This is a genomic window from Blastococcus sp. SYSU DS0753, from assembly GCF_054051175.1.
In genome coordinates this window covers 114,153-169,520 of record NZ_JBJHAT010000001.1, presented here as the reverse complement: position 1 = coordinate 169,520, position 55,368 = coordinate 114,153, and the positions used below count along the sequence as shown (strand labels likewise).

Here is a 55,368-nt window from a genome sequence, read left to right as displayed (position 1 = left end):
CGCCGACGGCGTCCTCCTCTGGCGGGAGGGATCGGCCCGGGTGCGGCTGCGCGCCGACGCCCTGGGCTTCACCGAGGGCGCCCGGTGGACCGAGCAGACCGTCGGCACCAACGCCATCGGGACGGCGTTGGCCGAGGCGGCGCCGGTGCAGCTGTTCTCCGCCGAGCACTTCGAGCAGGCCCAGCACCCCTGGTACTGCACGGCCGCGCCGATCCACCACCCCGTCAGCGGTGAGCTGCTCGGCGTCGTCGACGTCAGCGGGCCCGCGCTGACCCTGCACCCGGTCATCGCGGCGCTCGTCGAGACCGCCGTCCGGCTGGCAGAAGCCCAGCTGTGGCGGCACCACGAGCAGCGCCTGGAGCGGTTGCGCCGCTCGGCCCGCGGCGTGCTGGCCACCGTCTCCGGCCCGCTGCTGCTGGTCGACGAGCACGGCTGGGTCGCGCACCGGTCGGGTATCGCCGCGCGCGACCGGGTCGCGGTGCCGCGCGATGGCACGGTGCTCGCCGTCCCGGGCCTCGGGCTGTGCACGCCCGAACGCGTCGGTGAGGGCTGGCTGGTCCGGCCGCACGACCCCGGGGACGCCGTCGCCGCCGAACTGGACCTCACCGGCCCACCCGTGCTCCGCCTCCGGTCCCGCCGTGACCCGTGGGTCACCCCGCTGACCCGCCGGCACGCCGACCTCCTGCTCCTGCTGCACCAGGCCGGCCGGGCGGGGCTGGGCGCCGACCGGTTGAGCACCGCGCTCTTCGGCGACGCGGCGCACTGCGTCACCGTCCGGGCGGAGATGTCCCGGCTGCGGAAGGTGGTCGGCGGCCTGGTGACCACCAACCCCTACCGCCTGGCCGCCGGGGTCACGCTGACGGTGCTCCGCCCCGAGGAGGGCTGACGCGCACCGGCGACGGCGAGGCGCGCGGTCGGCCCCGTCGCCGTTGCGACCACCCGCCTCCGGGGGTGGGATGAGTCATGGCTGTGGCCCGGCACGGGCGTCCCCCGACCGGCACCGAGGACCGGGAGGACGGGACCGAGCGGTACGACGCGGACTCGCCGCACCGCATCTCCGCCGCGGGTTGGCGGGCTCTGCTGGCGCGAGCCGTCCGGCAGATGCTCACCGATCGGCTGATGGTCCAGAGCGCCGGGGTGGCGTTCTTCGCCGTCCTGTCGGTCGCCCCGGTGCTGGTGACCGCCGTGTCGATCTACGGCGTCGTGAACACCCCCGGAACGGCGCTCGAGCAGCTGTCCGAGGTGGCGGACGTGCTGCCCGACGACCTCGAGTCGATCGTCGCCGACCAGCTCACGACGATCACCGCCGCGTCGGCCCAGGTGCTCACCTTCCGGGGGCTCACCGGCCTCCTCGTGGCCCTCTGGACGGCGACGACCGCGATGACGTACCTCATCGACGGCGTCTGCATCGCCTACCACCAGACGGAGACGCGCGGTCTGCTGCGCCGCAGTGGCCTGGCCCTGCTCTTCGTGCTCGCCGGCGCCGTGGGGCTCGCCGGCCTGATCGCCGCGGCGGGGGTCGTCGGCGCCCGGCTCGCTGGCGCCCCCGGTCCGGTCCGCGCCGCCGCGTCGGTGCTGTCCTGGATTGCGCTGGCCGTGCTCATGGTGGCGGCCCTCACGGTCCTCTACCGGTTGGCCCCGGACCGCCGGGACGCGCGGTGGCGGTGGCTCACGGCCGGATCGGTGCTGACGACGCTGGTCTGGCTCGGCACCACCCTGGCCTTCTTCTCCTACGTGCAGAGCCTGGGCAGCTACCAGTCGACCTACGGCTCCCTCGCGGGCGTGGCGATCAGCATGTTCTGGCTGTGGACGACGGTCGCCCTCATCTTCCTCGGTGCCGCGGTGAACGCCGAGACCGAGCGGCAGACCGTGCGCGACTCGACGGTCGGGCCGGAGCAGCCGCTCGGCCGACGAGGTGCCGTCGTGGCCGACAGCGCGCCGCCGTACCCGGGCGAGGACTGAACCGGTACGCGCCGGCCCCTCCGGCATCCCGGTCACCCGCCCACCGCGCTCCCGGGACCGTGCGCCGACGGGCGCCGCAGCAGCGCCCACGAGGTCCCCGGCCGCGCTACCGTCCGCGTCCTGGCCCGCTGCTGCAGCCCTTCCTACGACGTCGTCCCGGAGGTGGACCGGAGGTGACCGCCGACCGCGAGGCCCTGCTGCGCTCGCTGTACGACGCGTTCGACGCGCGCGACATCGAGACGGTGGTGGCGGCGATGACGCCGGATGTGGACTGGCCCAACGGCTGGCAGGGCGGCCGGCTCGTCGGGCGTGACGCCGTCCGCCAGTACTGGGAGCACCAGTGGGCCGAGATCCGGCCGAACCTGCGGCCGACCGCCGTCTCCGAACGCGGGGACGGCTCGGTCGAGGTCGGCGTCCGGCAGGTGTTCCGCGACCCCGGCGGTTTCGTCCTGGAGCGCTCCGACGTCCGCCACGTCTACACCTTCGACGGTCACCTGGTGCGGCGCATGGACGTCGAGCGGTAGCGGCCGACGAGGCCGGTCAGCGGGCTCCGGAGTCGAACTCCATCCACGCTCTCCGCCGGTCCTTCCGGGAGCGCGCCTGCGACATGGCCTCCACCCGGCGACGCTGCTCGTCGGTCGCGTTCCCCTGGGCGACGGCCCGCTCGGCCTCGTGCATCGCCTCCTCGGCCGCGGACTCCGCCGGCGTCTGCGGGGTCTCCTCCACCGGACTGGACTCGTCCCCCGGCCGCTCCGGTGACCGGTAGGGGCTCTCGGCCGGGAGGTTGCCGCTGATCCGGCCGTACGCGCCGAGCAGCAGCAGGACCAGGCCGACGACGGCCGAGAAGACCACGTTGCTGAAGTCGAAGGCGAAGACGTTGAAGTCGGTGCGCAGCACCGCCAGGTTGCCCAGTGCCGACACGAGGAACAGCACCCCGACGGCGATCATGACCGTCGAGGCGACCCGCGCTCCCGCCAGCGCGCCGCCGATCAGCACGAGCCCGACGATCACGGAGACGGTGGACAGCAGACCGTTCGTCGACATGCCCACCACCGATTCGCCGGTGGTCGAGAAGAACGGCAGCCCGCGGGCGAAGCCCAGTACCGCGAACACCAGCAGGACGACACCCACGACGCCCGCTCCCACGCGGTGCACCATGAGCACCCGGTTCCGCACGGCCCGCCGGTCCGCCGGCGACGGCGATGTCGTGGTCGATCGCTGCGGGTCACTCCTGCGGGTCATCGGAAGGGTCCCTCCCTCGGATACCGAGGCGATTGGCGCCTACGCCTCCTGACGTCCGTACCGGCCTGTCTCCGATGAACGAGCCGGCCGCCGGCGGAGTGCCCGCCCGAGCACCGGTCCGGGGCGATCGGCGCGGGAAGTCAGGCGCGCACCCGGTTCCCCGGCCGACGGCGGCGGGCGAAGAAGCGCTCGACCCGGCGCCACCGGTTCGGTGTCTTCTCGGGATCCATGACCTCCGACTCCGCCAGCGCCCGGTCGGCCGGGCCGAGCTGCGGCGGCTCGAACGGCACCAGCGAGCGGCCGGTCGGGCGGCGCAGTCGCTCGATGCCCCGCACCAGGGAGCCGGTGTCGGCGATCGCGGCGGTGACCTCCTCCGGCGCGCAGCCCAGGTGCTCGGCGATCAGCCGGTCCCGGAAGGCGACGATCGTGTCGGCCAGCCCGTCGGCCCCAGGCCGTCCCTCGACCGCTTCGATCGCCAGATCGCACTCGGTGTCCAGGCCCATCGAGCGGTTGTTCACGTTGCTGGAGCCGATGCGGAGCAGCCGGTCGTCGACGACGGTGATCTTGGCGTGCACGTAGATGTGCGCGCGCCGCTCGGTCACCGGGGTGTAGATCCGGAACCGGTCGTGCACGTCGGCCTCGCGGACGATCTCCAGCGCCCGGGCACGCGCGGTGCCCATCGCCTTCTCCGAGAGCCAGCCGTCGGCCGTCCAGGGGTTGACCACGACCACGTCGGGGCCGTCGGGCTCGCGCAGCCGTTCGGCGATCGCCTCGGCGATCCGCCGGCTGGCGAAGTACTGGCTCTCCACGTAGAGCGCCCGGCGGGCACCGGCGATCAGGGCCAGCCACAGCAGCTCGACCTCGTGCACCAGCGGTGTGCCACCGTGCTCGGGCCGGGTGCGGGAGATCGCCACGTCCACGTCGGTGAGCAGGGGCTCGACACCCTCGGGCCAGTGGTCCCGTTCCTCGGGCAGGGGCTCGAGCCGCTCACCGGTGCCGCTCTCCCACCGTTCGCGGGCCAGCTCGGCGAGAGCCCGTGCGGCAGGGCCGGTCATGATGCTGGTCGCGTCGTGCCACGGTCCGGTGAGCCGACCCGGTGCGGGCCCGGTCGCCGGCCGGCAGCGGTGCGGGTTGTCATCGGCGTGGTCGGAGGTGTCCCAGCGGTCCGCGGTGACGTCGATGCCGCCGGCGAACGCCAGGGAGTCGTCGATCACCACGATCTTCTGGTGGTGCGCGCCGCCGACCGGGTGGTGGGTGTCGACGGCGAGGGTGAGCCGTTCGGGGGCGCGCCGGTCCAGGAGCACGATCGGCTTCAGCCCCCGGCCGAGCGCGCGCAGCATCCCCAGGTCCCACTGCAGGACGCCGACGTGCAGGTCCGGGTTCTGCTCCACCGCCCGCTCGAGCACGTCGCCCAGCCGGTCGTCCTGAGGCCGGCCGCCGTCCAGCGGGTCGAGCCGGATGCGGGGATCGAAGTCCCAGCCGATGAACAGCACCCGGCGCCGGGCACCCAGCACGGCGCGCTTGAGGGTGGCGAAGTACCCGGCCGCGTCGACGAAGACCGCGAACCGGGTGGCCTGCTCGATCCGCCAGCAGGTCTCGCCGGGGACCAGCAGCCGTGCGCCCTGCTCGGGCGCACCGACGTCCCCACCGCGCGGGGCGGAGAGCCTGAGCCCGGGATCGGTCCTCGCCTCGCCGCCGCCCGTCACACCGGCAGTCTGCCCGGCGCCGAGGGCGGGGACCAACGCCCACCCCCGGGACGCCCCGATCGGGTCCTCGGCCGCGGGTGGCCGGGCTCGCCGCCGCGAGCGCGCTCGGGAGCCCGACGCGCGGCTCCGGACCTCACACCGGAGCACCGGCCGGCGTCTGCCCTCCGAGCCCGAGCGGCGGGCAGCACCGGAACCTGCAGGAGGTCGATCGATGAGCGGCTGGTCGGTGATCGCCGGAGCCGTGTCCACGGGCGTGTTCGCCCTCGCGTCCCTGCCCATGGTGGTCAAGGCGGCACGCACCAGGGACCTCGCGTCCTACAGCGGAGGCAACCTCGCCCTGGCCAATGCCGGGAACGTCATCCACTGGCTGTACGTGGTGCACCTGCCGGTCGGCCCGGTATGGGCGCTGCACGCCTTCAACTCCACCGTGGCCGCGCTCATGTTCAGCTGGTGGCTGCGCGGGCGCCGGCGTCGGGCCACCCTCGGCCCGGACGTCGCCGCGCGTGGCGAGGTGGCCACGTCCGGCGGCGAGACCGTCCGCCGACTTCGATGAGCGAGACTGCGACACCGCAGACCTCACCGATCGACCCGCCGAGGCGTCTACCTGCCGTGCTGCCCTTCGAAGAGATCGTCGCCCGCCACGGCGCTACGGTCCTGCGCGTGTGCCGGGCCGTGGTCGGCCCGGTCGACGCCGAGGACGCGTGGTCGGAGACCTTCCTCGCCGCCCTCCGCGCCTACCCCGGGCTCCCGGAGGACACGAACTGGGAGGCCTGGCTGGTGACCGTCGCCCACCGCAAGGCCATCGACCTGCACCGCGCCGCACGACGCCGGGCCGTGCCCGTCGAGCCGGTCCCCGAACCCGCCGGGGGCGCCGACGGGGCGGACGAGGAGGTCGCCCGGCACGGCGACCTGTACGACGCGCTGCGCCGGCTGCCGGACAAGCAACGGCAGGCGGTCGCGTACCACCACCTCGCCGGTCTGCCGCACCGCGAGGTCGCCGCCGTGCTGGGCGGCACCGAAGCGGCCGCCCGTCGAGCCTCGGCCGACGGGATCAGGGCGCTGCGCGTCCGCTACCACGATGTCGGACTGGAGGAGACCGTCGATGGACGACCGTGATCCCGGGCTGTTCGCCCGGCTCGACGACAACCTCGCCCCGGCGTTGGAGCGCCTGCACGCCCGGCTGGTGGCCGAGGCCGAGCACGAGGGACTGCTCGACGTCGCCTACCGCGTCATGGACACACCGGTGGGGCCGCTGCTCCTCGCGGCCACCGAACACGGGCTGGTGCGCGTCGCCTACGCCCGTGAGGACCACGCTGCCGTCCTGGCCACGCTGGCCACCAGGATCGGCCCGCGGATCCTGCGCGCCCCCGCTCGGCTGGAGGCCGCGGCCCGGCAGGTCGAGGAGTACTTCGCCGGTAGCCGCACGCAGTTCGACATCCCGCTGGATCTCCGGCTGGCCTCAGGGTTCCGGCGCAGCGTGCTCGAGACCCTGCGCACCGTCGACTACGGCACCACCCGCAGCTACGCCGGTGTGGCCGCCGCAGTCGGGAGTCCACGGGCCGTTCGGGCCGTCGGGACCGCCTGCGCGACCAATCCGCTGCCGGTCGTCGTCCCGTGCCACCGCGTCGTCCGCACCGACGGCACGATCGGCGCCTACATCGGTGGCGCCGAGGCCAAGCAGCGCCTGCTCTCCCTCGAAGGCGCCGCCTGACGGTCCGGCAGCGCGGCGGTGCCGGACGACCTCACATCCGACCCCGCCCGAACGTCTGCTCGGTACCGGCACCAGCGCCGGGGACCACGGCGACGCCCCATCGGCGCCCGAGCAGAGAGGACCCACCCCCATGTCCCGGATCGCACTCGTCACCGGATCCACCCGCGGCCTCGGCCGCGCCACCGCCGCAGAGCTCGCCCGTCGCGGCCACACGGTCGTCGTGGCGAGCCGGAACGCCGTCGCTGCCCGGGAGGTCGCCGACCGGCTGCGCGACGAGGGGCACGACGCCGCGCACGTCGCCCTCGACGTCACGTCGTCGGAGAGCGTCTCTGCAGCGCCAAGGAGCTCGACTCCCGGTACGGCCGTCTCGACGTGCTGGTCAACAACGCCGGGATCCTTGCGGAGGCGACCGGGCCGGCAACGCACGAGTTCACCGATCTCGAGGCTTTCGGCCGCACCCTGGAGACGAACGTCGCCGGCGCGGTGACCGTCATCGAGCACTTCCTGCCCCTGCTGCGCCGCAGCGAGGCAGCCCGGGTCGTGAACGTCTCCTCGACCGTGGGCTCGCTGACCGACCAGTCCGACCCGGACTCGCCGTACTGCAGCATGGTGGTGCCCGGGTACCAGGCGTCGAAGGCCGCGCTGAACAGCATCACCATCGGCCTGGCGAAGCACCTGGCCGAGCTCCGCCACGGTCACCTCGGTCTGCCCCGGCTGGGTGCAGACCGATCTGGCCCCCGGCAACCGCGAGCAGGCGCCGCTCACACCCGCCCAGGCGGCCGGGGTCGTGGTGCACGCGGCGACGCTGCCGGCCGAGGCGCCGTCGGGCACCTTCCTGGACGCCGACGGCATCGTGCCGTGGTGACCTCCGCCGGCGCGTCGTCCTCGCCGCCGGGCTCCCGGAGCCGGCACGGGCGACCACGCCGTGCGCCGTTCTTGTCGGTACCCCGCACCAGCATGTCGTGGCGGCACCGGTGGGGAGCGAGCCCGCGGGTGCAGTCCATGGCGGTTCCCGCACGCAGAGGAGGACCAGTGAAGATCGTCGTCACCACGCCCACCGGTTCCGTCGGCTCGCGCGTCGTGCGCCTGCTGCTGCAGGCCGGGCAGCGGCCGACGCTGCTGCTCCGGGACGCCGGCCGGCTCGACCCGGCCACCCGCGCCCTGGTCGACACGGTCGAGGGCGACCAGCGCGACCTCGACGTGGTGCTGCGCGCGACGGAGGGCGCCGAGGCCCTGTACTGGGTCAACCCGCCCACGGACGACGACGACCCGATCGAGGCCCAGCGCCGGCTGGGCCGGATCGCCGCCCGCGCCGTGGCCGACAACGGCATCACGCGCACGGTTTTCCAGAGCAGCGTGGGTGCGGAGAAGCGCACGGGTGTCGGGGACATCGACGGCCTGGCCGCTACCGAGGTGGCGCTCGACGGCACCGGCGCCTCGGTCACCCATCTGCGCTGCGGCATGTTCTTCACCAACCTGCTGCTCGACCCGGGCCTCGACGAGGGCGTCTTCCGCGTCGCCCTGCCGGTGGACATGCCCCTGCCGTGGGTCGACCCGCGGGACGTCGGGGACGTCGCCGCCGTGCGGCTGCTGTCCACCACCTGGTCCGGGCGGCACGTCCAGGCCGTCCACGGGCCCGAGGACCTCAGCTGGGCCCAGGTCGCGGACGTCGTGGCCGCGGCGACCGGACGCTCCGTTCGCGTCGAGCGCGTGCCCGACGACGCCATCCGTGCCGGGCTGCGGGCCGCGGGCCTCACCGATCCCCAGGTCGAGGCGATCCTCGGCATGAGCACCGGTCTCCGCGACGGGTTCGTCCCGGAGGACGGCCGGAGCCTGGTGACCACGACGCCCGGCACGCTTGCCGCCTGGGCGTACGAGCACGTGAACCGGCAGGTGGCCCCGGCGCTCGCGGGGTGAGCACCGGAGCGGCGTGACGGCGGCCGAGGTGCCGAGGGGCGCGCCGCCGGTCCCTGCCGACCGCGCGCCCCTGGCGGCCACTGGAACACCTCACGGCCGAGGAGCGCTGGCGCCGACGTGACCGACACGTCCCCGGGGCTGTCCCTGCTCGACCGTTCCCGCACCCGGATCGGCGAGCCCGACGCCGCGGCGCTCCAGGGCAGCGTCGCGCGCGCCGTCCACGCCGAGCAGCTCGGGTTCGAGCGGTTCTGGGTCGCCGAGCACCACGGGGTGCCGGGGATCGCCGGCGCCGCCCCGGCAGTGGTGCTGGCCGCCGTCGCCGGCCGGACGACGACGATCCGGCTCGGCTCGGCCGGCGTGATGCTGCCGCACCACCAGCCGCTCGTCGTCGCCGAGCAGTTCGCCACCCTGTCGGCCTTCGCGCCGGGCCGGGTCGACCTGGGGCTGGGCCGCTCTCCCGGGTTCACCGCGCCGGTGCGCCGCGCCCTGCGGGAGGCCGACCGGGACTTCCCGGCCGATCTCGCCGAGCTGCGCGCCTACCTCACCGGCGCGGCGGAGATCACCCTGCACCCGCAGCCCGTCGGCCCGGTGCCGCTGCACGTGCTGGCGACCGGGCGCGGGCTGCAGGTTGCGGCGGAGCTGGGGCTCCCCGTCATCGTCGGCGGCCCGCTGCTGGGCCTGGCCGGCGACCCCGAGCCCGGGCTGGCCGCGCTGGCCGAGTACCGGCGCACCTTCCGGCCCTCCGGGCAGCAGCCGGAGCCGCGCGTCGCGATCAGCCTCGACGTGCTGGTCGCCGACACCCCGGCGGAGGCCGCGGACCTGCTGCTGCCCGAGGCGTGGGCGATGGCCCGGGCCCGCACCACCGGCACCTTCCCGGCGCTGGAGCCGGTGGCCGCCGTCCGCGCCGCACACCGCACCCCGCGCCAGCAGCAGTACGTCGAGGAGACGGCTGCGGCGGCGGTCGCCGGCACGCCCGCCCAGGTGGAGAGCAGGCTGGCGGAACTGCTCGACCGCACCGGGGCGGCCGAGCTGGTGGCCGCCGGCAGCACCTTCGACCGGGCGGCCCTGGCCGCCTCCGACGCCGCCCTGGCGGCTGTGCTCGGCCGGCGGCCGGTGCCGGCCGCCGCCGGCACCGGCTCAAGAGGTGGGCCCGCCCCGTCGGGCCGCCACGGGTCGGCTCAGAACGCCGGCAGGACGGCGCCGGAGTAGTTCTCCTCGATGAACTGCCGCACCTCGGCGGAGTGCAGCAGCTCCTCCAGCGCGACGATCCGCTCGGCGTCCTCGTCGCCGCTGCGGACCACGAGCAGGTTCGCGTTCGGGTTGCCCTCGGCCTCCTCGAGCGCGAGGGCGTCCTCGGCCGGCGAGAGGTCGGCGTCGATCGCGTAGTTGCCGTTGATGACCGCGGCGTCGACGTCGGCCAGCGAGCGCGGCAGCTGCGCGGCCTCGACCTGCTGGATCTCCAGGCCCTTCGGGTTGCCCTCGATGTCCAGGGCCGTCGGCGCGGATTCCCCCGTGTCGGCCAGGGTGAGGAGGTCGTTGGCCTCGAGCAGCCGCAGGGCCCGGGCGGCGTTGGTCGGGTCGTTCGGGATCGCGACCGTACCGCCGTCGGGGAGGTCGGCCAGGGTGGTCAGCGAGGCGGAGTAGATGCCCAGTGGCTCGATGTGCACCGGCTCCAGCGCGGTGAAGTCGTAACCGGCGCTGGCCTCCTGCTCCTCGAGGTAGGGCACCGTCTGGAAGTAGTTGGCGTCCAGCGAGCCGTCGTCGAGGGCGACGTTGGGCTGCACGTAGTCGGTGAACTCGACGATCTCCAGGTCCAGGCCGGCGTCATCGGCGAGCTCCTCGTCGACGAACCGCAGGATCTCCGCGTGCGGCACCGGGGAGGCGCCGACGCGCAGCGGCTCGTCCGCCGCCGACAGCTCGGCCTCCCCACCTCCGCAGGCGGTGAGGCCCAGCAGCGTGGCGGAGGCGACGGCGGCGAGGGTGGTCCGGGTGGGGCGGAGCATGTGCGTGTTTCTCCTAGCGAGGGGTCGGTGGTGGTGCGGAGGATCAGGCGTGCGCGAGCCGTCGGGCCCAGCGGTCGCCGGCCCACTGGAGCAGCTGGACCAGCACGAGCAGCAGGACGACGGTGACCACGGTGATGTCGGTGCGGAACTGCTGGTAGCCGTAGCGGATGGCGAAGTCGCCGAGGCCGCCGCCGCCGATGGCGCCGGCCATCGCCGAGTAGCTGATGAGGGCGACGACGGTGACCGTGATGCCCGAGACCAGCGACGGCAGCGCCTCGGGCAGCAGCACCGTGCGGACGACGTCGCGCCGGCGGGCGCCCATCGCCAGGGTCGCCTCGACCTTGCCGTGCCCGACCTCCCGCAGGCTGGTCTCCACCAGCCGGGCGAGGAACGGGACGGCGCCGATGGTCAGGGGGACGATCGTCGCCGTCGACCCGATCGTGGTCCCCACGATGCCCCGGGTGACCGGGGCGACGAGCACCAGCAGGATGATGAACGGCAGCGACCGGCCCAGGTTGACCACCAGGCCGAGGACGCGGTGCAGCGCCGGGCTCGGGGAGAGCGCGCCCGGTGCGGTGACGGTGAGCAGCACGCCGAGCGGGACGCCGAGCAGCACGGTGAGCAGCGTGCTCACGCCCACCATGTACAGCGTCTCCCACGTGGCATCGGCCAGCTGCGGGGCGATCCGGTCCCAGTTGCTCACCGCTGCACCTCCGGGGCGTCGAGGAATCGGGGCTCGTCGGGTCCGTCCGGCGGCCCGGCTGCCGGCTGCTCCTGCTCCCGCCACGCCGCCGGCTCGTCGCCGGGGTGGGCGCGCTCGACCAGGGACCCGCCGTCCCGGAGGCGCTGGAGCGCGGGGTCCAGCCGCCCGTCGTCGCCGGTGACCGAGAGCAGCAGCCGACCGAAGCGGCGGCCGGCGACGGTCTCCACCGACCCGCCCACCACCTCGACGTCGAGCCCCAGCTCGCCGGCGAGGGTGCGCAGCACCCGGCCCTCCGGTGCGGCGTCGGTGACGGTGACCCGGACCAGGTCGCCGGCCCGGCCGGCGACGGGTGGGGCCGGGAGCAGCTGGGCGGCCAGCGGTGACCGGGGGCGGGTCAGCACCTCGGTCAGCGGGCCGCCGTCGACGACCCGGCCGCGGTCCATGAGCACCGCGCTGTCGCACACCGCCCGGACCACCGCCATCTCGTGGGTGATGAGCAGAACGGTCAGGCCCAGGTCGGTGCGCACCTGCCGCAGCAGGTCGAGCACACCGGTGGTGCTCGCGGGATCGAGGGCGCTGGTCGCCTCGTCGCAGAGCAGCACCTTCGGCCGGGCGGCCAGCGCGCGGGCGATCGCGACGCGCTGCTTCTGGCCACCCGAGAGCTGCGCCGGCCGGGCGGCGTGCCGGTCGCCCAGTCCCACCAGGTCCAGCAGCTCCGCCACCCGGCGGCGGCGGTCGGCCCGGCCGACGCCGGCGAGCTCCAGGGGGTGCTCGACGTTCCCGGCGGCGGTGCGGGAGTCGAGCAGGTTGAAGTGCTGGAACACCATGCCGACGGTGCGTCGGGCACGCCGCACGCCGTCGGCGTCGAGGTCGGTGAGCGGCTGACCGTCGACGACCACCCGCCCCGACGTCGGCCGCTCCAGCAGGTTGACCAGCCGGGCGAGGGTGCTCTTGCCGGAGCCGCTGGGGCCCACGACGCCGGCGAACTCGCCGTCGGCGACCGACAGGCTCACGCCGTCGACGGCGACGACCTCGGGTGCCCCCCGGCGCGCGGGGAAGACCTTGCGGACGTCGGACAGCTCGATCACGGGGGCCTCTGGATGGCTCGGCGGGGCAGGGCGCGGACGGGGCCCGGACCGGCGCGGTGGCGCGCGCCGACGACGGGCGGCGCGCGGTGTCTCCGCGAAGGGTGGGCGGCGCGGCGCGCTAGAGCAGGCTCGCCGTGCGCAGGAGGTCGACGGCGCGACGACGCGTCAACGCAACACTCCTCGGCACCCGTCGAGCATGCCGCGCCGCTCGGCCGGCTGCCAGCGGGGCGGGCAAATGTGAGAGAACGCTCAACCAGATGGTCGTGCGGTTCAGTGATCGACCAGCGGGGACGTCGCCTCGGCGCTCGCCGCCGCCCGCCGCGGAACCCCCGGCCGGAGCGCGTCGATCAACCGGTCGTCGAGGGCCGCCGCTCCCCCGGTGACCACCACGGTCGCCGTCCACTCGGTCAGCTCCGTGTTCTGGCCGTGAACGGGTCGGGCCGGCCCCTGCACCCGGAGCGTCGACCAGTCCGGGTCCGCTCCCGCAGCGGCGGCCATCACCCGCAGCTGCCCGCGGAGCCCGGCGGTCACCCGGTCCCGGTCGGAGAACGGCACAGCAGCGGCAGCGCGGTACATCATCGCCCCGGGGTCTGCCCATTTCGGCTGCCCACTACACATATTCAGCGCCCTCGTCACCCCGCGGCACCCCGCCGGTGACCGCGCGTCGGCGGAACGGCTCAGATGAACGGCACCACGACCGCGACGGTGAGCACCGCCAGGCCGAGCGAGAGGTGGCGGTAGTTCTTGTACCAGGGCTTGCCGCGGAGCTCCCCGGACTCCTCGCGCCACGTCTGCCGGTCGAACACCACCTCGGCGATCTTCTCGCGGTCCGGCGCCTCGGTGGACAGCGTGATGGCCACCAGGGTGACCACGCTCAGGAGGAGCATGATCCCGGTCGCGTACAGGAACTGGACGCCGTACAGCTCGAAGATCTCCCCGGTGACGAAGCCGATCACCCCGATGGGGACCACGACGACCAGCGTCCAGAAGGCGGCCGGCGCGGTGGCGCGCTTCCAGAAGATGCCGCCGAGCAGGACGACGACGATCGGCATCGTCACGTAGCCGAGGAACGACTGGAAGTACTGGACGATCGTGTCGAACTGCAGGATGACCGGCGCCCAGGCCACCGCGATGAGCATGAAGATGCCGACGAGCACCCGGCTCATCAGCAGCAGCCGCTTCTCGCTGTACTCCTTGTCACGGGTCTTGACGAAGTCGTTGATCACCAGGCTCGCGGCCCCGTTCAGCACCGAGTCCAGGGTGGACATCAGGGCGGCGAGCAGCGCGGCGACGATCAGCCCGCGCAGGCCGACGGGGATGAACTCGAAGATCAGCGAGGGCCAGGCGAGGTCCGGGTTCTCCAGGTCGGGGAAGACGTCGCGGGCGAGGATCCCGGGGAAGATCAGCAGCACGAGCAGCGGCAGCTGCATCAGGCCGGCGAACAGCGCCCCCCACCTGCCGTGGTCCAGGTTCTTCGCCGCCAGCACCCGCTGGACGACGACGTGGTTGGCGACCCAGACGTAGAAGCCGAGCCAGATCGCCCCGGTGAAGATGCCCGGCCACGGCAGGAAGTCGTCGTCGGGTGGAGGCGCGATGGTGAAGCCGTCCTCCGGCGCGAGCTCGGGGAACACCGACCACTGGAAGTCGAACTCCCGGAACACGATGACGAAGATGATGCCGGCCGCCAGGAACAGCAGCACGCCCTGGATCGTGTCGGTGATCATCACCGCCCGCAGCCCGCCGAGGATGACGTACACGCCCGCCAGCACGGCGATCGCCACGATGTGCACGATCATCGGGACGTCGGGGAACAGCAGGTTCAGCACCAGCGCGCCGGCGATCATGCCCCCGGCGGAGTCGATGAGCATGCCCGTGAGCACCGTGAACCCGGAGAACGCGTACCGGGAGCGCCGGTCGTACCGCCGTTCGAGGAACTCCGGGACGGTGCTGATCTTCGACTGCAGGTAGATCGGCAGGATGAGCACCGCGAAGACCAGCAGGACGAGCGTGGCCATCCACTCGAAGTTCCACACCGCGATCCCGGTGTCGTAGCCGGCTCCGGCCAGCCCCAGGAACTGCGTGCCCGAGAAGTTGGTGACGATGAGCGAGAAGCCCACGAGCGGCCACGCCATGCCGCGGCCGGCGAGGAAGTAGTCGTCGGAGTCCGAGGTCCGCCGGGACACCCAGTAACCGATCCCGATGATCATGACCACGTAGGCGCCGATGACCACGAGGTCAACGGTCGCGAGGTCGAATTCCGGCATGGCACCGCCCTCCCCCTGCGCCTCGTCGCGCACCGTCCAAGTTGGCGGAAGAGCGGGCCTCCCGCGACTCGGAACCGGGTCGCCTCGGCGCCGCCGCCCGGCCGGTCAGCCGGGAGCGAGCAGCGCCACCACCTGGCAGCGGATCTCGAGGTCCTCGCGGGCGGTCACCACCACCGTCCGCGCCGGCGCGCCGTCGCGTTGTCCGCTGCACGCCGACGGCTCCAGCGGTCGGGGGCGAGGGTGTCCAGGTGAACTCCCGGCGCCGTCGTCAGCCGGTGAGCTCGGCCATCATGCGCAGGGTCTCCGGAGAGCCACCGACCAGCATCGTGGTGACGAGCGACTCCTCCCAGGCCGCGAGGTCGTCGGCGATCTTGGCCCGTGACCCCACGAGCGCCACCTTCTCCACCATCGCCAGCGGGACGGCCGCCGCCGCTTCGTCCCTCCGGCCGGCCAGGTACAGCTCCTGGATGCGAGCGCACTCGGCCTCGAAGCCCATGCGCGCGAAGACCTCGTAGTGGAAGTTCACACCCCGGGCACCCATCCCGCCGACGTAGAGGGCGAGCATCGGCCGCACGCGGTCGGCCGCGGCGTCGACGTCGTCGGCCACCTCCACGTGGACCATGCAGGCGACCTCGAAGCCGTCGGCGCCCCGGCGGGCCCCCGGGCGGGCGAAGCCCTCGGCGAGCGACTCCCGGTAGTGCCCGTCGTCGTGCGGTGAGTAGAACAGCGGGATCCAGCCGTCGGCGATCTCCGCGGCCAGCGCCACGTTCCTCGGCCCCTCGGCCGCCAGCAGGACCGGGATGTCGGTGCGGAGCGGGTGCACGGTCGGCCGCAGCGACTTCCCCAGCCCGGTGCCGCCCGGGAAAGGGATGCGGTAGTGCTCGCCGTCGTGGCGCACGGGCTGCCGCGCGAACACCTGCCGCAGCACCTCGACGTACTCCCGGGTGCGGGCGAGCGGCCTGGGATAGGGCTGGCCGTACCAGCCCTCCACCACCTGCGGTCCGGAGACCCCGAGGCCCAGGACGAACCGCCCGCCGGAGAGGTGGTCCATCGTCAGCGCCGCCATGGCGGTGGCCGTCGGCGTCCGGGCGGACATCTGCACCACCGAGGTGCCGAGCCGCAACCGGGTGGTCGCGCTGCCCAGCCAGGCCAACGGGGTGAGGGCGTCGGACCCGTACGCCTCCGCGGTCCACACCGACTCGAAGCCCAGGCGCTCGGCCTCGGCGACCAGCTCGGCCTGACCCGGCGGCGGCCCGGCCCCCCAGTACCCCAGCGCCAGCCCCAGCCTCATCGAGCCCCCTCCTGTCCGGCGTGCCGTGCGACGGCGGTCGACCGGCGTGGGCGCCGGCGACGAGGCGCGACGTTAGCGCAGCGGGTTGTTGTGCGGGTCACACCCGGCTGATAGACCTGACGGCGTCGTCAAGTTCGGCCGGTGGCGCTGCCGTCGGCCATTCCCACCGGGAGTTCCGATGCGCTTCACCGACGAGCACCACGCCTTCCGGAAGCTGGTGCGCGACGTCGTCGACCGGGAGATCGCCCCCCACGTCGACGAGTGGGAGGCGGCGGGCACCTTCCCGGCCCACGAGCTGTTCCCGAAGCTCGGCGAGCTCGGCCTGCTGGGGCTCGAGTACGACCCCGAGTACGGCGGGCAGGGCGCCGATCACCTGTTCAGCGTGATCCTGTGCGAGGAGCTGCACCGTTCCGGGTGCGCCGGCGTGCCGATGGCGATCGGCGTGCAGACCATGATGGCGACGCCGTCCCTGCACGAGTTCGGCAGCGACGAGCTCAAGCACCGCTACCTGGAGCCCGCGATCCGGGGCACCGCCGTCTGCTCCATCGCGGTGACCGAGCCCGGCGCCGGCTCCGACGTCGCCGGGCTGCGCACCCGCGCGGTGCAGGACGGCGACGAGTGGGTCATCAACGGCAGCAAGCTGTACATCACCAACGGCACCCAGGCCGACTGGCTGTGCCTGCTGGCCCGCACCTCCGACGAGGGCGGGCACCGCGGGATGAGCCAGATCATCGTGCCCACCGACGTCCCCGGCTTCGCCGTCTCCCGGAAGCTCGACAAGCTGGGCAACCGCTCGTCCGACACCGCCGAGCTGTACTTCGAGGACGTGCGGGTGCCGGTGTCGAACACCATCGGCACGGTCGGCCGCGGCTTCCAGCAGCAGATGTCGCAGTTCGTGGTGGAGCGCATGTTCGCCGCCTACGGCGCGGTGGGCAGCTGCCGGATGGCGCTGGAGCGCACCCGGGACCACCTCCAGCAGCGCCAGGCCTTCGGCGGGCCGCTGCTGGCCAGCCAGTACATCGCCTTCCGGCTGGCGGAACTCGCCGCGCAGGTCGACCTGCTGCAGTCGCACAACTACGCGTGCGCGGAGGCCTACCTGAACGGCGAGGACACCACCCGCCAGGCCACGGTGGCCAAGCTGACCGCCGGCCGACTGCTGCGCGAAGTGGCCGACACGTGCCTGCAGTTCCACGGCGGCATGGGCTACATGGAGGAGACCTGGACCGCCCGGTTCTTCCGGGACAGCCGGCTCGCCTCGATCGGCGGCGGCGCCGACGAGGTGATGCTGCAGGTGCTCGCCCGGATGCAGGGGTTCTCCGCGTGAGCGACCGCAGCGCCCTGCTGGCCGCCCTGGTCGACGACCTCACGGCCGAGTCCGCCGACCTCGACGCCCGGGTGGCGCCGCTCGACGACGCCGGGTGGCGCACGCCCACCCCCGCGGCCGGCTGGGACGTCCGCGACACGATCAACCACCTGCGGTTCTTCGACCGGGACGCCCTCCTGGCCGTGACCGACCCCGCCGGGTTCGCCGCCCTGGTCGAGGGGCTCGGCGACGCAGCCGGCGACTACGTCGAGCGGCGCACCGCCGAGGGCCGGGACACGCCCCCCGCGGAGGTCCTCGCCGACTGGCGGGCCGGCCGGGAGGCGCTGGCAGCCGCCCTCCGCGCGACCGACCCCGGCGTGCGGGTGCCGTGGTTCGGCCCGCCGATGAGCCCGGCGTCGTTCGTGACCGCCCGGCTGATGGAGACGTGGGCGCACGGTCAGGACGTCGTCGACGCCCTCGGGCAGGACCGCCCGGGCACACCGCGGCTGCGCTCGGTCGCCGAGATCGGCGTGCGCGCGCGGCCCTTCTCCTACGCCGTCCGCGGGCTGCCGGTGCCCGACCGCGCGGTCCGCGTGGAGCTGACCGGGCCCGGTGGCGAGCGGTGGACGTGGGGGCCCGCGGACGCCGCCGACACCGTCCGCGGCCCGGCGCTGGACTTCTGCCTGCTGGTGACCCAGCGCCGGCACCGCGACGACCTCGCCCTGGAGGTCACCGGGCCGGCCGCGCAGGAGTGGATGTCGATCGCGCAGGCCTTCGCCGGTCCCCCCGGCGCGGGTCGGCAGCCGCTGGGCGGTGCCCGGTGACCGCACCCCTCCGCATCGCCAACGTCTCCGGTTTCTACGGCGACCGGCACAGCGCCATGCGCGAGATGCTGGACGGCGGCGAGGTCGACGTCCTCACCGGCGACTACCTCGCCGAGCTGACCATGCTCATCCTCGGCCGGCAGAAGGCCGAGGACCCGGCCGCCGGGTACGCCCGCACCTTCCTCTCCCAGCTGGAGGAGTGCCTGGGCACGGCGCTGGAGCGCGGCGTCCGGATCGTCAGCAACGCGGGCGGGCTCAACCCGCAGGGGCTCGCGGCGGCGGTCACCGAGCTCGGCCGGCGCCTCGGGACGCCGGTGCGGGTGGCCACGGTCGGTGGCGACGACCTGCTGCCCCGCCTCGCGGACCTGCGCGACCGCGGCCTGCTCCGCGCCGGTGACACCCCACCCGGGGACGGCGAGGTTCCCGACGCCCTCACCGCCAACGCCTACCTCGGGTGCCGGGGGATCGTCCGGGCCCTGCAGGGCGGCGCGGACGTCGTCGTCACCGGCCGGGTCACCGACGCCAGCCTCGTCGTCGGCCCGGCGGCCTGGCACCACGGCTGGGGGCCCGACGACCTGGACGCGCTCGCCGGGGCCACCGTCGCCGGGCACGTCCTGGAGTGCGGCGCCCAGGCGACGGGCGGGAACTTCAGCTTCTTCGCCGAGCTGCTCGACGCCGACCCCGCGGCGCTGGACTCCATCGGCTTCCCGCTGGCCGAGATCGCCGCCGACGGCACCTCGGTGATCACCAAGCACCCGGGCACGGGCGGGGCGGTCACCGTGGAGACGGTCACCGAGCAGCTGCTCTACGAGCTCACCGGCAGCGCCTACGGCGGCCCCGACGTCGTCACCCGCTTCGACGGCCTGCGGCTGCGGCAGGCCGGCCCCGACCGGGTCGAGATCACGGGCGCCCGCGGGCTGCCCGCCGGGGAGTGGCTCAAGGTGGCCGTCAACCGCCTCGGCGGCTTCCGGAACTCCATGACCCTGCCGCTGACCGGTCTGGACGTCGAGCGCAAGGCGGAGCTGCTGCGCCGCCAGCTCGCCCCCGCGCTCGAGGCGATCGAGGACGTCACGGTGGCGCTCGCCCGCACCGACTCGCCGGATGCGGCGGTGCAGGAGGAGGCCGCGGCCCTGCTGCACGTCACGGTCAAGGACCGCGACCGCCGGAAGGTGGGCAAGGGCTTCACCGCCCCGGTGATCGAGCTCGGCCTGGCCAGCATCCCGGGCTTCCACGCCACCGCCGCGCCGCCCAGCCCCTCGCCGTACGGGGTGTACTCGGCGGCCTGGGTGCCGGCCGGGGAGGTGCCGCAGGTCGTCGGCCTGCCCGACGGGACGACGGAGACGCTGTCCCCGGCCCCCGCGGCGGCTCCCGGCGCGCCGCCGCCCGACCCTGTCGCCGCGCCGACGTGGGCGGGCGACGCCACCACCGCGGCCGTCCCGCTCGGCCGGGTCGCCGGTGCCCGCAGCGGCGACAAGGGCGGGGCGGCGACCCTGGGCGTCTACGCGCGCTCCGACGACGGCTACGCCTGGCTCGCCGCGTTCCTCACCCCCGACCGGCTGCGGGCGCTGCTCCCCGAGGCCGCCGCCCTCCCGGTCACCCGCGAGCTGCTGCCCGGCCTGCGGGCGCTGCTGTTCCAGCTACCCGGTCTCCTCGGCGACGGCGTCGCCGCGGGCACCCGGTTCGACCCCCAGGCCAAGGCCGTGGGCGAGTGGCTGCGCTCCCGCGTGGTCGACGTCCCGGCCCGGCTGCTGCCCCCGGAGGTGGGCTCATGACGATGCTGGACGAACGGGCCGCGAGCAACCGCGCGGCCCTGCTGGAACGACTGGCCGAGCTGGAGGTGGAGCGCGGCCGCGCCAACGCCGGCGGCGGCGAGAGCGCCGTGGCCCGGCACCGCGACCGGGGCAAGCTCACCGTGCGGGAACGGATCGAGCTGCTGCTCGACCGCGACAGCCCCTTCCTGGAGCTCTCCCCCTACGCCGCCTGGGGCACCGACTTCCCCGTCGGGGCGAGCACCGTCACCGGCATCGGCGTCGTCGAGGGCGTGGAGGTGATGATCTCCGCCAACGACCCGACGGTCCGCGGCGGCACCTCCAACCCGTACACGCTGCGCAAGTCGCAGCGCGCGCACGACATCGCCGAGACCAACCGGCTGCCGTTCGTCAGCCTGGTCGAGTCCGGCGGTGCGGACCTGCCCACCCAGTCGGAGATCTTCATCCCCGGCGGCCGCGGCTTCCGCAACCTCACCCGGCTCTCCGCCCAGGGCATCCCCACCGTCGCGCTGGTCTTCGGCAACAGCACCGCGGGGGGCGCCTACGTCCCCGGGATGAGCGACCACGTGGTGATGATCGACGGGCGCAGCAAGGTGTTCCTGGCCGGACCGCCGCTGGTGAAGATGGCCACCGGCGAGGAGGCCGACGAGGAGTCCCTCGGCGGGGCGTCGATGCACGCCCGCGTCTCCGGCAGCGCCGACCACCTCGCCGTCGACGAGGTCGACGCCATCCGGCTGGGCCGGCAGATCGTGCGCAACCTCAACTGGCGCAAGCGGGGCCCGGGCCCCTCACGCCCGGCCGACCCCCCGCTGCACGACCCCGAGGAGCTGCTCGACCTGGCGCCCGCCGACCTGCGGCAGCCGCTGGACCCGCGCGACGTGCTCGCCCGCATCGTCGACGGCAGCCGCTTCGACGAGCACAAGCCGCTGTACGGCACCTCCCTGGTCACCGGGTGGGCGAGCATCCACGGCTACCCGATCGGCGTGCTGGCCAACGCCCGCGGCGTGCTGTTCCGGCAGGACGCCGAGAAGGCCGCGCAGTTCATCCAGCTGGCCAACCAGACCGACACCCCGCTGCTGTTCCTGCAGAACACCACCGGCTACATGGTCGGCACCGAGTACGAGCAGGACGGGATCATCAAGGCCGGGTCGCAGATGATCAACGCGGTCTCGAACAGCGCGGTCCCGCACATCACCCTCAACATCGGCGCCTCCTACGGCGCCGGCAACTACGGCATGTGCGGCCGCGCCTACGACCCCCGCTTCCTCTTCACCTGGCCCAACGCCAAGAGCGCGGTCATGGGCGCCGCCCAGCTCGCCGGCGTGCTCGACATCGTCGGCCGGGCCAGCGCCCGGGCCCGCGGCCGCGACTACGACGAGGAGGCCGCGGCCGCCATGCGCGCCGCGGTGGAGCAGCAGATCGAGGCGGAGTCGCTGGCGCTGTTCCTCTCCGGCCGGCTCTACGACGACGGCATCATCGACCCCCGCGACACCCGCACCGTCCTCGGGCTGGCGCTCTCGGCGATCTCCAACGCACCGGTCCGAGGGCTCCACGACGGATGGGGGGTGTTCCGGCTGTGAGCCGCACCCTGAGCTGCGTCCTGGTCGCGAACCGGGGCGAGATCGCGCGGCGGGTCTTCACCACCGCCCGCGCCATGGGCCTGCGCACGGTGGCGGTGCACTCCGACGCCGACGCCGACGCGCCGTTCGTCCGCGAGGCCGACGTCGCCGTCCGGCTGCCCGGCAGCACGCCCGCCGAGACCTACCTGCGCGCCGACCTCGTGGTGGCCGCCGCGCTGCGGGCCGGCGCCGACTGCGTCCACCCCGGCTACGGCTTCCTCTCCGAGAACGCCGACTTCGCCCGTGCGGTCGCAGCGGCGGGGCTGGTGTTCGTCGGCCCCGACCCCGAGGCCGTCGAGGCCATGGGCAGCAAGCTCGCCGCGAAGGAGCTGATGAGCCGCGCCGGGGTGCCGACCCTGCCGAGCGTGGACGCCACGGGGCTGTCCGGCGACACCCTGGAGAAGGCCGCCGGTGAGGTGGGCTACCCACTGCTGGTCAAGGCCTCCTTCGGCGGGGGTGGCCGCGGCATGCGGGCCGTGCGCGGGCCGGACGAGCTGGCCGACGCGGTGGCCGGCGCCGGCCGGGAGGCGGCCTCGGCCTTCGGCGACGGCACCGTCTTCCTCGAACGCCTGGTCGAGCGGCCGCGGCACGTCGAGGTGCAGGTGTTCGGCGACCGGCACGGCACCACGGTGGCGCTGTTCGAGCGGGAGTGCTCCATCCAGCGCCGGCACCAGAAGGTCGTCGAGGAGGCCCCCTCCCCCGCCGTCGGCCCCGAGCTCCGGGCCCGGCTGCAGGAGGCCGCGGTGGCCGCCGCGCGGGCGATCGGCTACGTCGGCGCCGGCACGGTGGAGTTCCTGCTCGACGAGTCGGGCGAGTTCTTCTTCCTCGAGATGAACACCCGGCTGCAGGTCGAGCACCCGGTCACCGAGGCGGTCACCGGGCTGGACCTGGTCCGCCTGCAGTTCGACGTCGCCGCCGGCCGTCCGCTGCCGGCGGCGGCCGTGTCGGCCACGTCGTCCGGCTCGGCGATCGAGGTGCGGCTCTACGCCGAGGACCCGGCGCGCGGCTGGCTGCCGCAGTCGGGGCGGCTCGCCGACTTCGCGATCCCGGCCGACACCGCCTTCCGCACCACCGCCGGGCCCGGCATCCGGGTCGACAGCGGGGTGGAGGCCGGCGGCGAGATCGGCGTGCACTACGACCCGATGCTGGCCAAGGTCATCGCCTGGGCGCCCGACCGGTCGTCGGCGGCGCTGGCGCTGGCCGGGGCGCTGGCCCGGGCGCGGTTGCACGGGCTGACCACCAACCGAGACCTGCTGGTGCGCGTGCTGCGCAGCGAGGCCTTCCTCGCCGGGGAGACCGACACGGGGTTCCTCGACCGGCACGGGCTGGCGCAGCTGGCCGCCCCGCTGGTCGACGAGGCCGCCCGGCGCCGGCACGCCGTCGTGGCCGCGCTGGCCGGGGCGGCGCTGCGGCGGGCCGGCGCGGCGGTGCTGGGCGGGCTGCCGTCGGGCTGGCGCAACAACCCCACCGCCCCGCAGGTCACGGTCTTCGACACCGGCACGGTGCGCTACCGGATCGGCTCGGCAGGCGTCACCGCCGACGTGGACGGCGAGCCCGTGCCGCTCACAGTCCTCGGTACGTCGGTCCCGGCCCCCGGCCGGGTGCGGCTGGACCTCGAGCTCGGCGGGCTGCGCAGCACCTACGACGTGCACGCCGACGGCGACCGCTGGCACGTCGACGGTCCCGAGGGCGGCAGCACGCTGGTCGAGCAGCCCCGGTTCCCGGAGCCGGGCGCCGCCGTGCAGCCCGGATCCCTCACCGCCGCCATGCCCGGAACCGTGGTCCGGGTGGCGGTGGCCGAGGGCGAGCAGGTCGCCGCGGGCCAGCTGGTGCTGGTCCTGGAGGCCATGAAGATGGAGCACCCCGTGGTCGCGCCGGCCGACGGGGTGGTCACCCACCTGCACGCCGACGTGGGCCGGCAGGTGGAGACGGGCGCGGTCCTCGCGGTCGTCGGCGAACCCCCCGCACCGCAGACCGAGACCGAAGGGAACAGCCATGCGTCCTGACCTGTCCGGGGTCGACCCCCTGGAGCTCAACCTCGCGACCCGCTTCTCGGTCGGCGACATGCTGACCCGCACCGCCCAGCTGTTCGCCCACCGCACCGCGATCGTCGACGGCGACGAGGAGATCGGCTACGCGCGGCTCGACGGGGCGGCCGAGGCGTTCGGTCGCGGCCTGCTCGACGCCGGCGTGGGCCGCCAGGAGCCCGTTGCCTTCCTGCTGGGCAACTCGTGGCGCTTCGCCGCCAGCTTCTTCGGCTGCGCGAAGGCGGGGCTGGTGGCGCTCCCGGTGAACCTCATGCTGGCACCGGAGGACATCGGCTGGATCCTCGCCGACTCCGGCACCCGCACCGTCGTCGCCGATCCGCCGTTCCTCCCGCTGCTGGAGGCGGTGCTGCCGCAGCTGCCGCAGATCACCACGGTGATCGTGACCGGCGACCAGGCCCCGGCGTCGGTCGCCGGCCGCGACGTGCGGCGCTGGGACGACGTCGCCACCGACCCCACCCCGGTCCAGGTGATCGTCGAGGACCGCGACACCCTGCACTGCCTCTACACCTCGGGTACCACGGCCCGGCCCAAGGGCGTGCTCACCAGCCACCTCTCGGTGCACGTGGGCGTGCTGAGCAACGCGCTGCAGACCGGCCACCGGCGGGGGGACGAGTTCTCCGTCCTGCCGATCGTGCTCCCCCTGTTCCACACGACCGCGCTGGACACCCTCCTGCTGCCGATCCTGCTCACCGGCGGCACCGCCGTGCTCCCCCGCGGGTTCGAGCCGGAGGGCTTCCTCGAGGTCGTGGAGCAACGGCGGGCGACGCACCTGATGCTGCTGCCGATGATGTACGGCGCGCTCCTGGCCTCCCCCGGGATCCGGACCCGCGACCTCTCCTCGGTGCGGCTGTGCATCTACGCCATGGCCCCCATGCCCCAGGAGCGGATCACCGCGATCGCCGCCGCCTTCCCCAACGCCCAGGTGCTGCTCGGCTCCGGGCAGACCGAGTGCGTACCCGCGACGGTGTTCCAGTGGCCGGCGCACCAGGAGACCAAGGCGGCGTCCTGGGGTCCGTCCACGGTCACCGTCGACACCCGGATCATGGACCCGGCCGGCGCCCTGCTGCCCGCGGGCGAGACCGGCGAGATCGTCTACCGCGGCCCGCACGTGATGAGCGGCTACTGGAACAACCCGGCCGCCAACACCGCCGCGTTCGCGCACGGCTGGTTCCACAGCGGCGACGTCGGCCACCTCGACGACGAGGGCGTCGTCTGGTTCACCGACCGGGTCAAGGACATGGTGAAGACCGGCGGCGAGAACGTCTCCTCGGTGGAGGTGGAGCGGGTGCTGCTGGCCTCCTCCGAGATCGCCGAGGCGGCGGTCATCGGGGTGCCGGACGACCGCTGGGGCGAGGCAGTGACCGCGGTGGTCGTGCCGGCCGACCCGGACACCGACCCGGTCGCGCTGGCCGAGCGGCTGCTCGCCCACTGCAGGCAGCACCTGGGCGGCTTCCAGGTGCCCAAGCGGATCGAGGTCCGCGCCGGGCTGCCGAAGACGGCGACCGGGAAGATCCAGAAGCACGAGCTGCGGGACGAGTTCCGTGCCTGACGACCGCCTGGTCCAGGTCGCCCGGCGGGGGCCGGCCGCCGTGCTGACCCTGGACTCCCCGCACAACCGCAACGCGCTCTCGCGTGCCCTGGTCGAGCAGCTCCACGCGGCGCTGGGTGCGGCGCTGGCCGACGCCGCCGTCCGCGTGGTGGTGCTGACCGGGGCGGGCCCGGTGTTCTGCTCGGGCGCCGACCTGAAGGAGCAGCGGGCCGGCGGGGCTCCCGGCGCGGTCGGCCTGCCGGAGGTGCTGACCCTGCTCCTGACGGGGCCCAAGCCCGTGGTCGCCCGGGTGAACGGGCCGGCGCGGGCCGGTGGACTCGGCCTGATCGCGGCCTGCGACCTCGCGGTGGGCCCCGCGGCGGCAACCTTCGCGTTCAGCGAGGTCAGGATCGGTGTGGCGCCGGCGATCATCGCCGTCCCCGTCCTGCGGCGGATGGACCCGCGGGCGGCGCGGGAGCTGTTCCTCACCGGCGAGCCGTTCGACGGTGCCCGGGCCGGGGCGGCCGGTCTGCTCGACCGGGTCGTGCCCGACGACCGGCTCGACGCCGCCGTCGACGAGCTCGTGGAGCAGCTCGGCCGCGGCGCCCCGGAGGCGCTCGCGGTCACCAAGCGGCTGCTCCGCGAGCTGCCCGGCGCCGACCTGCAGGAGGACTTCCGCCGCATGGCGGAGGTGTCCGCCGAGCGGTTCGCCTCGGCCGAGGCGCGGGAGGGCATCGCCGCGCTGCTGGAGAAGCACCGACCGGCCTGGGGCCTCGACGCCTGAGCTCAGCCGGGGCGACCGGCCCCGCCGTCCGGCCAGGCGGCGGGCGGCAGGCCGATCGCCCCGGCCCAGAGCCGGGTCAGGACGTCCACGGCGGCGTCCTCGTCCAGGTCCTCCACGGGGTCCTGCCACAGGTGCGCGAACGACTCGACCATCGCGCCGAGGGCGCTGGCCGTGGCCCGCGGCGGAAGGGTGCGGTCGGCCAGCCCCAGCTCCTGCAGCCGCAGCAGACCCTCCATCCCGCGGCGCACGAAGGCCTCGCGGACGTCGACCCGCAGCCGCCGGAACTCCTCACGGGTGTCGGCCAGCGAGTCGAGCACCCGGAGGATGCGGGCGTGCCGGGTGACGGCGCCGAGGTAGAGCCGGTTGGCCGCCTCGATCCGCCCGTACGGGTCGTCGGGCGGCAGCCGCGAGCCGACGGTGGTCGCGGCGAACACGTCCTCGACGACGACCGCCACGATCGCCCGGAGCAGCGACTCCTTCGAGTCGAACCAGGTGTAGAAGGTGCCGTGCGAGACGCCGGCCCGCTCCGCCACCAGGTCGATCCGGACGTCGGCGAACCCGCGCTCCTCGAACAGCTCGCGCCCGGCCTGCAGCAGGGCGGCCCGCGTCCGCCGGCCCCGGTCGGTCACCGGCAGCTGCTCCTGCTCCGCGCCTGGCATGCCACCTCCGAGAGAACCGGGCCGGAGCAGCCTGCCACACCGCGCCCGCGAGCCGGCGCACGCCGCCGACCCCGCCGGGGCGCCCCCTAGGCCGTGGCCGTCGTCCACGGGGCGGCCGGAGGGCGCGCGACCCGCGTCGCGCATCATCGACTCCTCCGGCGGGCGGCCCGGTCGCCCTCCCCCAGCAGATCGCGAGTGAGCATGCACGAGATGTCGTCCGGTGCCCCGGCGGGTACCGCGGGGCCGAGGACCAACTGGGCCGGGAACGTCTCCTACCGCGCGGCGCGGCTGCACCGGCCGACCAGCCTCGCCGAGCTGCAGGCCGTCGTCGCCGCCGGCCACCGCGTCAAGGCGCTCGGCTCGCGGCACTGCTTCAACGACATCGCCGACACCACCGCCGAGCTGGTGGCCCTCGACGTGCTACCCGGCGAGGTGACGGTCGAACGGGGCAGCGACGAGGCCGGCGGTGTCGCCTGGATCCCCGGTGGCGCGCGCTACAGCGAGGTGGTGCCCCGCCTGGCCGAGCAGGGTTTCGCGCTGCACAACCTCGCCTCGCTGCCGCACATCACCGTCGTGGGGGCCACGGCCACCGGAACGCACGGGTCGGGCAACCGGAGCGGCTCGCTCAGCACCGCGGTGGCGGGTCTGGAGCTCGTCCGGTCCGACGGCGAGCTCGTGACGCTGGGGGCCGGCCACCCCGACCTCGCCGGCGCCGTCGTCCACCTGGGTGCGCTCGGGGTGGTGACCCGGATCGGCCTGCGCTTCCAGCCGACCTTCCAGGTCCGCACCACCGTCTTCGTCGGGCTGACCTGGGACCGCCTGTTCGCCGACTTCGACGCGGTGGCCGACGCCGCCTACAGCGTCAGCGTGTTCACCGACTGGCACGAGGTGACGCAGGTGTGGGTGAAGGCGCGCACCGACGAGCACGACGTCACGCCGGAGGAGTTCTTCGGCGCCCGGGCCGCGACGGAGCCCACGCACATGCTGCCCGGCACCCCGGTCGAGAACCTGACCGACCAGCTCGGCCTGCCCGGCGAGTGGCACGAACGGCTGCCGCACTTCCGGACCGGCTTCACCCCCAGCAACGGCGACGAGCTGCAGACCGAGTACTTCGTCCCGCGCCGGTACGGGCAGCAGGCCTGCGACGCGCTGCGCTCCCTCGCGCCGCGGATCGCCCCGCTCCTCCAGGTGAGCGAGCTGCGCACCGTGGCGGCGGACGACCTGTGGCTGAGCCCGGCCTACGGCGGGGACGTCCTGGCGCTGCACTTCACCTGGCTGCCCGAGGAGGCGCCCGTGCGCGCCCTGCTGCCGGAGATCGAGGCGGCGCTGCGCCCCTTCGGCGCCCGACCGCACTGGGGGAAGCTCTTCACCACGGGCGCCGACGAGCTCGCCGCGCTGTACCCGCGGATGCCCGCGTTCCGGGAGCTGGTCCGCCGCTTCGATCCGCGTGGCGCCTTCCGCAACGACTTCCTGGACCGGACCGTCGCCGCGTTCGGGTGACGGTCAGCCGGGGCCGGCGTCCCGGGCGACGCCGAGGTGGTGCGCCGCGGCCTCGCCCAGCGAGACGGCGTCCACGGCCACGGTGACCACGGTGGCGCCCTCCGCGGCGAAGCCCGCCGCCTCCTCGCCGCTGCGGGCGTGCACCCCCACGGGAACCCCGGCGGCCCGCGCCCGGGCGATGATCGAGGAGAGGACGGTGCGCAGCTCGGTCCGCCGGTCGGCGCCGGTCAGCTCCAGCGACAACGCGAGGTCGCCGGGGCCCACGTAGAGACCGTCGATGCCCTCCACGCGGAGGACGGCGTCGAGATCGGCGAGCATGGACGCCGCCTCCACCATCACGAACACCAGCGGCTCCTCCGCCCCGCCGGAGAGCCGGCCGACCGACCGTCCCCCGCCCGGCGCGTACCGGCAGGCGGCGACGATCTCGCGGGCGTGCTCGGCGTCACGGACGTTGGGCACGATCACGCCACCGGCGCCGAGATCCAGGGGCCGCCCGACGTCGGGGAACAGGGCGCTGCGGGTGCGGGCCAGCGGCACCGAGCCGGCGGCGGTGACCGCCGCGCAGATCCCCGGGAGCTCGGCCTCGGTCGTCGCCCCGTGCTGCAGGTCGACGACCACGTAGTCGGCGCCGGTCCGCGCGAGCAGCTCACCGGTCACCGCCCCGGGCAGCACGTTCCACAGCCCGTGGCAGGCCCGGCCCTGCGACCACCGCCGTCGCAACCCCGCCGCGCTGCCCGCCATCCGGCCCTCCCTCTCCGCACCCGAACCGGTTCGATCCTGCGCGCACCGCGCGGCGTGCGCGACCGAGCGGCACCGCCCGCGCGAGCAGGGCACGTCCAGCCGCGGCACTCAGCCGGCGCCGACCTCCACCCGGGCGGCCTCGATGCGGCCGGCGCGCGGGCCCGGACGCCAGCTCGGCGCGGTGCACACGAAGAGGGTTCGGCCGTCCTCCCCGCCCAGCGCGCAGGCGTAGGAGAGCGAGCCGCTGCCCACCTCGACCCGGGCGGTCACCTCTCCCCCGTCGCGCACCCGGAGCACCTCCGGCGTACGTGCGGTGGCCACCCACACCTGCCCCTCGGCGTCCAGGCAGATGCCGTCGGGGGCGACCCCCGGAAGCTCGGCGAAGACGCGGCGACCGGAGAGCGCCCCGTCCGGCGCGACGTCGAACGCCGTCAGCCGCGCGCCGTAGGTCTCGGCGACGACGAGGGTGCGGCCGTCGGGGCTGAGCACCATGCCGTTGGGGAAGACGACGTCCGCCGCGGCGACGGAGACCGAGCCGTCGGGGTCGACGCGGACCAGATCGGTCGCCTCGGGGGCGTCGCCGCCCTCGAGGTCGAAGCCGAAGCTGCTGACGTAGGCCCGGCCGGCCGCGTCGACGAGCAGGTCGTTGGCCCGGAACCGGGTCACGGCGGTCAGGTCGGCATGCACCCGGGTGCCGTCCTCCCCCACCCGCAGCAGCGCCCGCCGCACCATGGAGACGACCAGCAGGTCACCCCGGGCAGCCAGCCCAGCCCCGACGGGCTGTCGTCGAGCTCCAGCGCCACCTCGGGGCCGCCCGCGGCGGGCATCCGGCGCACCACGCGGTCGTGGAAGTCGGAGAACCACAGCCGGCCCGCGTGCCAGCGCGGGGCCTCCGGGAAGCCGAGGTCGTCGGCGAGCACGGACGTCGTCGGAGCGGTCACCGGCGGACCGTAGCGCGCACCCGCCCGAGGGTCAGGTGGACGGTGCCTCGGCGGTCCGCGGCAGCCGGCCCATCAGGAAGAACTCCGGGTTCGGGGTGATCGCCGCGAAGTGCGCCAACCGGTTGGAGAGCGCGAAGAAGGACGTGATCATGCCGACGTCCCAGATGTCGTCCTCGGTGAGCCCGTGCTCGGCGAGACCCGCCAGATCCTCGGCGGTGACCGCCGCCGGGTCGGCCGCCAGGCGGGTGGCCACCGCGAGCACGGCGTGCATGCGCGGGGACAGCGGCGCCTTGCGCCAGTCGACCGCGACGTGGTCGGCGATGTGCGGGTCCTTCGTGCGGATGCGGGCGACGGCGCCGTGCGCGACGACGCAGTACAGGCAGTCGTTGCCGGCGCTGGTGGCCACCACGATCAGCTCCCGGTCGGCCTTCGACAGCCCCGGCGTCTCCTTGTCCATGAGCGCGTCGTGCATGGCGAAGAACGCCCGGGCCTCGTCCGGCCGCCAGGCCAGCGCGGCGAACACGTTGGGCAGGAACCCGGATCGCTCCGCGACCTCCGCGTAGCGCTCGGCGAGGTCGGGGGGCAGCTCGCCGGTGGACCGGAGGGGGAAGCGGCTGATCGGCATCTCGGTCATCGGCCCACCCTGGCAGCGCGGGCGTCCCACGTCACCCGCCGGAGGCCGCGGTGACGGCGGCGAGCACCGCGGGGTACGCCGACTCCGCGGCCGACCGCAGCTCCGCGTCGGTGCGGTCCTGGACCGGATGCGGCACCAGCACGCACGGCGCGGGGAAGCCCAGCGCCGCACCCTGCACCCGGGCGGCCTCGGCGAAGGCCTCGCTGGCGAGGAAGACCCCGACGACGCCGCGGCGCTCGAGGTCGGCGATGTCGTGCACACTGCACGACGTGCACGAGCCCTAATCGGCCAGTGCCTCGATGACCACCTCGCACTGCTCGGCTATCTCGTGCCGCAGGTCCACCGGGGCGGTGCGGGCGAAGGTCGGCTTGCGGTAGCGGCGCACGACCGCCCCGTCAGCGGTGAGCAGCTCGGCCAGGCGATCGAGGACGACGTCGCCGCGCGCCTTGCTGATGTCGAGCAGCCCCACGCGGCGGCCGCGCAGCGAGGCAGGGCGGGGCAGCAGCTCGCGGGCGGCCGCCCGCTGCTCCCCGGTCGGGTCCAGGACGGTCCTCATGCATGCACCTCTCTGGTCACCGGGACGCTCCCGGTCTCCCCGGCCACCCAGCCCCCGATGATCGCGCTGAACAACCCGGCGTCGCCGCCGGCGTGCGCGACCAGCAGACCGCCGGGCCGGAACTTGGGCAGATCGCCCCCGGCCGGACCCGCGGGTATCCCCTCGGCCATGCCACCGGCACCGCGCACCAGCTCGTCGGCGGGGAGGGTGAGCAGGTCCTCGAGCTCGGCGAGCAGCCGCGCGCGGTCCCAGCCGGCGTCGCGGAACACCCGGCCGTGCTCGGGCGAGACCAGCAGCATCGCGTCGAACGCCATCGGCAGCTTGGGGTGGGCGTTGACCCGCAGGCACGCGGCGAACGTGCGGGCCAGCGACCCGGGATCGCGGCTGAGCTGGTCGACCACCGGCTGCACGCCCGACCCGGCGAAGACGGTGACGGCGTTCCCGGGGACGCCGCGGTCGGCGGCCAGCGGGGTGAACGGGCTGTCGTGCTCGCGCTCGGCGAAGCAGAAGGTGAACTTGCCCGGGTTGCCGAACGTCGCCCGGTCGACCTCACCGGGGCGGCCGCCACCGACGTTGCGGACCACCAGCTGCAGGGCGCGGCCGATGGTGGCGTTGGCGCGATTGCCCTGCCCCAGGGCGTTGACCCCGCTGTTCATGCCGATCCGCGCGGCCACCGGTCCGTTCACCACGACGAGCGGCCCGGAGAAGTACGTCGTCGCGAGCAGCCCGTGCAGGGCGAACTCCGCGGCGGCGGCGGCCTCCAGGGCGGCCAGCACGACCGGCAGGTGCTCGGGCAGGCAGCCGGCCATGACCGCGTTGACCGCCACCTTCTCCACCGTGCACTCGACGAGGTCGGGCGGCACCACGGCCACGACCTCGGCGGGATCGCGGGTGGTGCCGCGCAGCATCCGCAGCACCCGCTCCGGCGTCGGCGGGACGACGGGCAGCCCGTCGGTCCAGCCGCGGTCGAACAGCGCCTCGTGCTCGTTCTCCAGCTCGGCGAGCTCGACCCGCCGGCTCGCCAGCCCGCTGCCGCCGTAGCGGGCCTCCAGCCCGTCGACGCGCGAGGGGTCCACCGAGAGCGAGCCGCAGCCGGGCCGGTGCTCGGGCAGCCCCGCACCGAGTCCCGGGACCCCGGTCAGCTCGACCCACTGCTCGCGGCTCCACCCGACCACCCGGGCGGTCTCGGCGCCGTCGGCCACGCGCAGCAGGGTCGGCACGGTCTCGATGCCCAGCCGGTAGGACAGCTCCAGGCCGGTGTCGTCACCGTCGAACCACCCGGCGTCGTCCTGGCACCAGACGGCGGCGCCGAGCTGCCGCAGCACCGGCTCGACGAGGACGCAGGTGGGGCAGTCGCGCTTCACCACGGCCACGAGACCGTCGGGGAGCCGCACGCCGCGACCGTACCGAGGCGCCGGTCCCCCGGCCAGGCCGCGCGGGTCAGTCCGCCCGGGGGCCGAACCTCGTCAGGCGGACGGTCTCCGGCAGGGCGGCGAGGCCGGCCAGCAGATCGGCCGGCAGCGGGTCGCTGACGTCGGTGACCGCGTAACCCAGCTCCCCGCGGGTGGCCAGCACCTGGGCGTCCACGTTCAGGCCGTGCTCGCCGACGAGCGCGTCGACCCGCGCCAGGACGCCCGGGACGTTCCGGTGCAGCAGCGCGAAGCGGTCGGCGGAGGTGCTGTGCAGGACGACCGTGGGGAGGTTGACGCTCAGCGTCGTCGTCCCCGTGGCGGTGTAGTCGACGAGCTTGCCGGCCACGAACCGCCCGATGTCGTGCTGGGCCTCCTGCGTCGAGCCGCCGACGTGCGGGGTGAGGATCACGTTGGGCAGGCCGCGCAGCACGGAGGTGAACGCGTCGCCCTGCTCGCGCGGCTCCTCGGGGAAGACGTCGACCGCCGCTCCGGCGATGTGCCCGCTCAGGATGTTCTCGCGCAGCGCCTCGTGGTCGACGACGAACCCGCGGGAGAGGTTGAGGAACAGGCTGCGCGGCCGCATGCGGGCGAACTGCTCGGCGCCGAACATGCCCGCGTTGCCGCCCCGCCCGTCCACGTGCAGCGTGACGGTCTCCGACCGCTCGAGCAGCTCGTCGAGGGTCTCGCAGCGCTGCGCGTTGCCGAGGGCCAGCTTGTCCTCGAGGTCGTAGAAGAGCACCCGCATGCCGAGCGCCTCGGCGAGCACCGAGAGCTGGCTGCCGATGTTGCCGTAACCGACGATGCCCAGCGTCCGCCCGCGGATCTCGTGGCTGCCGGCGGCCGACTTGTCCCAGGTGCCGGCGTGCAGCGCGCGGTCGCGGTCGACCAGCCGCCGGGCCAGGATGATGATCTCGGCGATCGCCATCTCCACCACGCTGCGGGTGTTCGAGAACGGCGCGTTGAACACCGCCACGCCCGCCGCCGCGGCCGCGGTCAGGTCGATCTGGTTGGTGCCGATGCAGAAGGCGCCCAGCGCCGAGAGGCCCGGACGGCTGCGCAGCACCTCGGCGGTCACCTGCGTCTTGGACCGGATACCGAGCACGTCGACCCCGTCGAGCGCGGCGATCAGGTCGGCCTCGTCCAGCGCACCCCGCAGCGACTCGACCTCGTAACCGGCGGCACCGAGGATCTCGGTCGCGACCGGGTCGATGTTCTCCAGCAGCAGCGCTCTGGGCACGTCCGGGACCTCCTCGACCGTGGAACCGCCGGCCCGGTGCGCCGACGCGTCGCCGCGCGTGCGCGACCTGCCCAGTATCCCGGCGGCACCGACCCGGCCTTCGACCGGTGTCCCGCTGCGCTCGGGGCCGGGCGCTGGTTCACTTCCCGGACGGCCGCGCCACGGCGACCGTGGCGACGGGAGGCGACCGGCGTGTGGGCGCAGCGGCTGAGCGGACCGTTCACCTTCGAGCGGGTGGAGGTCACCGCGCCGCGCGCCGAGGACCTGGCGGACGGGCAGGTCCTGCTGGCCACCAGGGCGGGCGGCATCTGCGGCAGCGACCTGCCGTTCTTCAAGGGCGCGCCGTTCCTGCACGCCGCGGACCCGGCGAACCGGACGACGCGGGCGCCCGGTTTCCCGCTGCACGAGGTGGTCGGCGAGGTCGTCGCCAGCCGGCACCCCGCGCACTCCCCCGGTGACCTGGTCGTCGGCTGGGCGGCCGCCTTCGACGGGATCGCCGAGCTGGTCGTCACCGACGGCGACGGGCTGGCCGGCTACGACACCGCGCTGGCGCCGACCACGGCCGTGATGCTGCAGCCGCTCGCCTGTGTCCTCTACGCCGCCGAGCAGCTCGGTGACGTGCGGGGGAAGGTGGTCGCCGTCGTCGGCCAGGGGCCCATCGGGCTGCTGTTCAGCCACGTGCTCAAGCAGCGCGGCGCCGGTGTCGTCGTCGGGGTCGACCGGGTCGACCGCAGCGCCGCGGCCGACGTCTTCGGCGTCGACGAGACGGTGACCGCCGGCGCGAGCCTGTGGGCGGCGTCCCTCGGCGACGCCGACCGGCCCGCTGTCGTCGTCGAGGCCGTCGGCCACCAGGTGACGACGCTGCAGGACTGCCTGGTCGCCGTCGCACCGGGCGGCGAACTGCTCTACTTCGGCATCCCCGACGACCCGGTCTACCCGCTGGACATGATCACCTTCCTGCGGAAGAACCTGACCCTGCGCGCCGGGGTCACGCTCGAGCGCGCGCGGGTGCTGCGGGACGCGGGCACCTACCTCGCCGCACACCCGGAGCTGCGCGACGTCTACGTCAGCGACGTCCACCCGGTCGACGACGTCCAGGCCGCCTTCGCGGCGGCGATCCAGCCGCGTCCCGGCCAGTACAAGGTCGTGCTCTCCACGGCCTGACCGGGCTCCGCCCGACGCGCTGCGGCGGGTCAGCCGTCCGCGCGCGGTCCGCCCGGCTCCGCACCCGTCCGCGACCGCGCGGCCAGCCAGCGCTGCCACTCGGAGCGGTCGCCCGCCCCCGGTGCGGCCGACAGCGCCACGACGGCGGCGATCGCCAGGACGGCCGCCACCAGCACGACGGTGGCCAGCACCTCCCACTGGAACAGGACGTCGACGGTCATGCTGCCGGGGGCCGGGGCGGAGCTGGACGGTGCCATGCGCCACGGTGTGCCCCGCGCCGGCCGGCCGTGAACGCCCGCGCGGCGCCACTCACCCCACCGGGGGACGTCACGCAGGGCGACGGCCACCGGAGGCGACGGCCGGACCGGGTGCGCACCCCACCCCGCCGGGTGACGAGCCCCGTGCTGGACGGGCGCGCCGCCGCTCCGCCGACCTAGCGTCAGCGCGATGGTCGCCGGAACAGCACAGGAGGAGGCAGCGGCATGAGCACTGCGACGCAGGACCAGAGCGCTGTCGAGGTCATCGGCAGCGCACCGCCGGCCGAGCGCACGCCGCCGAACGTCTCCGGGGACCTGCCCACCATCTTCCGGGCCGCGCCGATGTTCGGCCGGGCGCTGGCGGGTTACGACCGGTTCCAGGTCGACACCTACGTCCAGTGGGCGGAGGACGAACTCGCCACGGCGGACCGGGAGCGGGAGCACCTGCTCGCCCGCTGCCTGCAGACCCAGGCCGCGCTCGACGACGCGCGCCAGCTGCTCGACCACTCCGCCGGTGGCGGCGAGTTCCTGCGGCTGTCGGACCGCATCGGGTCGATGCTCGCCGCGGCGGCCGACCAGGCCGAGGGCATCACGGCCGAGGCGGAGGCCCTCCGCGCCACGGCCCGCAGGCAGGCCGACGAGCTCACGGCCCGCGCCGAGGCCGAGCTGGCGGATGCCCGGGCGCGGGCCGGCGAGACGATCGCCGACGCCGCCACGCGGGCCCAGGCGATGGTCGCGGCGGCGCAGCGGGTGGTCGACGACGCCGAGCAGGCCCGCCGGGACGCCGCGGCCGAGGCGGAGGCCCGCGCGTCGGCCGCGCGCGCCGTGGAGCAGCGCGCCGCCGACCAGGCCGCTCGTCTCGGGGAGCAGGCCGCGGCCGATGTGGCCCACCTCCGCGTGCAGGGCAGGGACGAGGTCGTCCGGATGCTGGCGACCGCCCGGGCGGAACGCCGGCGCGCGGACGACGAGGCGGCGGCGCTCCGGGACCGCCTGGATGCGCAGGCCGCGGAGCGCCGGGCCGCGCTGCTGGCCGACGTGACCGAGCTCGAGCGCCGGCGGTCCGACCTCGAGACGGAGCTCCGGCGCACGGCCGGCTCGATCGCCCTCCCGACGGAGCGCCCGGAGGCCACGGCGCCCGGCCGGTTCCTCGGCCGGCTGCGCCGCGCCCGGCCACCGCGGGGTCGCTGAGCGCACCGGGCGCCGCTCCGGGACGGCGCCCGGCCCGGATCGGCCCCGCACCGCCCCCGGCGCGCACCTGCTGACCGGGCCGGCTGGTCGTGCCGGTCGGCACGGCCTCGACCGCCCCGCGACCGGAGCATCGGGAGCCGGTGCTCAGAAGACGCTGTAGCCGCCGTCGATCACCACGGTGCTGCCGGTCTGGTAGGCCGATGCGTCGCCGGCCAGGTAGACGGCGACGCCGGCGAAGTCGTCCGGCTCGCCCCAGCGGCCGGCGGGGACGCGGGAGATCACCCGGTCGGTGACGGTCGACGACGTCTGCGCGGCGGCGGTCATGTCCGTGGCGATCCACCCCGGGAGGACGGCGTTGACCCGGATGCCGTGGCGGGCCAGCTCGACGGCCGAGGACCGGACCAGCCCGGTGAGGCCGGCCTTGGCCATGCCGTAGGCGTGGTTGCGCCCGGCGCCCTCGATCGCCGCGAGGCTCGCCACGGCGATGATCGATCCGCCCGGGCGCCCCTGCCTGCCGCGCTCCAGCATCACCCGGGCGGCCTCCCGGACGGTCCAGAAGGCGCCGTCGAGGTTGGTCGCCATCGTCGCCCGGTAGTCCTCGGTGGACGCCTGGACCAGCGGGGCGAGCGGCAACCCGACACCGGCGTTGACCACGACGACGTCGAGCCCGCCGAGGAGGTCCGCCGCCGCGCGCATCCCGCGGGCGACGGCGGCCTCGTCGGACACGTCCACCTGCTGCGCGTGCGCGTCGGCGCCGGTGCCGCGGAGCGCGTCGGCGGCCGCACGGACGCGTTGCCCGTTGCGCCCCCACAGGGTCACGGCCGCGCCGGCGCCGGCCAGCGCCCTGGCCATGCCCAGCCCGATGCCGGAGCCGCCGCCGGTGACCAGCGCGGCCCGCCCGGTCAGGTCGAACAGCCCGCTCACCGCGTGCTCCCGGCGGCCGGTGCGGAGGCGGCTCCGGCCCGCCGGCTCAGCGCGGCGGAGGGCGCGAGGGGATCGATCGCGAGGTCGGGATGACGGTGCACCAGCTCTCCCGGTGGTGGTCGGTCCGCCGCGGCGGACCAGGTGGCGATGACGGAGCAGTCCCGGACGCGTCCGGTGGCCGGCCCCCCGGCGGCCCCCCGGATCCGCGGCGCCGCAGACCCTGGACGCCCCGCCCGGAGGGCCCTAACCTAGCGCTCACTAAAACACACGCTAGGACGGATGACCATGGACTTCGTGCTCCCCGACCGATTGCAGCGCTTCCTGGACGAGCTCGACGCGTTCATCGACAAGGAGATCCTCCCGCTGGAGGAGGAGAACCAGCAGTACTTCGACCACCGGCGGGAGTGGGCCCGCACCGACTGGGAGGCCGGGGGCACCCCCCGACGGGAGTGGGAGGAGCTGCTCGCCGAGATGAAACGCCGGGCCGACGCGGCCGGCTTCTTCCGGTACGCCCTGCCTGCGGAGCTCGGCGGACGGGGCGCGACGAACCTGGAGATGGCCGTCGTCCGCGAGCACCTGGCCCACCGCGGCCTGGGCCTGCACAACGACCTGCAGAACGAGTCCTCGGTCGTCGCGAACCTCCCGTTCGTGATGATCGTCCACGAGTTCGGCACGCAGGAGCAGAAGGACGACCTGATCGAGGGCATGATCACCGGCACCCGGGGGGTGGCCTTCGCCCTCACCGAGCCGGACCACGGCAGCGACGCCACGTGGATGGAGACCCGCGCCGTGCGGGACGGCGACTCGTGGGTGATCAACGGTCGCAAGCGCTGGAACTCCGGGGTGCACAGCGCGACGCACGACGTCGTCTTCGCCCGCACCAGCGGGAAGGACGGCGACGCCCGCGGCATCACCGCCTTCGTGGTGCCGATGGGCACGCCCGGCCTGGAGGTCACCAGCTACGACTGGACCTTCAACATGCCGACCGATCACGCGAACGTCTCGCTGCGCGACGTCCGCGTGCCGGCGAGCACCATTCTCGGGGCCGAGGACGAGGGGCTCACCATCGCCCAGCACTTCCTGCACGAGAACCGGATCCGCCAGGCCGCCTCCAGCCTGGGCGCCGCCCAGTTCTGCATCGACCGGTCCGTCGCCCGCGCCCGGGAGCGCATCACGTTCGGCGAGCCGCTGTCCCGCCGCCAGGCGGTCCAGTGGCCGCTCGTCGAGCTGCACACCGAGGCGGAGATGGTCCGGGGGCTGGTGCGCAAGGCGGCCTGGACCCTCGACGAGGCCGGCGATCCGACGGACGTGAGCGAGTACGTCTCCATGGCGAACTACCGGGCCAACCGCCTGGTCTGCGACGCGGCCGACCGGGCCATGCAGATCCACGGCGGCGAGGGCTACTCGCGCAACCAGCCCTTCGAGCACATCTACCGGCACCACCGGCGCTACCGGATCACCGAGGGCGCGGAGGAGATCCAGATCCGCAAGGTCGCCGGCACGCTCTTCGGCTTCGCCGGGCGGCGCCGGCACCAGGCCTGAGACCGCATCGGCCGGCGGCTGCCCTCGGGCGGCCACCGGCCGATGCGGGCACCAGGTCAGCGGGCGAGACGGCGGCGGACGGCGGCCACCTGCTCCTCGGAACCGATGAGGGCGCGGATGACGTCCTGCTCGGCCTGCAGCCCCTCCTCGAGGGGCACCCGGCCGGCGAGGTCGACCAGCCGCTTCACGCCGCGGGGGGCGTTGCGGCCGTGCCCCGCGATCTCCTCGGCCAGCGCCCGGGCGGCGCCCAGCGGGTCGTCGGCCTGCCGCGTGGCCAGACCGATCCGCACCGCCTCCGCGCCGTCCACCTTGCGCCCCGTGAGGGCCAGTTCCTTCGCGACGTCCCGGCCGACCAGCTCGGGCAGCAGCTGGGTCCCCATCATGTCGGGGACCAGCCCCCATTGGATCTCCATCACCGACAGCTGGGTGTCGGGGGCGACGATCCGGATGTCGGCGCCGAGGGCGACCTGCAGCCCTCCCCCGAAGGCCACGCCGTGCACCGCCGCGACGACCGGGGCCGGGACCAGCGACCAGACGTGCACCGCCTGCTGAGCCAGCGCTCGTGCGGCGCCAAGCTGCGGGCGGTCGGCCACCACGTCCCCGCGCGCGCCGTCCCGCATCGCCGCGAACTGCGCGAAGTCCAGGCCGGCGCAGAACGCGCGGCCCGCGCCGGCGAGCACCACGGCGCCGACGTCGTCCCGCTCGATGAGCGCGGTCCCGGCGTCGACCAGCGCCTCGAACATCGCCGGATCGAGTGCGTTCAGCTTGTCGGGGCGGTCGAGGGTCACCGACGCGACCCCGTCGACGACCGTGGTGGTCACCCGCTGCTGCTCACCCATGGCGATTTCCTCCCAGGACCCTGGTTCCGCTGGCCCACCCACCCTAGGCTGGTAGTGATCGATCGTTAAGGGAGTGCGCCATGGCCCTCGTCCGGCTGACGACACCCGTTCCCGGGGTCACCACCGTCACCCTCGACCGCCCCGACCGGCTCAACACGATGAGCGCCGAGCTGGTGGCCGAGCTCGGCGCCGCCCTGACCTCGATCGCCGCGGACCGCGAGTGCCGCGTCGTCGTGCTGACCGGCGCCGGGCGGGCGTTCTGCGCCGGCCTGGACCTGCACGGCTACGACGGGGACGACCAGCGGGTCGAGCGCGACGGCACCGTGCTGGCGGCGCTGGACCGGCAGCGGGAGATCGCCCGGCTCGCCGAGCAGCTGCACCGGCTCCCGCAGCCGGTGATCGCCGCGGTCAACGGCCCGGCGGCCGGTGGCGGTCTGGCGCTCGTCTGCGCCTCCGACATCCGCATCGCCGCCCGATCGGCCGTCTTCGCCGTCGGCTTCATCCGCGCCGGGTACTCCGCGTGCGACATCGGGGTGTCGTGGCTGCTCCCCCGCATCGTCGGGGCGGGCCGCGCGCACGAGCTGATGCTCACCGGGCGCCGGTTCACCGCCGAGGAGGCGCGGACGATGGGCCTGGTGGTCGACGTCGTGGCCGACGACCAGCTGGTCGACCGCGCGCTGGCCACGGCGCAGGAGATCCTGCGCAACCCGCCGGCGTCCGTGGAGCTCACCAAGCAGGGCATGTGGATCGCCCTGGAGACGGCGTCGTTCGCCGCGGCGATCGAGTTCGAGAACCGGCAGCAGGTCATCACCGCGCTCACCGCGGACGCGCGCGAGGCGACGGCCGCGTTCGTCGAGAAGCGGTCCCCGGTCTACACGCGGCGCTGAGCACCCGCCGGCCGGCCCGGCGGCGGTTCCCCCCGCCGCCGGGCGGCTCAGCCGGCGATCTCGGCCATGGTGCGCAGGGTCCGGGCCGATCCGCTGACGAGCATCGTGGTCACCAGGGACTCCTCCCAGGCGGCGAGGTCGTCGGCGATCTTCTCCCGGGGGCCGACCAGGGCCACCTTCTCCACCATCGCCAACGGCACGGCGGCGACCGCCTCGTCCTTGCGTCCGTCGAGGTAGAGGTCCTGGATGCGGGCGCACTCGGCCTCGAAGCCCATGCGGGCGAGCACCTCGTAGTGGAAGTTGACGCCGCGCGCGCCCATCCCCCCGATGTAGAGCGCGAGCATCGGGCGCACCCGGTCGGCGGCGGCCTCGACGTCGTCGTCGATCTCGACGCCGACCATGCACGGGACGCGGAAGTCGTCCGGGGTGCGACGGGCGCCCGGCCGGGCGAACCCCTCCGCCAGCGACGCGCGGTAGTGGGCGTCGTCGTGCGGCGAGTAGAACAGCGGGATCCACCCGTCGGCTATCTCCGCCGCCAGCGCGACGTTCTTCGACCCCTCCGCGGCGAGCAGCACCGGGATGTCGCTGCGGACCGGGTGGACGGTCGAGCGCAGCGGCTTGCCGAGGCCCGTGCCCCCGGCATGGGGAACGGTGTAGTGCTCCCCCTCGAACCGGACCACGTCCCGCCGCATCACCCGGCGCAGGATCTCGACGTACTCGCGGGTCCGCGCGAGGGGCTTGGGGTACGGCTGGCCGTACCACCCCTCGACCACCTGCGGCCCCGAGACGCCGAGGCCCAGCACGAAGCGTCCGCCGCTGAGGTGGTCCAGCGTCATCGCCGCCATCGCCGTCGCGGCCGGGGTGCGCGCCGACAACTGCACCACCGCCGTCCCCAGCTCCAGCCGCGCCGTGCGGCTGCCGAGCCAGGCCAGCGGCGTCAGGGCGTCCGAGCCGTAGGCCTCGGCCGTCCAGACGGACTCGAAGCCCAGCTCCTCGGCGAGCGCGACCTGCTCCGCCTGCCCCTCCGGCTGCCGCGCACCCCAGTAACCCAGGGCCAGTCCGAGCTTCACGCGTGTCCTCCCGGCCGACCGGGCCGGCCCGCGGCGCTCACTTCCGGCCCACCAGGTCGCGGCCGATGATCTGGCGCATGATCTCGTTCGTGCCGCCGAAGATGCGCTGCACCCGGGCGTCCTGGAAGGCCCGCGCCACCGGGTACTCGAGCATGTAGCCGTAACCGCCGTGCAGCTGCAGGCACCGGTCGATCACCCGGTTCTGCACCTCGCTCCCCCAGAGCTTGGCCCGGGCGGCGTCCACCGCGCCGAGCTCGCCGTCGTTGTACGCCAGCACCGCCCGGTCGACGTAGACCTGGGTGACGTCGACCTCGGTCGAGACGTCGGCCAGTTCGAAGCGGGTGTTCTGGAAGTCTGCGACGGGCTGCCCGAAGGCCGTCCGCTGCTGGGTGTAGTCCAGCGTCGCGGCCAGCGTGGCCCCGGCGACGGCCACCGCGTGGGCGGCGATGGAGAGGCGCTCCAGCGGCAGGTGGGACATGAGCTGGCGGAACCCGCCGCCTTCGGCGCCCAGCAGGTTCTCGTCGGGCACGAAGACGTCCTCGAAGAACAGCTCGGCGGTGTCCTGCGCCTGAAGCCCGACCTTCTTGAGCTTGCGGCCCCGGGTGAATCCGGCCATGCCCCGCTCCACCACCAGGAGGCTGAAGCCACCGGGCCCGCCGGCGGGATCGGTGCGCGCCACGGTGATGACCAGGTCGGACTGGATGCCGTTCGTGATGAACGTCTTCGCACCGTTCACCACCCAGCCGCCCTCGACCTTGCGGGCGGAGGTGCGGATGCCCTGCAGATCGCTGCCGGTGCCCGGCTCGGTCATGGCGATCGCGCCGATGATCTCGCCGGCGCACATCCGGGGCAGCCAGCGCCGCTGCTGCTCCTCGGTGCCCAGGGAGACGATGTAGGGGATCGCGATGTCGTCCTGCAGGGAGAACCCGGAGGCCACCGACGCGGCGAAGACCTTGGCCAGCTCCTCGAGGACGACGAAGCGGTAGCGGTAGTCGCCCGCCATCCCGGCGCCCCCGTGCTCGGCCGGCGCCGACAGCCCGATGACGCCCTGCTCACCGGCCTTGAGCCAGACCTCGCGGTCGATGAGCCGCTCGTCGTCCCACCGCTCGAGGTGGGGCGCCACCTCGCGGGCCACGAACTCGGCGACCACGCCGCGGAAGTCCTCGTGGTCGGTCGTGTACAGGGTGCGCTTCACCGTGCCTCCCGATCGCTGGTCAGCGGCTCGCGGTACTCCGGGGCGGGCAGCCCCGCGAAGACGTCGGGCAGGTCCCGCGACACCACGCCGGGGAACCGCGCCGGCCGTTTCTCCAGGAAGGCGGCGATGCCCTCCCGGGCGTCGTCGCTGGTGCCCCGGACGTTCAGGGCGTGCGTCTCCACCTCGTGCGCGACGACGGGGTGCTGCGCGCCGAGCATCCGCCACAGCATCTGCCGGGCGAGGGCCACCGAGACCGCCGCGGTGTTGTCGGCGATCTCCGCGGCGAGCGCGTAGGCGACCTCCAGAAGCTCCGCCCGCGGGTGCAGGCTGCGGACGAGCCCCGCGGCGCGGGCCTCCGCCGCCGGGAACACGCGGCCGGTCAGCACCCACTCGAGCGCCGTCTGCAGCGGGACCACGCGCGGGAGGAACCACGAGGAGCACGACTCCGGGACCAGCCCGCGTCGGTTGAAGACGAAGCCCATCCGGGCGTCCTCGGCGGCGATGCGCACGTCGGCGGCGAGCGTCATCGTGATGCCGACGCCCACCGCCGGCCCGTTGATCGCCGCGATGATCGGCTTGTGCAGCTCGTACATGCGCAGCACCACCCGGCCACCGCCGTCGCGGCGCATCCGCGGCCCCTCGCCGTCCTCGTCGGTCCGCCAGCCGTCGAACGCGGCCGTGCTCGCCGAGAGGTCCATGCCGGCGCAGAAGGCACGCCCTGCCCCGGTGAGGACGACGGCGCGCACGGCGTCGTCGGCGTCGCAGCGGTCCAGGGCCTCGAGCAGCTCGACCTCCATCCGGTCGGTGAAGGCGTTGAGCGAGTCCGGGCGCTGGAGCGTGATCGTCGCGATCCCGTCGACCACCTCCAGCGAGATGTCCTGCAGATCCGGTTCGCCGTGGGCGACGGTCGCAGCGGGCACGGGGGCCTCCTGTTCTGCCGGCGCGGACGACCGGGCCGGCGGGGTCGGGACGGGGGGTCCGGCGGGCGTCAGCCCGCCCGGGCACCCGGTGGGCGCGCCGTCGTGTCCGGCGCGGTGACGGGAGCGGGTGTCTCCGGCGCCCGGCCGCTCAGCGGCCCCCGGCGTCCGGGGATGCGGTCGACCACCGGCCGGAGCACCGCCCGGGACAGCCCGGCGATCCCGTAGGGCATGACGAACATGAAGAGGATCAGCGACAGGCCGTAGACCAGCCCGGCCGCGGCCTGGTTGACGTCGGCCGTCCACTCCGGCACGTAGGTGATGAAGAAGGCGCCGAGCACCGCGCCGCCGATCGTGCCCAGGCCGCCGACGACGATGAGCGAGATGAACGCGATCGCCATGACCAGGCCGAAGGAGTCCGGACCGACGAACTGGACGGCGTAGACGTAGAGCACGCCGCCCACCCCGGCGTAGGCGGCGCTGATGGCGAAGACGGTCGTCTTGGTCCGGGAGCTGCGGACTCCCAGCGTGCGCGCCACCGTCTCGTGGTCGCGCACGGCCACCAGCGAGCGGCCGATGCGGCCGGTGGCCAGCCGCCGGGTGAGCACCCAGGCCACCACGACCGCGACCAGGCACAGCAGGTACACCCACTGGTCGCGCGCCAGCCCGGTCCACTCCGGCGGCTGGGCGGTGAAGACGTTGATCCCCTCCTGGCCCTGGGTGATGCCGTCCAGCCGCTTGATCGCCGCCGGCGTGACGATCGCGAGCGCCAAGGTCACCAGCGCCAGCTGCAGCCCCTGCAGCCGCAGCGCCGGCAGCCCGAAGAGGTACCCCATGACGAACGTCGCGACGACCGCCACCGGCAGGACCGCGAGGTAGTACCAGCCCTCCTGGATCAGCACCGCTCCGATGTAGGCGCCGGTCGCGAAGAAGGCGCTGTGCCCGAGGGAGATCTGCCCGTTGAAGCCGGTCAGCAGGTTCAGACCCATGCCGACGACCGCGTAGATCATGACCATGCTCAGGTCGAAGTTGACGTAGGGCGGCGAGTACAGCGGCACGAGGACGGCGACCGCCACCACGGCCGAGAAGACGGCGGTGCGCAGCCACGTCGGTGCGTCCAGCGGCGCCTGCGCCTGGCGGAGCAGGGCGAGCCGGCCGGAGAGCGAGCGGCCGGGCGCCGGTGGCCGGGCGCTCGTGCGGGTGCCGGCGCTGGTGCTCGTGCTCGTGCTCATACCCGTGCCACCGTCCTGGTGCCGAAGAGCCCTTCGGGCTTGAGGAGCAGGACGCCCATGATGATCACCAGGGCCACCGCCTGCTTGAAGTCGTTGCCGATGACGTCGACGTAGGTGCCCGCCAGGTTCTCGACCACGCCGACGATGAGACCGCCGACGAGCGCCCCGACCGGGCTGTCGAAGCCGCCCAGCGTCGCCGCGGCGAATGCGTAGAGCAGCATCGCGGCCATCATGTTCGGCTGGAGGAACAGCTGAGGGGCGGCCAGCGAGCCGACCAGGGCCCCGATCGCGGCGGCGAGCCCCCACCCGAGCAGCAGCATCCGCCCCACGGGCACGCCCGACAGGCGGGCCGACTCCGGGTTGTTCGCCGCCGCGCGCATGACCAGCCCCAGCCGGGTGCGCTGGAACAACCAGTAGAGGAGCCCGGCCACGACGGCCACCGTCAGCACGATGCCCAGGGCCTGCCGGGACGCCGCGGCGGGGCCGAGGTCGACCGCGCCCGAGCCGAAGACCGGCGGCACCTCCTTGGTCAGGTAGCCCCACACCCAGCCGGCCCCGCTGGTCAGGCAGAGCATCAGCCCCAGCGTGACGATGATGAGGGAGAGATGCGCCGACGGGCTCGTGCCGAACGGGCGGATGAGCACCCGCTCCACGCCCGCGCCGAAGGCGAAGGCGACCACCATCGCGATCAGGATCGCCACGGCGAGAGGGGTCCCCCACGCGTAGAGCTGCCAGGTGAGGAAGGCCGCGAACATGGCCATCTCGCCCTGCGCGAAGTTGACGATCCCCGAGGCCCGGTACACCAGTACGACGCTCAGCGCGAGCGCCCCGTACAGCGCTCCGGTGGCGATGCCGTCCACCACCTGCTGCAACAGCAGTTCCATGTGTGCTCCTTCGGCCGCACCCGGGGGCAGGGCCGTGTGAGGGTCAGTAGCCGAGGTAGGCCCGGCGGATGTCGTCGTTGTCGCGCAGGTCCGCGGCCCGTCCGGAGGAGACGACCCGGCCGGCCTCGAGCAGCACGGCGGAGCTGCCGATGTCCAGGGCCAGCTGGGCGTTCTGCTCGACCACGAGCATCGCCGTGCCCGTCTCGGCGTTGATCTGCCGCAGCGACTCGAACAGCGAGCGGGTCGTGTTCGGGGCCAGGCCCAGCGACGGCTCGTCGAGCAGGAGCAGCCGGGGCGAGGGCATGAGCGCCCGGGCGATGGCGAGCATCTGCTGCTCGCCGCCGCTGAGACTGCCGGCCTGCTGGTCGCGGCGGTCACCCAGGCGCGGGAAGACCGAGTACCAGTGGTCCAGGTGCCGGCGCTCGTCCCGGTCGGTGCGCAGGTAGGCCCCGACGCGCAGGTTGTCCTGCACCGTCATCGAGCCGAACGTGCCCCGGCCCTGCGGGACGTGCGCGACACCCAGCGCGGCGATGCGCTCGCTGGGCAGCCCGACGAGTTCCTGCCCGTCGAAGCACACCCGGCCGCTGCCGCGGATCATGCCCGACAGCGCCCGGAGCAGCGTGGTCTTCCCCGCCCCGTTGGCGCCGAGCACCACCGCCACCTCCCCGTGGTCCACCGAGAGGCCCACCCCGTGCAGCACCTCGACCGGCCCGTAGCCGGCGTCCAGGTCCTCGACCTCGAGCAGGCTCATGCCGGTGCCCCCAGGTAGGCCTCGACCACGTCGGGGTCCGCGCGCACCTGGTCCGGCGTCCCGTCGGCGATCTTGCGGCCCAGGTTCAGCACCACGACCTGGTCGGAGACCCGCATGACCATCGCCATGTGGTGCTCGACGAGGAGCACCGAGAGGCGGTGTGCGTCGCAGAGCCCCCGGATGGTGTCGGCCAGCTCGAGGACCTCCTCGTGGATGAGCCCGTTGGCCGGCTCGTCGAGCATGAGCAGCCGGGGCCTGGCCATCAGCGCGCGGGCGAGCTCGACCCGCTTGAGGGTCCCGTAGGGCAGGCCGGCGGCCAGGGACGACGAGACGTGCGACAGCCCCAGGTCGTCGAGCAGGGCCCGCGCCCGGTCGATCTCCGCCCGCTCCTCCCGCCGCACCCCCGGCAGCCCCAGCGCGCTCGGCCAGAACCCCGCCCGGGTGCGGTGGTAGCCGCCGGCGAGCACGTTCTCCAGCACCGTCATCGATCCGAACAGGCCCAGGTTCTGGAACGTCCGGGCGATGCCGACCTCGGCGATCTGCTCGGTCCGCAGCGCCAGCAGGTTGCGCCCCTCGAGCTCGATCGCGCCCGAGTCCGGCTCGTACAGACGGCTGATGCAGTTGAACAGCGTCGTCTTCCCGGCACCGTTGGGGCCGATCAGCCCGCAGATGGTGCCCCGGCGGAGGTCGAACGACGGGCCGTCCAGGGCGACGACGCCGCCGAAGCGGAGCTGGACGTCGCGCACGGAGAGGAACGCATCCCCGACCGGGGCGGGGTCCGCGGTGGTCGCCGTCACCGGGTCACCGGGACCGCTCGATGACGTCGCCCTGCAGCTCCCAGGTGGTGCCGTCGAAGGTCATCATCTGCACCTGGGTGGTGGTGTAGGGGTAGTCGGGCGAGGTCTCCATGGTCACGCCGGGGAGGAACAGGTCGGGCGCGACACCCGAGAGGTTCTGGGCGGCGTCGAGCATGTCCTGCCGGGTGCAGCCCTCCATCTGCTCGAGCACCTCCACCATGGCCTGCGCGACGGTGTAGCCGTTCGCCGCCGTGGAGTCGGCGGCCTCGAAGTCCCCGCCGTGCTTCTCCGCGAACGCCTGCCAGGCCTGCATCCCCTCGTCCTCGGCCCAGCCGGGGTCGGAGACGTCCTTGAGCCAGGTGAAGGAGACCGCGTCCACGGCGCCCTCACCGGCCGGCTGCATGACGGCCTGCGCGTGGTTGGTCCCGGAGGTCACCAGGGTCAACGGCTGCCAGCCGATCTCGTGCGCCTTCTTCAGCGACTGCGTCATGAAGGTGCCGGTGGCGTAGTTGAGCCACACGTCGGCGCCGGAGTTGGCGAGGTTGACGACCTGGGAGTCGGCCGATCCACCGGACTGCTCGTAGGCCTGCTCGCTGACGATCTCGACCCCGGTGCCCTCGAACTCCCGCTGGAAGTTCGCCAGCATGCCCTTTCCGAAGCCGTCGTTCTGGTAGAGCAGGCCGACCTTCGCCTGGGGGTTCTGCTCCAGCACGTAGTCGGCCATGACCTGGGCCTCGAACTCGTACTGCGGGAGGAACCCCATGGACCAGTACTCGTCCTGGGCCATGAACTCGTCCGTGCCCGTCATGGCGAAGAGGTTGGGCACGCCGTTGCCGGCGACGTAGTCGCCGATGGCGAGGTTGGGCGAGGTGCCCAGGACGTTCATCATCGCGAACACCTGGTCCTGCTCGACCAGGGTGCGCGTGTTGCTGACCGTGCGCGCCGGGTCGTAGGCGTCGTCCATCGCCCGGTACTCCACGGTGCGGGTCACCCCGTCGCCCATCTCCACGCCACCGGCGGCGTTGAGGTCCTCGAAGTACGCCTGGGCGGCCCGGCCGATGGAGCCGTACACCGCGCCCGCGCCGGACATGGGCAGGCTCGAGCCGATCCGGATCGTGGAGTCGGTGATCCCGGGGTCGCACTCGCCCCCGTCGGCGGAGGCGGCCGTGCTGTCGGCGCGCCCTCCGCAGGCGGTCAGCACGAGAGCGGCGCAGGTCATGGCGACGACGGGACGACGGCGGCTCAAGGCAACCTCCACTGTTGGGCGGAAACCGCCTCAGACGCGGCTCCACGGGTTGGACGCTCACTGAGCGAGCGCTACATAGGACAATGCAAACTGTGATCCATGTCAACCCCTTGCGCCGGTCCGACGTGATCCCGTTCACTGGCTGCGGCCGCTGGAGTCGCGTGCCCTGAGCGAGCGTTCAAGGAAGGTGCCCGTGGAGGTGGCGGCGATGCGGCCGGAGGTGGCCGGCGGCGGCGAACCGTCGGAGGTGGACCGGCTGGCGGTCGCGCTCGGGCGCCGGCTGGCGGAGGTCCTCGGGCGTCCGGTCACCGTGCGCGATCTGCGCCGGTTGTCCGGCGGTGCGAGCCGCGAGACGTGGACGCTCACCGCGGCAGGCGACGAGGGGTCCGGCCCGCGGCTCGTCCTCCGGCGGGACCCGCCGTCGGAACCGCGCCCCGACGAGATGCGGCGCGAGGCGCTCGCGATCGGTGCCGCCCGTCGGCACGGCGTCCCGGTCCCCGAGCTGCTCGACTGGTCGGCCGACGCGGAGGTCCTGGGCGCCCCCTACCTGCTCATGTCCTTCGTCGAGGGCGAGACGATCGCCCGCCGGATCCTCCGCGACGACCGGTACGCGCCCGCCCGGGAAGTGCTCGCCGCCGACCTGGGTCGCGCCGCCGCACGCATCCACGGCATCGCCGCCGACCAGGTCCCGGACATCCCCCGGGTCGACCTCGTCGAGGACCTCCGGGCGCGGTACGAGGCCGTCGGTGTCGCCCGGCCGGTGCTGGAGCTGGCGTTCGCCTGGCTCGCGGCATCGCGGCCCGGACCTGCCGCTGACCCGTGCCTGGTGCACGGCGACTTCCGGCTCGGCAACGTGATCGTGGGCCCCACCGGGCTGCGGGCCGTCCTCGACTGGGAGCTCGTGCACCGGGGGGACCCGATGGAGGACCTCGGCTACCTGAGCATCCGCGCCTGGCGGTTCGGCGGCCCGCGGCCGGTCGCCGGCGTGGGCGGGTTCCGCCAGCTGTTCGACGCCTACGAGGAGGCCGGCGGCGCACGCCCGGATCCCGAGGTCGTCCACTGGTGGCAGGTCGCGGGCACCCTCAACTGGGGCGTGGGATCGATGGTGCAGGCGCAGCGGCACTTCTCCGGGGCGACCCGCTCCGTGGAGCTCGCGGCCATCGGCCGGCGGGTCGCCGAGCAGGAGTTCGACCTGCTCCGCATGCTCGGCCGCCGCACCGCCGACGGGAGGCCGGCCTGATGCTGCACACGTTCCCCGACGCCCGCGAGGTCGTCGTCGCCGTCCGGGAGTTCCTGGAGCGCGAGGTGATGCCCGGGACCACCGGCACGCTCTCCTTCCAGGCCCGCGTCGCCGCCAACCTGCTGGCCGCACTGGAACGCGAACTCGAGCTCGGCCCCGCCGCGCAGGCCCGGTACGAGCAGCTGCTCGCCGACCTCGGCGTGCGCGACGAGACGGAGCTGGCCGAGCGCATCCGGGTCGGCGACGTCGACGTCGCCGACCCGGACCTGGCCGCCGCGCTCCACGCGATGACCACCGACCGGCTGCTGGTCTGGAACCCGCAGCACCTCTCCGACGACATCGACGACGACCCGCGGACGGCCACCCGGTGACCGTCCGCACCAGCAGGGAGGACACGACAGGCATGGACACCGCCCACCACCCGCAGCAGCGGCTCACCTGGGTGCACCAGGTCGCCAAGCACGCCGCCACCCACCCGGAGCGCGCGGCGCTGCGCTTCCGCGGCGCGACGACGACCTGGCGGGAGCTCGAGGACCGGACCCGGCGGCTCGCGCGGGCGCTCGAGGACCGCGGGGTCGGCGCCGGTGACCGGGTGCTGATGCTGCTCACCAACCGCCCGGAGTTCGTCGAGACCTTGATCGCGGTCAACCGGCTCGGCGCGATCGCCGTCCCGGTGAACTTCCGCCTGGTCGCCACCGAGGTGGCCTTCCTCGCCGAGAACTCCGGCTCCTGCGCGGTCGTCGTCGAGGAGCCGTTGGCGCCCCTGGTCGCCGGTGTCCGGGCCGACCGGGCGGGCGGGCTGCCCTGCCTCGTCGTCGGGGAGGACGTCGCCGGTGCCGGCCCCGGTGCCGAGCGCTACGAGGAGGTGCTCACCGGCTCCGAGCCGCACCCCGCGGCCGGCCCCGACCGGCTCGAGGACGTCGCCTTCATCATGTACACCTCCGGCACGACCGGGCTGCCCAAGGGGGCGATGCTCACCTACGAGAACCTGCTGGGGCAGACGCTCACGCTGGTGCAGGCGTTCCGCCTGGTCCGGGACGACGAGATCAGCCTCGTCACCTCGCCGATGTTCCACATCGCCGCCGTCGGCGCGCTCGTGCCGAACCTCGTCCTCGGCTTCACGACCGTGATCACCCCCACCGGGGCATTCGATCCCGAGGCGTTCCTGGACCTGCTCGAGGCCGAGGGCGCCACCAGCGCCTTCCTGGTCCCGACGCAGTGGCAGGCGGTCTGCGCCAGCCCCACCATCCCCGGCCGGGACATCCGGCTGCGGAGCATGGCCTGGGGTGCGGCGCCGGCCACCCCGGCGGTGCTGCGCGCCATGGCCGAGGCGTTCCCCGGCGTGCCGAACGTGTGCACCTTCGGGCAGACGGAGATGTCGCCGATCACCACCGTGCTCCCCGGCGAGGACGCCATCACCAAGATCGGCTCCATCGGCAAGCCGGTGCCGCTGGTGTCCGTGCGCGTCGTGGACCCGGCGATGGAGGACGTCCCCCAGGGCGAGATCGGCGAGATCGTCTACCGCGGACCGCAGACCATGGTGGGCTACTGGAACAACCCGACGGCGACCGAGGAGGCCTTCCGCGGCGGCTGGTTCCACTCCGGCGACCTCGTGCGCGTCGACGAGGACGGCTTCTACTACGTCGTCGACCGCCTCAAGGACATGATCATCTCCGGCGGGGAGAACATCTACAGCGCCGAGGTGGAGGCCGTGATCGCCGACCACCCGAAGGTGCGTGAGGTCGCCCTCGTGGGCGGGCCGCACCCCCGGTGGGGCGAGACGCCCGTCGCCGTGGTGGTCCCGCACGACCCCGCCGACCCGCCGGCCGAGCGCGAGCTGATCGACTTCTGCGGCACGCGCCTCGCGTCGTACAAGAAGCCCACCAAGGTGGTGGTGCTCGACGAGCTGCCGCGCAACGCCTCGGGGAAGATCCTCAAGTCCCCGCTGCGCGAGCAGGTGCGGCGCGACGCCCTGGTGATGCAGTGACCGCCGGCACCGCGACCAGCGGTCTCGAGCGCAGCGTCACCGACGGCGTGCTGCGCCTGGTCCTGGACCGGCCGCAGTCGCTCAACGCCGTCACCACCGAGCTGCTCGAGGACCTCGCCGCGACGGTGACCGCCGCCGGCCGGGACCCCGGCATCCGCGCGGTGTCCCTCACCGGTGCCGGGCGGGCCTTCTCCTCCGGCGCCGACCTGGGCGGCTCGGAGGAGGAGGTCTCCGTGCAGGCGGCCAACCGGGCCGTCCGGGCGATCCGCGACGTCCCGGTACCCGTGCTGGCCCTGGTGCACGGCCCCGCGGCGGGCGTCGGCTGCTCGCTGGCGCTGGCCTGCGACCTGGTGGTGATGAGCCGGTCGGCGTACCTCATGCTCGCCTTCACCCGGATCGGCCTGATGCCCGACGGCGGCGCCACCGCGCTGGTCGCCGCCTCCGCCGGACGGGGGCGCGCCATGCGGATGGCCCTGCTGGCCGAGAAGATGCCCGCCGAGGAGGCCCTGGCGTGCGGGCTGGCCGCCCTGGTGGTCGACGACGACCGCTTGCAGGCCGACGGGGCCGAGCTGGCCGCCCGCCTGGCAGCCGGCCCCCCCGCCGCGCTCGCCCGGACCAAGGCGGCGATCAACGCGGCGAGCCTGGGCGAGCTCGAGCCGGCCCTGGAGCGGGAGGCGTCCGGGCAGGCCGAGCTGGCCGCGACGGCCGATTTCGCCGAGGGGGTCGCGGCCTTCCTGGGCCGGCGCCCGCCGGTGTTCACCGGCCGCTGAGCGCGGACACGGCCACCGGACGCCCCGCGGGGATCCGGTGGCCGTGTCGCCGGACGGCGCCCGGGTGGCCCGCCCGCCCTACTCGAAGTAGCGCCGCGGCGTGTCGACCAGCATCTGGCGGAGCTGCTCCTCGGTCATCCCGCGCTCGCGCAGCATCGGCAGCACGTCCCTGCTGATGTGCGTGTAGTTCCAGTTCGGCGCGATCTGCTGCTTCGCGGCCTGCCCCTCGGCGCCCGGGAAGTAGTCGATGTAGCAGCTGGCGTCGTGGGCGAGCACCATCCGGTCGGCGTAGCCCCGCTCGGCCAGCGCGACGATGGTGTCCACCCGCGAGGAGGTCGGGTTGTAGATGTCGAGGCCGAACCGGTCCATGCCGAGCAGGCAGCCGGCCTCGGCCAGTTCGCTCAGGTAGTCGAGGTCGTTGCTGTCCCCGGCGTGCCCGATGACGACCTTGGTGAGGTCCACGCCCTCCTCGCCGAAGACCTGCACCGCCAGCCGGCCGGCGCCGGTGTGCGACGAGGTGTGCACGGTGATCGGCGCGCCCGTCTCCCGGTGGGTCGCGGCGACGGCGCGCACGGTCCGCTCGACGCCCGACGTGAGCCCCTTCGCCTCGATGACGCACTTGAGGAACGCGGCCTTCACCCCGGTGCCGGCGATGCCATCGCGGATGTCGCCGGTGAAGTCGTCGACCATCGGGTCACGCGGCAGGTCGAGCAGCAGCCCCGGGCCGCGGTGCTCGTACTGGTGCGGGATCTCGTCGTAGGTGTAGAGCCCGGTCGCCACGACGATGTTGATGTCGGTCTGCTCGGCGACCCGCTGCACCCGCGGGATGTAGCGCCCCAGTCCCCACACCGTCGGGTCGACGATCGTGTCGATGCCCAGCGCCTTGAGCTCGTTCAGCTGGTCGACCGCGTCGGCGACCCGCTCGTCCTCGTCCCACCAGTCGCCGGTGCCGTAGTTCTGCACGTGCTCGGTCGAGAGCACGAACACGTGCTCGTGCATGAGGGTCGCACCGAGCTCGGCGGTGTCGATCGGGCCACGGACGGTCTCGACGGTGGGCACTGCGGGGCCTCCCAGGTGTTGTGCGGTGTTCCGGACGGCCACCCTTCAGGGGCCCGCGCCGAGCGGGCGAGGCGTGGGGGGAAGGGTGGTCCTTCTTCAGCGGGGTGAGTGGGCGGTCTGCCAGTCCGTCTGCTCGCGCAGCGGCGGCTTGAGCACCTTGCCGCCGGGGTTGCGCGGCAGCGGATCGGCGCGCACGGAGACGAACTGCGGCACCTTGAAGTCGGCGAGCCGCTCACGGGCGAAGGCCAGCAGGCCGGCCGGGTCGAGCTCCTGCCCCGGACGCGGGACGACGACGGCGCCGACCTTCTCCCCCATCATCGGGTCGGGCACGCCGACGACGGCGACCTCGCCCACGGCGGGGTGGGCGGCCAGGGCGTTCTCCACCTCGACGCAGTACACGTTCTCCCCGCCGCGGTTGATCATGTCCTTCTTGCGGTCGACGACGTACACGAGCCCCTCGTCGTCGATGCGGGCCAGGTCGCCGCTGTGCAGCCACCCGTCGACGAAGGTCTCCGCCGTCTGCTCGGGCTTGCGCCAGTAGCCGGCGACCACGTTCGGGCCGCGGATCAGCAGCTCGCCCACACCGGTGGCCGGGTCCGGATCGGCCACGTCGAGGTCGACGACGGGGGCGGCGAACCCGACGGAGTCGGCGTGCTCGGCGGCGTACTCGTCGGGCAGGTAGGTCGAGACCGAGGACGTCTCGGTCAGGCCGAAGCCGTTGCCCACCCGGGCCGTCGGGAACGCCGCCTTGATGCGGTGCACCAGGTCCGGGGCGATCGGCGCGCCGCCGTAGCTGACCGCCCGCACCGACGAGGTGTCCACGTCGGCGAAACCGGGCTGCTGGAGCGCCAGCCAGTAGATCGCCGGGACGGTGGTGAGCACGGAGATGCGCTCCTCCTCGATCGCCCGCAGGAAGGCGCCGACCTCGAACGCCGGCATGATCACCGACGTCCCGGCCAGCGCGGTGACGACCAGCAGCTGGGAGTTGCACCCGGTCACGTGGAAGAGCGGCACCGAGATCAGCGTCGAGAGCCGCTCGTCCCGCGGCAGCCCGAGGCAGCGCAGGCAGGTCTCGACGTTGGACAGGAAGTTCTCGTGGGTGGTCATCGCACCCTTGGGGAAGCCGGTCGTGCCGCTGGTGTAGAAGATCCCGGCCAGGTCGGTGTGCCCCTGGTCGGTGACGGCGAGCGGCTCGCCGTCGGGCAGTGCCGCGCCGGGCCCGACGACGAGCGCGGCACCGGAGTCCTCGACGACGTAGCGCACCTCCGGCTCGGCGAACCGGGTGTTGACCGGGACGACGACGGCGCCGGCGAGCAGCGTCCCCCAGAAGGCGAGCACCCAGTCGGTGCCGTTGCCCAGCCGGTTCGCCACCCGGTCGCCCGGCGCCACCCCGGCCGCCCGGAGCCCGCCGGCGACGCGGGACGCCCGCTCCCACAGCTCCCGGTAGGTGACGCGCTCGCCGCCGAGCTCGACCAGCGCCTCGGCGTCGGGGTGGGCATCGACGGCGGCGCGCAGCAGCTGCACCAGGTTCTGCGGCAGGCCGGTGTAGCGGCGGATGCCGTCCGGCCCGGTCCCGCTGCCGCCCCGGTCGAAGGGATAGGGCATCCGAACCTCCCGCTGACCTCGCCGTCCGCGTCGTCCCGGCAGTCTGTCGGCGGGCGACCCGGCTGTCCACCGGTCCGCCGGGTCAGTCGACGAGCGGACGGATGTTCTCGGCCCAGACGTCCCAGCCGAGCCGGCCGATCAGCGCGGTGACGACCACGAGGAAGACGACGCGGATGAAGCCGCTGCCGCGGGTGGTCGCAGTGCGCGAGCCCAGGTAGCCACCGAGCATGTTGGCGGCGCCCATCAGGATGCCGAGGCCCCAGAACACCGCGCCGTAGGGCACGAAGAAGACCAGGGCGCCCAGGTTGGTGGCGACGTTGACGATCTTGGCCTTGGCGCTGGCGTGCAGGAAGTCGTAGCCCAGGAGCGACA

At 74.2% G+C, this 55,368-nt stretch carries 55 protein-coding genes and 2 pseudogenes (2 of these 57 running past the window's edge); 27 read left to right on the top strand and 30 right to left on the bottom strand.

Features of this window, described 5'->3' with window-relative positions:
* From ACI799_RS00805 to ACI799_RS00795, 3 genes are all read left to right on the top strand, one after another.
* Positions 1-886, top strand: the 3' portion of a protein-coding gene (locus ACI799_RS00805) for a GAF domain-containing protein (protein WP_456587967.1). The gene continues 311 nt to the left of window position 1, outside the view; the window shows 886 of its 1,197 coding nt (coding positions 312-1,197); the start codon falls outside the window, past its left edge; its stop codon occupies positions 884-886.
* Between the two features lie 77 nt (positions 887-963).
* Positions 964-1,962, top strand: coding sequence for a YihY/virulence factor BrkB family protein (locus tag ACI799_RS00800; protein ID WP_456612117.1), 999 nt, complete (start codon positions 964-966; stop codon positions 1,960-1,962).
* Positions 1,963-2,135: 173 nt separating this feature from the next.
* Entirely contained in the window at positions 2,136-2,486 is a 351-nt protein-coding gene (locus tag ACI799_RS00795; protein ID WP_456612116.1) for a nuclear transport factor 2 family protein, read from the top strand.
* Positions 2,487-2,502: 16 nt separating this feature from the next.
* Here the strand turns inward: ACI799_RS00795 and ACI799_RS00790 are convergent, their stop codons facing one another.
* Positions 2,503-3,204 (bottom strand): DUF4383 domain-containing protein, encoded by a 702-nt coding sequence (locus tag ACI799_RS00790; RefSeq protein ID WP_456612115.1) that lies wholly within the window; start codon positions 3,202-3,204, stop codon positions 2,503-2,505.
* Between the two features lie 140 nt (positions 3,205-3,344).
* Complete coding sequence (locus ACI799_RS00785; protein ID WP_456612114.1) at positions 3,345-4,910, bottom strand: phospholipase D-like domain-containing protein; 1,566 nt, start codon at positions 4,908-4,910, stop codon at positions 3,345-3,347.
* A gap of 211 nt (positions 4,911-5,121) precedes the next feature.
* On the opposite strand from ACI799_RS00785, the gene ACI799_RS00780 reads away from it, so the two are divergent.
* The 8 genes and pseudogenes from ACI799_RS00780 to ACI799_RS00745 all read left to right on the top strand — a co-directional run bounded on the left by ACI799_RS00780 (position 5,122) and on the right by ACI799_RS00745 (position 9,747).
* A complete protein-coding gene (locus ACI799_RS00780) occupies positions 5,122-5,463 on the top strand; it encodes a hypothetical protein (RefSeq protein ID WP_456612113.1) in 342 nt (113 codons plus the stop codon).
* The gene (locus ACI799_RS00775) at positions 5,460-6,026 is read left to right on the top strand and encodes an RNA polymerase sigma factor (protein WP_456612112.1); all 567 of its coding nucleotides are present in this window, start codon (positions 5,460-5,462) and stop codon (positions 6,024-6,026) included. The genes ACI799_RS00780 and ACI799_RS00775 overlap by 4 nt, the downstream gene beginning before the upstream one ends.
* The gene (locus ACI799_RS00770) at positions 6,013-6,621 is read left to right on the top strand and encodes a methylated-DNA--[protein]-cysteine S-methyltransferase (RefSeq protein ID WP_456612111.1); all 609 of its coding nucleotides are present in this window, start codon (positions 6,013-6,015) and stop codon (positions 6,619-6,621) included. The genes ACI799_RS00775 and ACI799_RS00770 overlap by 14 nt, the downstream gene beginning before the upstream one ends.
* A gap of 130 nt (positions 6,622-6,751) precedes the next feature.
* Positions 6,752-7,108, top strand: coding sequence for an SDR family NAD(P)-dependent oxidoreductase (locus tag ACI799_RS00765; RefSeq protein WP_456612110.1), 357 nt, complete (start codon positions 6,752-6,754; stop codon positions 7,106-7,108).
* Positions 6,994-7,245, top strand: a pseudogene (locus tag ACI799_RS00760) (SDR family NAD(P)-dependent oxidoreductase); the annotation flags it as partial. The gene ACI799_RS00765 and the pseudogene ACI799_RS00760, both read left to right, overlap by 115 nt.
* A 94-nt stretch (positions 7,246-7,339) precedes the next feature.
* The gene (locus ACI799_RS00755; protein WP_456599324.1) at positions 7,340-7,486 is read left to right on the top strand and encodes a hypothetical protein; all 147 of its coding nucleotides are present in this window, start codon (positions 7,340-7,342) and stop codon (positions 7,484-7,486) included.
* 167 nt (positions 7,487-7,653) lie between these two features.
* A complete protein-coding gene (locus tag ACI799_RS00750) occupies positions 7,654-8,538 on the top strand; it encodes an NmrA family NAD(P)-binding protein (RefSeq protein WP_456612279.1) in 885 nt (294 codons plus the stop codon).
* Positions 8,539-8,655: 117 nt separating this feature from the next.
* Positions 8,656-9,747: an MsnO8 family LLM class oxidoreductase gene (locus ACI799_RS00745; RefSeq protein WP_456612109.1), complete on the top strand. Its 1,092-nt coding sequence runs from the start codon at positions 8,656-8,658 to the stop codon at positions 9,745-9,747.
* On the opposite strand, the gene ACI799_RS00740 is transcribed toward ACI799_RS00745, so the two are convergent.
* From ACI799_RS00740 to ACI799_RS00715, 6 genes are all read right to left on the bottom strand, one after another.
* Positions 9,717-10,541: a MetQ/NlpA family ABC transporter substrate-binding protein gene (locus ACI799_RS00740; protein ID WP_456587976.1), complete on the bottom strand. Its 825-nt coding sequence runs from the start codon at positions 10,539-10,541 to the stop codon at positions 9,717-9,719. The two genes, ACI799_RS00745 and ACI799_RS00740, sit on opposite strands and share 31 nt — an antisense overlap.
* A 43-nt stretch (positions 10,542-10,584) precedes the next feature.
* Positions 10,585-11,244 (bottom strand): methionine ABC transporter permease, encoded by a 660-nt coding sequence (locus ACI799_RS00735; RefSeq protein WP_456612108.1) that lies wholly within the window; start codon positions 11,242-11,244, stop codon positions 10,585-10,587.
* Positions 11,241-12,332: a methionine ABC transporter ATP-binding protein gene (locus tag ACI799_RS00730; protein WP_456587978.1), complete on the bottom strand. Its 1,092-nt coding sequence runs from the start codon at positions 12,330-12,332 to the stop codon at positions 11,241-11,243. The genes ACI799_RS00735 and ACI799_RS00730 overlap by 4 nt, the downstream gene beginning before the upstream one ends.
* A gap of 270 nt (positions 12,333-12,602) precedes the next feature.
* Positions 12,603-12,911, bottom strand: coding sequence for a hypothetical protein (locus ACI799_RS00725; RefSeq protein WP_456612107.1), 309 nt, complete (start codon positions 12,909-12,911; stop codon positions 12,603-12,605).
* A 98-nt stretch (positions 12,912-13,009) separates the two neighbouring features.
* Entirely contained in the window at positions 13,010-14,596 is a 1,587-nt protein-coding gene (locus ACI799_RS00720) for a sodium:solute symporter family transporter (RefSeq protein ID WP_456587980.1), read from the bottom strand.
* A 268-nt stretch (positions 14,597-14,864) separates the two neighbouring features.
* Positions 14,865-15,887, bottom strand: a complete 1,023-nt coding sequence (locus ACI799_RS00715) for an LLM class F420-dependent oxidoreductase (RefSeq protein ID WP_456612106.1) — start codon at positions 15,885-15,887, stop codon at positions 14,865-14,867.
* A 178-nt stretch (positions 15,888-16,065) separates the two neighbouring features.
* Here ACI799_RS00715 and ACI799_RS00710 point away from each other — a divergent pair, with 178 nt between their 5' ends.
* From ACI799_RS00710 to ACI799_RS00680, 7 genes are read left to right on the top strand one after another with little or no spacing between them, the layout of a single operon-like run.
* Entirely contained in the window at positions 16,066-17,211 is a 1,146-nt protein-coding gene (locus ACI799_RS00710; protein WP_456612105.1) for an acyl-CoA dehydrogenase family protein, read from the top strand.
* Positions 17,208-18,014 carry a TIGR03084 family metal-binding protein gene (locus ACI799_RS00705; RefSeq protein WP_456599260.1) on the top strand — a complete coding sequence of 269 codons (807 nt, stop codon included), beginning with the start codon at positions 17,208-17,210 and terminating at the stop codon, positions 18,012-18,014. Before ACI799_RS00710 ends, ACI799_RS00705 begins: the two co-directional genes overlap by 4 nt.
* Positions 18,011-19,786 (top strand): acyclic terpene utilization AtuA family protein, encoded by a 1,776-nt coding sequence (locus ACI799_RS00700; protein WP_456612104.1) that lies wholly within the window; start codon positions 18,011-18,013, stop codon positions 19,784-19,786. Before ACI799_RS00705 ends, ACI799_RS00700 begins: the two co-directional genes overlap by 4 nt.
* Positions 19,783-21,363: an acyl-CoA carboxylase subunit beta gene (locus ACI799_RS00695; RefSeq protein ID WP_456587985.1), complete on the top strand. Its 1,581-nt coding sequence runs from the start codon at positions 19,783-19,785 to the stop codon at positions 21,361-21,363. Before ACI799_RS00700 ends, ACI799_RS00695 begins: the two co-directional genes overlap by 4 nt.
* Positions 21,360-23,408, top strand: a complete 2,049-nt coding sequence (locus ACI799_RS00690; RefSeq protein WP_456612103.1) for an ATP-binding protein — start codon at positions 21,360-21,362, stop codon at positions 23,406-23,408. Before ACI799_RS00695 ends, ACI799_RS00690 begins: the two co-directional genes overlap by 4 nt.
* Positions 23,398-24,999, top strand: coding sequence for a class I adenylate-forming enzyme family protein (locus tag ACI799_RS00685; RefSeq protein WP_456587987.1), 1,602 nt, complete (start codon positions 23,398-23,400; stop codon positions 24,997-24,999). Before ACI799_RS00690 ends, ACI799_RS00685 begins: the two co-directional genes overlap by 11 nt.
* Entirely contained in the window at positions 24,992-25,762 is a 771-nt protein-coding gene (locus ACI799_RS00680; protein ID WP_456612102.1) for an enoyl-CoA hydratase-related protein, read from the top strand. The genes ACI799_RS00685 and ACI799_RS00680 overlap by 8 nt, the downstream gene beginning before the upstream one ends.
* A 2-nt stretch (positions 25,763-25,764) precedes the next feature.
* Here ACI799_RS00680 and ACI799_RS00675 read toward each other — a convergent pair whose 3' ends face one another.
* On the bottom strand, positions 25,765-26,421 hold the full coding sequence (locus tag ACI799_RS00675) for a TetR/AcrR family transcriptional regulator (RefSeq protein ID WP_456599255.1): 657 nt from the start codon (positions 26,419-26,421) through the stop codon (positions 25,765-25,767).
* Between the two features lie 201 nt (positions 26,422-26,622).
* On the opposite strand from ACI799_RS00675, the gene ACI799_RS00670 reads away from it, so the two are divergent.
* Positions 26,623-27,921: a D-arabinono-1,4-lactone oxidase gene (locus ACI799_RS00670; protein WP_456599320.1), complete on the top strand. Its 1,299-nt coding sequence runs from the start codon at positions 26,623-26,625 to the stop codon at positions 27,919-27,921.
* 3 nt (positions 27,922-27,924) lie between these two features.
* Here ACI799_RS00670 and ACI799_RS00665 read toward each other — a convergent pair whose 3' ends face one another.
* From ACI799_RS00665 to serA, 7 genes and pseudogenes are all read right to left on the bottom strand, one after another.
* A complete protein-coding gene (locus ACI799_RS00665) occupies positions 27,925-28,662 on the bottom strand; it encodes an HpcH/HpaI aldolase family protein (RefSeq protein WP_456599254.1) in 738 nt (245 codons plus the stop codon).
* 108 nt (positions 28,663-28,770) lie between these two features.
* Positions 28,771-29,394 carry an SMP-30/gluconolactonase/LRE family protein gene (locus ACI799_RS00660; RefSeq protein ID WP_456612101.1) on the bottom strand — a complete coding sequence of 208 codons (624 nt, stop codon included), beginning with the start codon at positions 29,392-29,394 and terminating at the stop codon, positions 28,771-28,773.
* Positions 29,334-29,603: a hypothetical protein gene (locus ACI799_RS00655; protein WP_456612100.1), complete on the bottom strand. Its 270-nt coding sequence runs from the start codon at positions 29,601-29,603 to the stop codon at positions 29,334-29,336. The genes ACI799_RS00660 and ACI799_RS00655 overlap by 61 nt, the downstream gene beginning before the upstream one ends.
* A gap of 31 nt (positions 29,604-29,634) precedes the next feature.
* A complete protein-coding gene (locus ACI799_RS00650; protein ID WP_456587992.1) occupies positions 29,635-30,237 on the bottom strand; it encodes a peroxidase-related enzyme in 603 nt (200 codons plus the stop codon).
* A gap of 31 nt (positions 30,238-30,268) precedes the next feature.
* Positions 30,269-30,793, bottom strand: a pseudogene (locus ACI799_RS00645) (UGSC family (seleno)protein).
* On the bottom strand, positions 30,790-32,187 hold the full coding sequence (locus tag ACI799_RS00640; RefSeq protein WP_456612099.1) for a thioredoxin family protein: 1,398 nt from the start codon (positions 32,185-32,187) through the stop codon (positions 30,790-30,792). Before ACI799_RS00640 ends, ACI799_RS00645 begins: the two are co-directional and overlap by 4 nt.
* Positions 32,188-32,233: 46 nt before the next feature.
* Entirely contained in the window at positions 32,234-33,442 is a 1,209-nt protein-coding gene (gene serA, locus ACI799_RS00635) for a phosphoglycerate dehydrogenase (RefSeq protein ID WP_456599251.1), read from the bottom strand.
* Between the two features lie 192 nt (positions 33,443-33,634).
* Here serA and ACI799_RS00630 point away from each other — a divergent pair, with 192 nt between their 5' ends.
* On the top strand, positions 33,635-34,606 hold the full coding sequence (locus ACI799_RS00630) for a zinc-binding dehydrogenase (protein WP_456587995.1): 972 nt from the start codon (positions 33,635-33,637) through the stop codon (positions 34,604-34,606).
* A 29-nt stretch (positions 34,607-34,635) separates the two neighbouring features.
* Here ACI799_RS00630 and ACI799_RS00625 read toward each other — a convergent pair whose 3' ends face one another.
* On the bottom strand, positions 34,636-34,863 hold the full coding sequence (locus ACI799_RS00625; protein ID WP_456587996.1) for a hypothetical protein: 228 nt from the start codon (positions 34,861-34,863) through the stop codon (positions 34,636-34,638).
* Positions 34,864-35,088: 225 nt separating this feature from the next.
* Here ACI799_RS00625 and ACI799_RS00620 point away from each other — a divergent pair, with 225 nt between their 5' ends.
* Positions 35,089-36,051, top strand: a complete 963-nt coding sequence (locus ACI799_RS00620) for a hypothetical protein (protein WP_456612098.1) — start codon at positions 35,089-35,091, stop codon at positions 36,049-36,051.
* A gap of 144 nt (positions 36,052-36,195) precedes the next feature.
* On the opposite strand, the gene ACI799_RS00615 is transcribed toward ACI799_RS00620, so the two are convergent.
* On the bottom strand, positions 36,196-36,975 hold the full coding sequence (locus tag ACI799_RS00615; protein ID WP_456612097.1) for an SDR family NAD(P)-dependent oxidoreductase: 780 nt from the start codon (positions 36,973-36,975) through the stop codon (positions 36,196-36,198).
* Between the two features lie 279 nt (positions 36,976-37,254).
* On the opposite strand from ACI799_RS00615, the gene ACI799_RS00610 reads away from it, so the two are divergent.
* A complete protein-coding gene (locus ACI799_RS00610; protein ID WP_456599249.1) occupies positions 37,255-38,517 on the top strand; it encodes an acyl-CoA dehydrogenase family protein in 1,263 nt (420 codons plus the stop codon).
* Between the two features lie 56 nt (positions 38,518-38,573).
* On the opposite strand, the gene ACI799_RS00605 is transcribed toward ACI799_RS00610, so the two are convergent.
* Positions 38,574-39,356, bottom strand: a complete 783-nt coding sequence (locus ACI799_RS00605) for a crotonase/enoyl-CoA hydratase family protein (protein WP_456612096.1) — start codon at positions 39,354-39,356, stop codon at positions 38,574-38,576.
* An 80-nt stretch (positions 39,357-39,436) separates the two neighbouring features.
* Here ACI799_RS00605 and ACI799_RS00600 point away from each other — a divergent pair, with 80 nt between their 5' ends.
* Positions 39,437-40,243, top strand: a complete 807-nt coding sequence (locus tag ACI799_RS00600) for an enoyl-CoA hydratase/isomerase family protein (RefSeq protein WP_456612095.1) — start codon at positions 39,437-39,439, stop codon at positions 40,241-40,243.
* Between the two features lie 47 nt (positions 40,244-40,290).
* Here the strand turns inward: ACI799_RS00600 and ACI799_RS00595 are convergent, their stop codons facing one another.
* The 8 genes from ACI799_RS00595 to ACI799_RS00560 all read right to left on the bottom strand — a co-directional run bounded on the left by ACI799_RS00595 (position 40,291) and on the right by ACI799_RS00560 (position 48,308).
* Complete coding sequence (locus ACI799_RS00595; RefSeq protein ID WP_456612094.1) at positions 40,291-41,313, bottom strand: LLM class F420-dependent oxidoreductase; 1,023 nt, start codon at positions 41,311-41,313, stop codon at positions 40,291-40,293.
* Between the two features lie 37 nt (positions 41,314-41,350).
* Entirely contained in the window at positions 41,351-42,508 is a 1,158-nt protein-coding gene (locus tag ACI799_RS00590) for an acyl-CoA dehydrogenase family protein (RefSeq protein ID WP_456599245.1), read from the bottom strand.
* Positions 42,505-43,428, bottom strand: coding sequence for a crotonase/enoyl-CoA hydratase family protein (locus ACI799_RS00585; protein WP_456599244.1), 924 nt, complete (start codon positions 43,426-43,428; stop codon positions 42,505-42,507). The genes ACI799_RS00590 and ACI799_RS00585 overlap by 4 nt, the downstream gene beginning before the upstream one ends.
* 68 nt (positions 43,429-43,496) lie before the next feature.
* On the bottom strand, positions 43,497-44,657 hold the full coding sequence (locus ACI799_RS00580; protein ID WP_456612093.1) for a branched-chain amino acid ABC transporter permease: 1,161 nt from the start codon (positions 44,655-44,657) through the stop codon (positions 43,497-43,499).
* On the bottom strand, positions 44,654-45,541 hold the full coding sequence (locus ACI799_RS00575) for a branched-chain amino acid ABC transporter permease (protein WP_456599242.1): 888 nt from the start codon (positions 45,539-45,541) through the stop codon (positions 44,654-44,656). The genes ACI799_RS00580 and ACI799_RS00575 overlap by 4 nt, the downstream gene beginning before the upstream one ends.
* Positions 45,542-45,584: 43 nt before the next feature.
* Positions 45,585-46,292: an ABC transporter ATP-binding protein gene (locus ACI799_RS00570; RefSeq protein ID WP_456599241.1), complete on the bottom strand. Its 708-nt coding sequence runs from the start codon at positions 46,290-46,292 to the stop codon at positions 45,585-45,587.
* Positions 46,289-47,089 (bottom strand): ABC transporter ATP-binding protein, encoded by an 801-nt coding sequence (locus tag ACI799_RS00565; protein ID WP_456599240.1) that lies wholly within the window; start codon positions 47,087-47,089, stop codon positions 46,289-46,291. Before ACI799_RS00565 ends, ACI799_RS00570 begins: the two co-directional genes overlap by 4 nt.
* 4 nt (positions 47,090-47,093) lie before the next feature.
* The gene (locus ACI799_RS00560) at positions 47,094-48,308 is read right to left on the bottom strand and encodes an ABC transporter substrate-binding protein (RefSeq protein WP_456599239.1); all 1,215 of its coding nucleotides are present in this window, start codon (positions 48,306-48,308) and stop codon (positions 47,094-47,096) included.
* A 220-nt stretch (positions 48,309-48,528) separates the two neighbouring features.
* Between ACI799_RS00560 and ACI799_RS00555 the strand changes: the two genes are divergently transcribed.
* Genes ACI799_RS00555 through ACI799_RS00540 form a run of 4 tightly spaced genes read left to right on the top strand, consistent with a single transcriptional unit; the run spans position 48,529 to position 52,332 of the window.
* Complete coding sequence (locus ACI799_RS00555) at positions 48,529-49,575, top strand: phosphotransferase family protein (RefSeq protein ID WP_456599238.1); 1,047 nt, start codon at positions 48,529-48,531, stop codon at positions 49,573-49,575.
* The gene (locus ACI799_RS00550) at positions 49,575-49,946 is read left to right on the top strand and encodes a DUF6285 domain-containing protein (protein ID WP_456599237.1); all 372 of its coding nucleotides are present in this window, start codon (positions 49,575-49,577) and stop codon (positions 49,944-49,946) included. Before ACI799_RS00555 ends, ACI799_RS00550 begins: the two co-directional genes overlap by 1 nt.
* Before the next feature lie 32 nt (positions 49,947-49,978).
* Positions 49,979-51,562 (top strand): long-chain-fatty-acid--CoA ligase, encoded by a 1,584-nt coding sequence (locus tag ACI799_RS00545; protein WP_456612092.1) that lies wholly within the window; start codon positions 49,979-49,981, stop codon positions 51,560-51,562.
* Positions 51,559-52,332: an enoyl-CoA hydratase-related protein gene (locus ACI799_RS00540; RefSeq protein ID WP_456599235.1), complete on the top strand. Its 774-nt coding sequence runs from the start codon at positions 51,559-51,561 to the stop codon at positions 52,330-52,332. The genes ACI799_RS00545 and ACI799_RS00540 overlap by 4 nt, the downstream gene beginning before the upstream one ends.
* Before the next feature lie 78 nt (positions 52,333-52,410).
* Here ACI799_RS00540 and ACI799_RS00535 read toward each other — a convergent pair whose 3' ends face one another.
* The 3 genes from ACI799_RS00535 to ACI799_RS00525 all read right to left on the bottom strand — a co-directional run.
* Positions 52,411-53,391, bottom strand: a complete 981-nt coding sequence (locus ACI799_RS00535) for a phosphotriesterase family protein (RefSeq protein WP_456612091.1) — start codon at positions 53,389-53,391, stop codon at positions 52,411-52,413.
* Between the two features lie 96 nt (positions 53,392-53,487).
* Positions 53,488-54,996, bottom strand: coding sequence for a class I adenylate-forming enzyme family protein (locus ACI799_RS00530; protein ID WP_456599233.1), 1,509 nt, complete (start codon positions 54,994-54,996; stop codon positions 53,488-53,490).
* An 82-nt stretch (positions 54,997-55,078) separates the two neighbouring features.
* On the bottom strand, positions 55,079-55,368 hold the 3' portion of the coding sequence (locus ACI799_RS00525) for a sulfite exporter TauE/SafE family protein (RefSeq protein ID WP_456588001.1). It continues 535 nt past the right edge of the window; only the last 290 of its 825 coding nucleotides appear in the window; the start codon falls outside the window, past its right edge — the gene reads right to left on this strand; its stop codon occupies positions 55,079-55,081.

What these genes read in the sequence shown, in the direction of transcription:
- ACI799_RS00800 (WP_456612117.1), top strand. Translation starts at nt 964, where the DNA reads ATGGCTGTGGCCCGGCACGGGCGTCCCCCGACCGGCACCGAGGACCGG.
- ACI799_RS00790 (WP_456612115.1), bottom strand. Translation starts at nt 3,204, where the DNA reads ATGACCCGCAGGAGTGACCCGCAGCGATCGACCACGACATCGCCGTCG.
- ACI799_RS00780 (WP_456612113.1), top strand. Translation starts at nt 5,122, where the DNA reads ATGAGCGGCTGGTCGGTGATCGCCGGAGCCGTGTCCACGGGCGTGTTC.
- ACI799_RS00775 (WP_456612112.1), top strand. Translation starts at nt 5,460, where the DNA reads ATGAGCGAGACTGCGACACCGCAGACCTCACCGATCGACCCGCCGAGG.
- ACI799_RS00770 (WP_456612111.1), top strand. Translation starts at nt 6,013, where the DNA reads ATGGACGACCGTGATCCCGGGCTGTTCGCCCGGCTCGACGACAACCTC.
- ACI799_RS00765 (WP_456612110.1), top strand. Translation starts at nt 6,752, where the DNA reads ATGTCCCGGATCGCACTCGTCACCGGATCCACCCGCGGCCTCGGCCGC.
- ACI799_RS00740 (WP_456587976.1), bottom strand. Translation starts at nt 10,541, where the DNA reads ATGCTCCGCCCCACCCGGACCACCCTCGCCGCCGTCGCCTCCGCCACG.
- ACI799_RS00725 (WP_456612107.1), bottom strand. Translation starts at nt 12,911, where the DNA reads ATGATGTACCGCGCTGCCGCTGCTGTGCCGTTCTCCGACCGGGACCGG.
- ACI799_RS00720 (WP_456587980.1), bottom strand. Translation starts at nt 14,596, where the DNA reads ATGCCGGAATTCGACCTCGCGACCGTTGACCTCGTGGTCATCGGCGCC.
- ACI799_RS00715 (WP_456612106.1), bottom strand. Translation starts at nt 15,887, where the DNA reads ATGAGGCTGGGGCTGGCGCTGGGGTACTGGGGGGCCGGGCCGCCGCCG.
- ACI799_RS00710 (WP_456612105.1), top strand. Translation starts at nt 16,066, where the DNA reads ATGCGCTTCACCGACGAGCACCACGCCTTCCGGAAGCTGGTGCGCGAC.
- ACI799_RS00695 (WP_456587985.1), top strand. Translation starts at nt 19,783, where the DNA reads ATGACGATGCTGGACGAACGGGCCGCGAGCAACCGCGCGGCCCTGCTG.
- ACI799_RS00685 (WP_456587987.1), top strand. Translation starts at nt 23,398, where the DNA reads ATGCGTCCTGACCTGTCCGGGGTCGACCCCCTGGAGCTCAACCTCGCG.
- ACI799_RS00675 (WP_456599255.1), bottom strand. Translation starts at nt 26,421, where the DNA reads ATGCCAGGCGCGGAGCAGGAGCAGCTGCCGGTGACCGACCGGGGCCGG.
- ACI799_RS00670 (WP_456599320.1), top strand. Translation starts at nt 26,623, where the DNA reads ATGCACGAGATGTCGTCCGGTGCCCCGGCGGGTACCGCGGGGCCGAGG.
- ACI799_RS00665 (WP_456599254.1), bottom strand. Translation starts at nt 28,662, where the DNA reads ATGGCGGGCAGCGCGGCGGGGTTGCGACGGCGGTGGTCGCAGGGCCGG.
- ACI799_RS00660 (WP_456612101.1), bottom strand. Translation starts at nt 29,394, where the DNA reads ATGGTGCGGCGGGCGCTGCTGCGGGTGGGGGAGGACGGCACCCGGGTG.
- ACI799_RS00650 (WP_456587992.1), bottom strand. Translation starts at nt 30,237, where the DNA reads ATGACCGAGATGCCGATCAGCCGCTTCCCCCTCCGGTCCACCGGCGAG.
- ACI799_RS00625 (WP_456587996.1), bottom strand. Translation starts at nt 34,863, where the DNA reads ATGGCACCGTCCAGCTCCGCCCCGGCCCCCGGCAGCATGACCGTCGAC.
- ACI799_RS00620 (WP_456612098.1), top strand. Translation starts at nt 35,089, where the DNA reads ATGAGCACTGCGACGCAGGACCAGAGCGCTGTCGAGGTCATCGGCAGC.
- ACI799_RS00610 (WP_456599249.1), top strand. Translation starts at nt 37,255, where the DNA reads ATGACCATGGACTTCGTGCTCCCCGACCGATTGCAGCGCTTCCTGGAC.
- ACI799_RS00605 (WP_456612096.1), bottom strand. Translation starts at nt 39,356, where the DNA reads ATGGGTGAGCAGCAGCGGGTGACCACCACGGTCGTCGACGGGGTCGCG.
- ACI799_RS00600 (WP_456612095.1), top strand. Translation starts at nt 39,437, where the DNA reads ATGGCCCTCGTCCGGCTGACGACACCCGTTCCCGGGGTCACCACCGTC.
- ACI799_RS00580 (WP_456612093.1), bottom strand. Translation starts at nt 44,657, where the DNA reads ATGAGCACGAGCACGAGCACCAGCGCCGGCACCCGCACGAGCGCCCGG.
- ACI799_RS00575 (WP_456599242.1), bottom strand. Translation starts at nt 45,541, where the DNA reads ATGGAACTGCTGTTGCAGCAGGTGGTGGACGGCATCGCCACCGGAGCG.
- ACI799_RS00570 (WP_456599241.1), bottom strand. Translation starts at nt 46,292, where the DNA reads ATGAGCCTGCTCGAGGTCGAGGACCTGGACGCCGGCTACGGGCCGGTC.
- ACI799_RS00560 (WP_456599239.1), bottom strand. Translation starts at nt 48,308, where the DNA reads ATGACCTGCGCCGCTCTCGTGCTGACCGCCTGCGGAGGGCGCGCCGAC.
- ACI799_RS00550 (WP_456599237.1), top strand. Translation starts at nt 49,575, where the DNA reads ATGCTGCACACGTTCCCCGACGCCCGCGAGGTCGTCGTCGCCGTCCGG.
- ACI799_RS00545 (WP_456612092.1), top strand. Translation starts at nt 49,979, where the DNA reads ATGGACACCGCCCACCACCCGCAGCAGCGGCTCACCTGGGTGCACCAG.
- ACI799_RS00530 (WP_456599233.1), bottom strand. Translation starts at nt 54,996, where the DNA reads ATGCCCTATCCCTTCGACCGGGGCGGCAGCGGGACCGGGCCGGACGGC.